The 55,640-nt window shown below is 59.3% G+C and carries 58 protein-coding genes and 6 pseudogenes (1 of these 64 cut by a window edge); 33 read left to right on the top strand and 31 right to left on the bottom strand.

The features are described 5' to 3' along the window. The 6 genes and pseudogenes from BXE_RS08840 to BXE_RS08860 all read left to right on the top strand — a co-directional run. On the top strand, positions 1-657 hold the 3' end of the coding sequence (locus BXE_RS08840; protein WP_011488009.1) for an LPD7 domain-containing protein. Its footprint begins 831 nt before the window's first position; the window shows 657 of its 1,488 coding nt (coding positions 832-1,488); its start codon lies off the left edge, out of view; it ends in the stop codon at positions 655-657. A gap of 74 nt (positions 658-731) precedes the next feature. Then, complete coding sequence (locus BXE_RS08845; RefSeq protein ID WP_011488010.1) at positions 732-1,202, top strand: hypothetical protein; 471 nt, start codon at positions 732-734, stop codon at positions 1,200-1,202. Position 1,203: 1 nt separating this feature from the next. Beyond that, the gene (locus tag BXE_RS08850) at positions 1,204-2,217 is read left to right on the top strand and encodes a relaxase/mobilization nuclease domain-containing protein (RefSeq protein ID WP_011488011.1); all 1,014 of its coding nucleotides are present in this window, start codon (positions 1,204-1,206) and stop codon (positions 2,215-2,217) included. A gap of 24 nt (positions 2,218-2,241) precedes the next feature. Continuing rightward, positions 2,242-2,464 (top strand): annotated as a pseudogene (locus tag BXE_RS44010) (DNA adenine methylase); the annotation flags it as partial. A 63-nt stretch (positions 2,465-2,527) separates the two neighbouring features. Beyond that, positions 2,528-3,552 (top strand): annotated as a pseudogene (locus BXE_RS08855) (IS110 family transposase). Positions 3,553-3,794: 242 nt separating this feature from the next. Then, positions 3,795-4,357, top strand: a pseudogene (locus BXE_RS08860) (DNA adenine methylase); the annotation flags it as partial. A 62-nt stretch (positions 4,358-4,419) separates the two neighbouring features. Here the strand turns inward: BXE_RS08860 and BXE_RS08865 are convergent. Both BXE_RS08865 and BXE_RS08870 read right to left on the bottom strand, forming a co-directional pair. After that, entirely contained in the window at positions 4,420-4,851 is a 432-nt protein-coding gene (locus tag BXE_RS08865) for a hypothetical protein (RefSeq protein ID WP_011488012.1), read from the bottom strand. Positions 4,852-5,392: 541 nt separating this feature from the next. Further along, the gene (locus BXE_RS08870; protein WP_011488014.1) at positions 5,393-6,010 is read right to left on the bottom strand and encodes a TetR/AcrR family transcriptional regulator; all 618 of its coding nucleotides are present in this window, start codon (positions 6,008-6,010) and stop codon (positions 5,393-5,395) included. Positions 6,011-6,139: 129 nt separating this feature from the next. On the opposite strand from BXE_RS08870, the gene BXE_RS44020 reads away from it, so the two are divergent. Further along, positions 6,140-6,364, top strand: coding sequence for an SDR family NAD(P)-dependent oxidoreductase (locus BXE_RS44020; RefSeq protein WP_233518839.1), 225 nt, complete (start codon positions 6,140-6,142; stop codon positions 6,362-6,364). Positions 6,365-6,368: 4 nt separating this feature from the next. Here the strand turns inward: BXE_RS44020 and BXE_RS08875 are convergent. Beyond that, positions 6,369-7,468, bottom strand: a protein-coding gene (locus tag BXE_RS08875) for an IS3 family transposase (RefSeq protein WP_085953586.1) whose coding sequence is annotated in 2 segments (ribosomal slippage) — positions 6,369-7,216 and positions 7,216-7,468 — 1,101 coding nt in all. Because the reading frame shifts where the segments join, the coding sequence is not laid out codon by codon here. A 75-nt stretch (positions 7,469-7,543) separates the two neighbouring features. Here BXE_RS08875 and BXE_RS08885 point away from each other — a divergent pair. Beyond that, positions 7,544-8,113 carry an SDR family NAD(P)-dependent oxidoreductase gene (locus BXE_RS08885; RefSeq protein ID WP_081435501.1) on the top strand — a complete coding sequence of 190 codons (570 nt, stop codon included), beginning with the start codon at positions 7,544-7,546 and terminating at the stop codon, positions 8,111-8,113. Positions 8,114-8,254: 141 nt separating this feature from the next. Here BXE_RS08885 and BXE_RS44025 read toward each other — a convergent pair whose 3' ends face one another. The 7 genes from BXE_RS44025 to BXE_RS08920 all read right to left on the bottom strand — a co-directional run bounded on the left by BXE_RS44025 (position 8,255) and on the right by BXE_RS08920 (position 15,584). Then, the gene (locus tag BXE_RS44025; protein WP_233518791.1) at positions 8,255-8,713 is read right to left on the bottom strand and encodes a LysR substrate-binding domain-containing protein; all 459 of its coding nucleotides are present in this window, start codon (positions 8,711-8,713) and stop codon (positions 8,255-8,257) included. Positions 8,714-8,748: 35 nt separating this feature from the next. Then, complete coding sequence (locus BXE_RS08895; RefSeq protein ID WP_011488018.1) at positions 8,749-9,921, bottom strand: porin; 1,173 nt, start codon at positions 9,919-9,921, stop codon at positions 8,749-8,751. Between the two features lie 119 nt (positions 9,922-10,040). Continuing rightward, positions 10,041-10,691 carry a maleylacetoacetate isomerase gene (gene maiA, locus BXE_RS08900; RefSeq protein WP_011488019.1) on the bottom strand — a complete coding sequence of 217 codons (651 nt, stop codon included), beginning with the start codon at positions 10,689-10,691 and terminating at the stop codon, positions 10,041-10,043. A gap of 35 nt (positions 10,692-10,726) precedes the next feature. Further along, positions 10,727-11,425, bottom strand: coding sequence for a fumarylacetoacetate hydrolase family protein (locus BXE_RS08905; RefSeq protein ID WP_011488020.1), 699 nt, complete (start codon positions 11,423-11,425; stop codon positions 10,727-10,729). A 65-nt stretch (positions 11,426-11,490) separates the two neighbouring features. After that, positions 11,491-12,537 (bottom strand): gentisate 1,2-dioxygenase, encoded by a 1,047-nt coding sequence (gtdA, locus tag BXE_RS08910; protein WP_011488021.1) that lies wholly within the window; start codon positions 12,535-12,537, stop codon positions 11,491-11,493. Positions 12,538-12,715: 178 nt separating this feature from the next. Continuing rightward, positions 12,716-14,035 carry a M24 family metallopeptidase gene (locus BXE_RS08915; RefSeq protein WP_011488022.1) on the bottom strand — a complete coding sequence of 440 codons (1,320 nt, stop codon included), beginning with the start codon at positions 14,033-14,035 and terminating at the stop codon, positions 12,716-12,718. A gap of 148 nt (positions 14,036-14,183) precedes the next feature. Next, on the bottom strand, positions 14,184-15,584 hold the full coding sequence (locus tag BXE_RS08920; protein ID WP_011488023.1) for an MFS transporter: 1,401 nt from the start codon (positions 15,582-15,584) through the stop codon (positions 14,184-14,186). Positions 15,585-15,703: 119 nt separating this feature from the next. Here BXE_RS08920 and BXE_RS48155 point away from each other — a divergent pair, with 119 nt between their 5' ends. After that, the gene (locus tag BXE_RS48155) at positions 15,704-16,186 is read left to right on the top strand and encodes a MarR family winged helix-turn-helix transcriptional regulator (RefSeq protein ID WP_038456356.1); all 483 of its coding nucleotides are present in this window, start codon (positions 15,704-15,706) and stop codon (positions 16,184-16,186) included. 379 nt (positions 16,187-16,565) lie between these two features. Further along, the gene (locus tag BXE_RS45765) at positions 16,566-16,865 is read left to right on the top strand and encodes a hypothetical protein (RefSeq protein ID WP_148222933.1); all 300 of its coding nucleotides are present in this window, start codon (positions 16,566-16,568) and stop codon (positions 16,863-16,865) included. 1,055 nt (positions 16,866-17,920) lie between these two features. On the opposite strand, the gene BXE_RS48160 is transcribed toward BXE_RS45765, so the two are convergent. Next, entirely contained in the window at positions 17,921-18,496 is a 576-nt protein-coding gene (locus tag BXE_RS48160) for a response regulator (protein WP_081435502.1), read from the bottom strand. Positions 18,497-18,579: 83 nt separating this feature from the next. On the opposite strand from BXE_RS48160, the gene BXE_RS08930 reads away from it, so the two are divergent. Then, positions 18,580-20,931 (top strand): hybrid sensor histidine kinase/response regulator, encoded by a 2,352-nt coding sequence (locus tag BXE_RS08930; RefSeq protein ID WP_038456353.1) that lies wholly within the window; start codon positions 18,580-18,582, stop codon positions 20,929-20,931. A gap of 196 nt (positions 20,932-21,127) precedes the next feature. Next, entirely contained in the window at positions 21,128-21,292 is a 165-nt protein-coding gene (locus BXE_RS46450; RefSeq protein WP_158340894.1) for a hypothetical protein, read from the top strand. Between the two features lie 747 nt (positions 21,293-22,039). On the opposite strand, the gene BXE_RS44060 is transcribed toward BXE_RS46450, so the two are convergent. The 4 genes from BXE_RS44060 to BXE_RS08950 all read right to left on the bottom strand — a co-directional run bounded on the left by BXE_RS44060 (position 22,040) and on the right by BXE_RS08950 (position 23,717). Then, positions 22,040-22,402 carry a hypothetical protein gene (locus BXE_RS44060; RefSeq protein ID WP_011488031.1) on the bottom strand — a complete coding sequence of 121 codons (363 nt, stop codon included), beginning with the start codon at positions 22,400-22,402 and terminating at the stop codon, positions 22,040-22,042. Positions 22,403-22,469: 67 nt separating this feature from the next. Beyond that, positions 22,470-22,751: a hypothetical protein gene (locus BXE_RS08940; protein WP_011488032.1), complete on the bottom strand. Its 282-nt coding sequence runs from the start codon at positions 22,749-22,751 to the stop codon at positions 22,470-22,472. 75 nt (positions 22,752-22,826) lie between these two features. After that, entirely contained in the window at positions 22,827-23,249 is a 423-nt protein-coding gene (locus tag BXE_RS08945; RefSeq protein WP_038456348.1) for an Hsp20/alpha crystallin family protein, read from the bottom strand. Positions 23,250-23,276: 27 nt separating this feature from the next. Further along, entirely contained in the window at positions 23,277-23,717 is a 441-nt protein-coding gene (locus BXE_RS08950; protein ID WP_011488034.1) for an Hsp20/alpha crystallin family protein, read from the bottom strand. A gap of 194 nt (positions 23,718-23,911) precedes the next feature. Between BXE_RS08950 and BXE_RS08955 the strand changes: the two genes are divergently transcribed. The 6 genes from BXE_RS08955 (at position 23,912) to BXE_RS46455 (ending at position 27,944) form a co-directional block, all read left to right on the top strand. Next, complete coding sequence (locus BXE_RS08955) at positions 23,912-24,541, top strand: hypothetical protein (protein ID WP_011488035.1); 630 nt, start codon at positions 23,912-23,914, stop codon at positions 24,539-24,541. Between the two features lie 187 nt (positions 24,542-24,728). After that, positions 24,729-25,046, top strand: coding sequence for a co-chaperone GroES (gene groES, locus BXE_RS08960; protein WP_011488036.1), 318 nt, complete (start codon positions 24,729-24,731; stop codon positions 25,044-25,046). 34 nt (positions 25,047-25,080) lie between these two features. Beyond that, entirely contained in the window at positions 25,081-26,703 is a 1,623-nt protein-coding gene (gene groL, locus BXE_RS08965) for a chaperonin GroEL (protein ID WP_011488037.1), read from the top strand. A 148-nt stretch (positions 26,704-26,851) separates the two neighbouring features. Further along, a complete protein-coding gene (locus BXE_RS08970; protein WP_011488038.1) occupies positions 26,852-27,112 on the top strand; it encodes a hypothetical protein in 261 nt (86 codons plus the stop codon). A 181-nt stretch (positions 27,113-27,293) separates the two neighbouring features. After that, entirely contained in the window at positions 27,294-27,476 is a 183-nt protein-coding gene (locus BXE_RS45770) for a hypothetical protein (RefSeq protein WP_148222934.1), read from the top strand. A gap of 174 nt (positions 27,477-27,650) precedes the next feature. After that, on the top strand, positions 27,651-27,944 hold the full coding sequence (locus BXE_RS46455) for a hypothetical protein (protein WP_011488039.1): 294 nt from the start codon (positions 27,651-27,653) through the stop codon (positions 27,942-27,944). A gap of 540 nt (positions 27,945-28,484) precedes the next feature. On the opposite strand, the pseudogene BXE_RS08980 reads toward BXE_RS46455, so the two are convergent. Further along, positions 28,485-29,722 (bottom strand): annotated as a pseudogene (locus tag BXE_RS08980) (sensor histidine kinase). Positions 29,723-29,856: 134 nt separating this feature from the next. Between BXE_RS08980 and BXE_RS08985 the strand changes: the two are divergent. The 3 genes and pseudogenes from BXE_RS08985 to BXE_RS08995 form a co-directional block, all read left to right on the top strand. Then, positions 29,857-30,171 carry a hypothetical protein gene (locus BXE_RS08985; protein ID WP_011488041.1) on the top strand — a complete coding sequence of 105 codons (315 nt, stop codon included), beginning with the start codon at positions 29,857-29,859 and terminating at the stop codon, positions 30,169-30,171. Between the two features lie 205 nt (positions 30,172-30,376). Next, positions 30,377-31,026: pseudogene (locus BXE_RS08990) on the top strand (IS110 family transposase); the annotation flags it as partial. A 242-nt stretch (positions 31,027-31,268) separates the two neighbouring features. Further along, positions 31,269-31,831 (top strand): annotated as a pseudogene (locus BXE_RS08995) (DNA adenine methylase); the annotation flags it as partial. Between the two features lie 62 nt (positions 31,832-31,893). On the opposite strand, the gene BXE_RS09000 reads toward BXE_RS08995, so the two are convergent. Both BXE_RS09000 and BXE_RS09005 read right to left on the bottom strand, forming a co-directional pair. Next, the gene (locus BXE_RS09000; protein WP_011488012.1) at positions 31,894-32,325 is read right to left on the bottom strand and encodes a hypothetical protein; all 432 of its coding nucleotides are present in this window, start codon (positions 32,323-32,325) and stop codon (positions 31,894-31,896) included. Positions 32,326-32,866: 541 nt separating this feature from the next. Continuing rightward, on the bottom strand, positions 32,867-33,484 hold the full coding sequence (locus BXE_RS09005; protein WP_011488014.1) for a TetR/AcrR family transcriptional regulator: 618 nt from the start codon (positions 33,482-33,484) through the stop codon (positions 32,867-32,869). A 129-nt stretch (positions 33,485-33,613) separates the two neighbouring features. Here BXE_RS09005 and BXE_RS44070 point away from each other — a divergent pair, with 129 nt between their 5' ends. Beyond that, positions 33,614-33,838: an SDR family NAD(P)-dependent oxidoreductase gene (locus BXE_RS44070; protein WP_233518839.1), complete on the top strand. Its 225-nt coding sequence runs from the start codon at positions 33,614-33,616 to the stop codon at positions 33,836-33,838. A 4-nt stretch (positions 33,839-33,842) separates the two neighbouring features. On the opposite strand, the gene BXE_RS09010 is transcribed toward BXE_RS44070, so the two are convergent. Further along, a protein-coding gene (locus BXE_RS09010) for an IS3 family transposase (protein ID WP_085953586.1) occupies positions 33,843-34,942 on the bottom strand; the annotation gives its coding sequence in 2 pieces (ribosomal slippage) (positions 33,843-34,690 and positions 34,690-34,942; 1,101 coding nt in all). A gap of 75 nt (positions 34,943-35,017) precedes the next feature. On the opposite strand from BXE_RS09010, the gene BXE_RS09020 reads away from it, so the two are divergent. Further along, the gene (locus BXE_RS09020) at positions 35,018-35,587 is read left to right on the top strand and encodes an SDR family NAD(P)-dependent oxidoreductase (RefSeq protein WP_081435501.1); all 570 of its coding nucleotides are present in this window, start codon (positions 35,018-35,020) and stop codon (positions 35,585-35,587) included. Positions 35,588-35,728: 141 nt separating this feature from the next. On the opposite strand, the gene BXE_RS44075 is transcribed toward BXE_RS09020, so the two are convergent. The 7 genes from BXE_RS44075 to BXE_RS09055 form a co-directional block, all read right to left on the bottom strand. Next, positions 35,729-36,187, bottom strand: coding sequence for a LysR substrate-binding domain-containing protein (locus tag BXE_RS44075; RefSeq protein WP_233518791.1), 459 nt, complete (start codon positions 36,185-36,187; stop codon positions 35,729-35,731). 35 nt (positions 36,188-36,222) lie between these two features. Continuing rightward, positions 36,223-37,395: a porin gene (locus BXE_RS09030; RefSeq protein ID WP_011488018.1), complete on the bottom strand. Its 1,173-nt coding sequence runs from the start codon at positions 37,393-37,395 to the stop codon at positions 36,223-36,225. A gap of 119 nt (positions 37,396-37,514) precedes the next feature. Continuing rightward, positions 37,515-38,165: a maleylacetoacetate isomerase gene (gene maiA / locus BXE_RS09035; RefSeq protein WP_011488019.1), complete on the bottom strand. Its 651-nt coding sequence runs from the start codon at positions 38,163-38,165 to the stop codon at positions 37,515-37,517. A 35-nt stretch (positions 38,166-38,200) separates the two neighbouring features. Continuing rightward, the gene (locus BXE_RS09040) at positions 38,201-38,899 is read right to left on the bottom strand and encodes a fumarylacetoacetate hydrolase family protein (protein ID WP_011488020.1); all 699 of its coding nucleotides are present in this window, start codon (positions 38,897-38,899) and stop codon (positions 38,201-38,203) included. A gap of 65 nt (positions 38,900-38,964) precedes the next feature. After that, a complete protein-coding gene (gene gtdA, locus BXE_RS09045) occupies positions 38,965-40,011 on the bottom strand; it encodes a gentisate 1,2-dioxygenase (protein ID WP_011488021.1) in 1,047 nt (348 codons plus the stop codon). Positions 40,012-40,189: 178 nt separating this feature from the next. Then, on the bottom strand, positions 40,190-41,509 hold the full coding sequence (locus BXE_RS09050; protein ID WP_011488022.1) for a M24 family metallopeptidase: 1,320 nt from the start codon (positions 41,507-41,509) through the stop codon (positions 40,190-40,192). A gap of 148 nt (positions 41,510-41,657) precedes the next feature. Next, positions 41,658-43,058 (bottom strand): MFS transporter, encoded by a 1,401-nt coding sequence (locus BXE_RS09055; RefSeq protein ID WP_011488023.1) that lies wholly within the window; start codon positions 43,056-43,058, stop codon positions 41,658-41,660. Between the two features lie 119 nt (positions 43,059-43,177). On the opposite strand from BXE_RS09055, the gene BXE_RS48165 reads away from it, so the two are divergent. Together BXE_RS48165 and BXE_RS45775 are read left to right on the top strand one after the other, a co-directional pair. After that, positions 43,178-43,660 (top strand): MarR family winged helix-turn-helix transcriptional regulator, encoded by a 483-nt coding sequence (locus tag BXE_RS48165; RefSeq protein WP_038456356.1) that lies wholly within the window; start codon positions 43,178-43,180, stop codon positions 43,658-43,660. A 379-nt stretch (positions 43,661-44,039) separates the two neighbouring features. Then, entirely contained in the window at positions 44,040-44,339 is a 300-nt protein-coding gene (locus BXE_RS45775; protein WP_148222933.1) for a hypothetical protein, read from the top strand. A gap of 1,055 nt (positions 44,340-45,394) precedes the next feature. Here the strand turns inward: BXE_RS45775 and BXE_RS48170 are convergent. After that, positions 45,395-45,970 (bottom strand): response regulator, encoded by a 576-nt coding sequence (locus tag BXE_RS48170; RefSeq protein WP_081435502.1) that lies wholly within the window; start codon positions 45,968-45,970, stop codon positions 45,395-45,397. 83 nt (positions 45,971-46,053) lie between these two features. On the opposite strand from BXE_RS48170, the gene BXE_RS09065 reads away from it, so the two are divergent. Both BXE_RS09065 and BXE_RS46460 read left to right on the top strand, forming a co-directional pair. Further along, complete coding sequence (locus BXE_RS09065; protein WP_038456353.1) at positions 46,054-48,405, top strand: hybrid sensor histidine kinase/response regulator; 2,352 nt, start codon at positions 46,054-46,056, stop codon at positions 48,403-48,405. Between the two features lie 196 nt (positions 48,406-48,601). Then, complete coding sequence (locus BXE_RS46460) at positions 48,602-48,766, top strand: hypothetical protein (protein ID WP_158340894.1); 165 nt, start codon at positions 48,602-48,604, stop codon at positions 48,764-48,766. A gap of 747 nt (positions 48,767-49,513) precedes the next feature. Here BXE_RS46460 and BXE_RS44110 read toward each other — a convergent pair. The 4 genes from BXE_RS44110 to BXE_RS09085 form a co-directional block, all read right to left on the bottom strand. Beyond that, positions 49,514-49,876 carry a hypothetical protein gene (locus tag BXE_RS44110; protein WP_011488031.1) on the bottom strand — a complete coding sequence of 121 codons (363 nt, stop codon included), beginning with the start codon at positions 49,874-49,876 and terminating at the stop codon, positions 49,514-49,516. Between the two features lie 67 nt (positions 49,877-49,943). Continuing rightward, on the bottom strand, positions 49,944-50,225 hold the full coding sequence (locus BXE_RS09075; RefSeq protein WP_011488032.1) for a hypothetical protein: 282 nt from the start codon (positions 50,223-50,225) through the stop codon (positions 49,944-49,946). A 75-nt stretch (positions 50,226-50,300) separates the two neighbouring features. Continuing rightward, positions 50,301-50,723, bottom strand: a complete 423-nt coding sequence (locus tag BXE_RS09080; RefSeq protein WP_038456348.1) for an Hsp20/alpha crystallin family protein — start codon at positions 50,721-50,723, stop codon at positions 50,301-50,303. Positions 50,724-50,750: 27 nt separating this feature from the next. Further along, positions 50,751-51,191 carry an Hsp20/alpha crystallin family protein gene (locus BXE_RS09085; RefSeq protein WP_011488034.1) on the bottom strand — a complete coding sequence of 147 codons (441 nt, stop codon included), beginning with the start codon at positions 51,189-51,191 and terminating at the stop codon, positions 50,751-50,753. Between the two features lie 194 nt (positions 51,192-51,385). Here BXE_RS09085 and BXE_RS09090 point away from each other — a divergent pair, with 194 nt between their 5' ends. From BXE_RS09090 to BXE_RS46465, 6 genes are all read left to right on the top strand, one after another. Further along, positions 51,386-52,015 (top strand): hypothetical protein, encoded by a 630-nt coding sequence (locus tag BXE_RS09090; RefSeq protein ID WP_011488035.1) that lies wholly within the window; start codon positions 51,386-51,388, stop codon positions 52,013-52,015. Positions 52,016-52,202: 187 nt separating this feature from the next. Beyond that, entirely contained in the window at positions 52,203-52,520 is a 318-nt protein-coding gene (gene groES / locus BXE_RS09095) for a co-chaperone GroES (RefSeq protein ID WP_011488036.1), read from the top strand. 34 nt (positions 52,521-52,554) lie between these two features. Further along, positions 52,555-54,177: a chaperonin GroEL gene (groL, locus tag BXE_RS09100; protein ID WP_011488037.1), complete on the top strand. Its 1,623-nt coding sequence runs from the start codon at positions 52,555-52,557 to the stop codon at positions 54,175-54,177. 148 nt (positions 54,178-54,325) lie between these two features. Next, positions 54,326-54,586 (top strand): hypothetical protein, encoded by a 261-nt coding sequence (locus BXE_RS09105; RefSeq protein ID WP_011488038.1) that lies wholly within the window; start codon positions 54,326-54,328, stop codon positions 54,584-54,586. Between the two features lie 181 nt (positions 54,587-54,767). Further along, positions 54,768-54,950 (top strand): hypothetical protein, encoded by a 183-nt coding sequence (locus BXE_RS45780; protein WP_148222934.1) that lies wholly within the window; start codon positions 54,768-54,770, stop codon positions 54,948-54,950. A 174-nt stretch (positions 54,951-55,124) separates the two neighbouring features. Beyond that, positions 55,125-55,418, top strand: coding sequence for a hypothetical protein (locus BXE_RS46465; protein WP_011488039.1), 294 nt, complete (start codon positions 55,125-55,127; stop codon positions 55,416-55,418). Positions 55,419-55,640: the final 222 nt, after the last annotated feature.

Here is a 55,640-nt window from a genome sequence, read left to right on the forward strand (position 1 = left end):
GGCGAATTGCGCGAGCACGGCAGTGCGCCGTATCTGCACAATCCGGCGCGCAGCGACTCCTATTACGTGGTGTTCCGCGACCCGTCGGGAATCGATCAGGCGGTATGGGGTGTGGACCTTGAACGTGCCATGCGTGAATCGGTGGCCGTGATCGGGCAGGAGGTGGTGCTCGAGAACCTCGGCAAGCGTCTGGTGACCGTGCGGGTGCCGGTCCTCGATGGCGCAGGCAGGGTGATCGGTGAGGAAGACAAGGACGTTTATCGGAATACCTGGCAGGCGGAGGTCACGCAGCGTGACCAGACAGTTTCCCTCTCGCCTGCGCAACCCGCTGGTCCGGCGGATAGCGAGCCGCAGCGACGTGGTACGCCACGCCCGGAAAGCGAACAGACGCTCCATCTGGCCGTACTGACCGCAGCGATGCGGGAGCAGGGCTTTAGCGAACGCTCGATTGCTCGCGTGCAGCAGCGCGCGGCACGCATGCTGGTCGCGTTCGGGACGGAGGGGATTCCGGTTCCGACGCCGAAGGTGTTCGATCCAAAGGCGCCGTCGGGCCGGGATCGTCGGGATCGCAAGACGCGCCCTGCACCCGAGCGCGAACCGGCTCGCGAGATCGACCGGACGCCGGCCGAGCCGTCGCCGATGGCTCCCTCGCGTTGAGGTGAATCGTGGTTGCGCGCGAGCGGCTGTGTGTCGAACTTGGGGCAGCGAGGTTGCGCTGGGACGACTGGTGCATGCGCCGTGGTTTGACGGCAGGCGAAGGCGTACGACAGCTGATTGCCGCTGCCATCGATGACGACGCTGACGACCGGCCCGGCGCGCTCGATCCGGGACTGACGAGGCCAGTCGTTGGAGAGCCGCGCAGTCGCATCGAAATCCGCCTGACCATGACGGAACTGAAGGCTGTCGAGCAGTGTGCATCCGCAATGGGGCTCAGTGGTAACCGCTGGATCGTGTCACTGGTCCGCGCGCAGCTAGCGCGCGAGCCTCAGTTTGGTGAGCATGAGATGCAGGCGCTGTCGGAGTCCAATCGACAAATGGCTGGTATCAGCCGGTTGCTGGGTCAGTTCGCGCGTTCGGGCATGGCCGGGGCCGTGCGGGAGGATTGGATGGCCGACTGGACGGAAATCCGGAGCCGGATTGATGCTCACCTGCGTGCGACTGCGGCCGTCATTCGCACGAACCTGGACCGATGGAGCCGCTGACATGCCTTACCCGAAAATCTACATCGACGCGATGCTTGTGAACTGGGGTGACCGGCTGTTTCAGGAGCCGCTTCGGCATGCCCGTGCCTTGCGTCTCTCGCATGCAGGCATTCGGGACGAAGCCGCCCGCATGCGCGCCCAGATAGCCCGCACGCTCAGGCGTACTCCGGAGGTGATGGTCAAGATCACCAACAAGGCGGCCCGTGCTCAGGGCATGGGCGCCGTGCGCCGACATCTGCGCTATATCTCCCGTAACGGCAGGATTGAGCTCGAAGACCAGGACGGCGACCGTATCGCCGGTGTCGATGCGTTGCGCGATCTTACGAAGGCCTGGCAGCTCGGTGGATGGGGTATCCCGGAGACCAGTACGCGGCGCGAGGTTTTCAATATCCTGCTGTCGATGCCACCGGGCACGGACCGGCAGGCTGTGCGCGACGCGGCGCGGGACTTTGCAACACAGGAGTTTGGCGACGGACGGGCCTACGTCTTCGCGGCGCATGACGATGAAGCTCATCCGCACGTGCATCTGAGCGTGCAGGTGCGCGGTCCCGATGGGCACCGCCTGAATCCGCGCCACAAGGATCTTCAGCGCTGGCGTGAACGCTTTGCGGAGCAATTGCGCGAGTATGGCGTTGACGGGAACGCGACACCCAGACGCGCGCGCGGCGCGACGCAACGGTATCCGAAGCCCGCAGTTGTGCACATGATCGCGCGTGGCGAGACGCCGAGGCACTGGACGCCGCTGCCGACCGATGCGCAGCGTGACGCAGGGTGGGTAGCGCATGGTGGTGTCTTTGCTGCCTGGCGTGAGATGGCCTATACGATGGCGAAGTCGCGCGCCCGCGAGGATCGTGCGATGGCAGTCGAGATGGCGTATTTCGTCGGGGCTATGCCGGTGCAGCAACACCGGCCTGTGGTCGGGCGCACGCAGGACATCGGGCGCGAGCAGCCGGATCGAACGACGCCCGTGGCAGACGGTCGGTCGGATGGCGTCGGACCGGATGTTGAGCGCTGATATGTGGAATATGTGGAGGGACTGATGGTCATGTCCATCGTGCCGTGGATAGGTGGCAAGCGCCGTCTGGCCGATATCCTGATTCCGCGTTTCCCGCCGTATACCTGCTATGTCGAGGTTTTTGCGGGAGCCGCGGCGCTGTTCTTCTTGAGACCGCCGGCGGAGGTCGAGGTGCTGAACGACGTCAACGATCTCGTCAATCTTTTATCGCGTTGTGCAGCACCATCCGGAAGAATTTATACGCCAGTAATGATATGGTCAGCCCGCCCTTCGGGGTATGCTGGCCTGTTCACTCACGTCGGGGACTGTCATGGAGAACATCGCACTGTTAGGCATTGATCTCGGTAAGCACATCTTCCACGTTCATGCACAAGACAAGGCAGGACATCAGCTGTGGCGCAGGAAACTGAATCGTAAGCAGCTGGTCGAGCTTGTCGCCAACACGCCGGCTTGTCGAATCGTGATGGAGTCGTGTTCTGGTGCGCATCATTTCGCGAGAAGATTCTTGCAGTTTGGACATGATGTGAAGCTGATCGCGCCGCAGTATGTGAAACCGTTCGTGAAAGGCAACAAGAACGATTTCGTCGACGCGGAAGCGATCTGCGAGGCGGCATCTCGCCCAGCGATGAGGTTCGCGGCCGTAAGAAACGAGCAGCAACAGACTATCTCGGCGCTGCACCGGACACGAGATATGCTGATTCGCAGCCGAGGCTCGGCTCACAACCAGATTCATGCATATCTTGTCGAATTTGGGGTCGCCATAGGCACTGGTCCGGCGGCGATCCGAAAGCTGCCAGCGGTGCTGCAGGCAATGACTTACCGCCGCGCCTTGTCGCCTTGCTGGAGCAACTTCGGGATTACGTTTTTCATCTCAACGAGCAGATCGCCGTTATCGAGCGCGAACTGAACGGGTTAATGAAAGAGGATGACGTCGCCCAGCGTTTGCTAACAGTCCCGGGAATCGGGCCAATCACTGCCAGCGTACTCGCTTCTCAGGCAGGTGATGCGCGTCAATACCGGACGAGCCGCGATTTTGCTGCGTCCCTGGGGCTCGTGCCACGCCAATACAGTACCGGAGGCAAGACGACACTTCTCGGCATTTCGAAGCGCGGCGACAAGCACTTGCGAACCTTGCTGGTCCAATGCGCGCGATCGATCATGATGCACATTCACAAACGGTCAGACGCCATGGCGATATGGGTGCGCCAACTGCTGGAGCGGCGCCATTCAAGTATCGTGGCTTGCGCGTTGGCAGCCAAGCTTGCCCGCATCGCATGGGCAGTACTGAACGGTAACGCTGCCTACGTTCCTCACCCGCAGCGAGCTGCTGCGTAGCAAGTCTATTCACTCTTCCTGCTTTTTGCGACGACAAATGTAGATGACGACAACGGCAATCGACCTCGCGAAGAACCTGACATTTGAATCAGCTCTCGTAGCTGCGACAGTTTTGAGGATCGTGGGGTGCGAATTTTCATCGTGGACCGGGAAATAACGTTCCCTTCGAGAGTCCGGATACGTTAGCGCAAGCCTTTGCCTTCATCGAAGTTTGCAGTTGCAGAAATAGGGCTGACCATACATTCAAATGGGCTCTAAGCAGCCGACAGGTTTTCAAGTGGCTGAACGACACGCCTCCCGAGACGCTCACCGATATTCAGCGTGCCGCGCGTTTCTACTACCTGCAGCAGAACTGCTTCGGTGGTCGTGTTGAGGGCGTACCTTCGGGACGGCTACGACATCGCCGCCAGGCCTCAACCTGATGCGTCTGGAAGAAACGCTGTCGGCTGCGCATCTTCGCCTGTCCGGTGCCTATCAAGAAGCTGGATTGGCAGGCCTGCATGAGTCGATACGATCGGTCCCATACGTTTTTCTTCTTCGACCACCGTATTGGGAAACGGAAGGGTATGGCGTGCCATTCGGTATCGATCAGTATGAACGGATGGCCGTCGTTATGAGAGAGATCAAGGGGCGCGCGATTCTGACCGTGAACGATCATCCGGATATGCGAAGGGTGTTTGCGGGGCTGGACGTTGAGCGGGCAGAGATTCAATGCACGGTCGGTGGCTCGGCATCCACCGCACTGAGCGGGGAACTGATTCTCTATAGTTGGAACAGGGCCGACGATCCGGCGGGCCTGTTTTGATGGGGGAGAGCCATGCGATAACCTCGCCGTGTTTGCGACAGATTATCGGCAGAGGTGGGTAGTCATCGGTCAGCGAGCCATACAGCCGGTCCGCCTTTGAATGTGGCGAAAAGCAGGAAGAGCACGGTGATCAGGAGGATCGGAGCGCCGTAGATCGCTAGAGGGAAAAACAGTACGAGTTGGAGCGCCGATCCACCCACGCCATGAGGGAGGTCGGTATCGCGGATGTTCTCGTATATCAGCCACGCGACTGCGAGCAACCCCATTCCCATGAGGACTATGCCGCCCGATTGCGGGGTGTGGTGCAGGAACGAGGCCCCCCATGCAACGAATCCCCACCACAGAAAATTGATCCCGATGGCCGCGAGCCAGAATCCTCGCTTTGAGAAAAAACTGTAGCCGAACCGGTGCCGGCAGTGGCGACTAAAGAGCTGGATACCTTTGGCAATTCCGACGACAGCGCCGTGGATAATCGCAAGTTTCAGAAATTCCACGGAATGTTCTCCCGGATATTCTTCCCGATCCTGCCGCCTTAGGGTTGATCGGGAAAGCTTGGTGGCGAGGGCTGTGTGACGGTGGCCTTCTCCAAATATAGATCGTCACGCCACGAATGCAATAGGCGCGATTTCCGGTCGTTTAGTCGCTGCGAGTAGAAGAAACTTCGGGGGCTGAGCTGGAGATGGCCGAACCCGGAATGTTGTAGTTGATCTGATCATTACAGCCATACCACCTCCCTCATCTCGGATAGACACCCTCAAGTGCACAGCAGTCCCTCGCGTGATCGTGTTTTCCGACGAGTATCGGACTGATCGAGACATCTACTCGTCGGGAGCCACGATTCTTGTTGCCGTGCAGATGCCGAAGAGCCGGTTGGGCTTGGGCGTTCGGCATGTGGGCCTCCGGCGTGATGCCGGGCAACCTGATCGGCACGCTTGCTGGCTGGCGGCGCGCTGCCCACGATGATCGTCATACGACCAACTTTCTGGTGTGCCGACGCTCTGATGCTCGTCGCGTTTCTCGCGATCGCGCAATGAGTTATTGACGCCTTGTCCGCCTGACGCAAGGCGCATGTGGTGCTGCAGCGGCGTGTGCATTGCGTTCGATGTAGCCGACGAGCGCATCGATCTGCAACTGCAACAGCTTGCGCAGGTCCTTGCCATCACTGGCCGACTCCTTAAAACCCTTTGACGCGCTGACCAGCAGTCGCGCCAAGGCACGCGCCTGCTTTGCGCCGGCGCGGCTGAGGATGTCCGCAATCAGGACCTCAAAGGCATCGTAGCTCTGCCCGAGCAGTTCCGGACCGAGATCGAAGAAATCCTTCGCATCGGGATGCGCACTGATCAGATCGAACGTTTCCACGACCCATATTTCACACGCCAGGTTAAGTTGCGTGCGGAGGTTTGGCAACGCGTCCAGCTCGGCCCGAATTCTGCGTTCCAGCTCCCGCGCCACCTGTTCGGCGACCGCCCGGAACACGTCGGCCTTGTCCTGAAACTCCAGATATAGCAGCGGTCGGGATAGTCCTGCAGCCTTGGCCAGATCGGCCATGGTCGTGCGCGCATAGCCGTAGCGCAGGAATGTTTCCGACGCGGCATTCACGATGCCTTCACGGCGGGAGGGTATGTCAGCGCCGTTCAATGGTGCGGTAGTCATGGTTGACACATTGACAATAAGCATAAATCATATCGCCATACATTTTGACAATAATTATCCATGTGCAAATTAGCTGGCCGCTGCACCAGTGTTGGGCCACGCTATGCTTTCAGGGACACCATGATGAAGATGACGGGCCGTACCATACTTGTTACCGGTGGCAGTTCGGGAATCGGTCTTGAATTCGCACGTCAGTTGCTGGCCCGTGGCAATACGGTCGTCGTAACCGGCCGTCGCGAGACGGCACTCGCCGAAGCGCACGAAACTTCCCAGCGTTCAGACCGTCCGCAGCGACGCGGCCGATCCCGATGCGATTCGCGCACTGCGCGACTGACCTGCGGCGGGATTCTGTAGCCAGTCAGGCAGTGAGTCGCATGTCGATATTATCGGACTCCAGCGAGGCTCGACGGACCGTGGCCGGAGGTTGGTAACGATGGGCGCTATGCGGCCGCCTCTCGTTGTAGAACTGACGCCATTGCTCGATGAGCATTTTTGCCTCGGCGCGGCTGCGGAACCATTCGCGATTCAGCAGTTCGTCACGCAGTTTGCCGTTGAAGCTTTCGACGAAGCCATTCTGCCAAGGGCTACCCGGCGCGATGAAGGCCGGGCCAATCGAGGCGTCACGCAGCCAGCGCATCACCCGGGCGGCGGTAAATTCCGCGCCGTTGTCCGACCGGATGAATGCCGGCTTTCCATACAGCCGCATCAGCCTCGACAGCACCAGAATCACGTCCTGCGAACGCAGGCTGGCACCAACCTCGATTGCCACGCATTCCCGGGTGTACTCGTCGATCACGCACAGCATTTTCAAGACACGGCCGTCGACCAGTTGATCGAGGACGAAGTCGTAACTCCAGACCGAATTGGGCTTTGTCGCGCCAGGCAGGCGGATATCGCTGCCGCAACGTCGTCGACGCGGCCGTCGCTTCGGGATGTTCAGCTTCAGCGCACGCCACATCCGGCGCACGAGCGATTCGCCCAACGACAACCAGGCCGAGATCCGGCAGTAGCCAAAGCGCGGCACTTCCTGGGACGCCGCGATTAACCGTTCGCCCAGGGTCCGGTCTTTCTCCGGTTGCCTGAGCGCGTAGGTCGCCACCCGGCGGCTCAGCCCCAGGTAACGACATGCCTTACGTTGCGATAGTCCCCTCCGGGTCAGGACTTCCAGCGCTTCGCGCCGGCCCGTCGGGGAATTCATTTTTTTCGGCTGAACTCCTTCAGACCATCGATCACCAGCAGTTGCTCGGCAATCAGGCGCTTGAGCCGATCATTTTCCGATTCCAGTTCTTTGAGACGCCGGGCCTCGGCGACATCCATGCCGCCGAACTTGTTTCGCCAGCGGTAGAAAGTCTGTTCCGTGATGTTGTGCCGTTTGCACAGATCCTTCACCGCTTCTTCGCGGCTCTCGGCTTCCCGCAGGATGCGGATGATCTGTTCGTCGGTGTGGCGCTTCTTCATCGAGTTCTCCTTGCCTCTAGGATAAGAGAACTCACTTGCCGTTTGGCTACATGATCCGTCTCAGGTCACGACACCGTGCTACAGGATCATCCGGCACTCGACGTAGTCATTCATTGCGCGGGCATCATGCGCAAGCTGGACTTGCAGAAAGCGGCCGACTTTGTCGACGTGACACGCGAGATCGAGACGAATCTGAACGGCACTATCTGGGCCAACCTGGCTTTTCTCGATCATCTGCGGACAAGGCCCGATGCCATGCTCGTGAATGTTTCGTCCGGCCTCGCGTTTGTGCCTCTGGCCGTCGCACCAATCTATTCGGCTGCCAAAGCTGGACCGCATGCTTACACACAAAGTCTGCGGCTTCAGCTAAAGGATACCCACATCAGCGTTGTCGAACTGGCGCCACCTTCCACCGACACTCCACTCTTTTACGGCGATTTCACAAAGATCGACACGGGTGGTCTCAAACCGATGCGAGTCGATGCGATGGTCACGAAGGCCATTCGCGGCATGGAGCGCGGTCAGACGGAGATCAGGCCATGCCTCGCTAATGTCCTCAAGCTGCTTGGGCGAATTGCGCCGAATACAGCCGTACATATGGCAGGTAATGCGGCTGTCGATGCCATGCGAAAGGCTTCGGTCTAATGTCGCAAATGTTGTGGTCCGCAGTTCGATAGCACGCAAAGCGGAAGTGCGAATGGCACACCGACGTTCAACTTCAGCATCGGCCGGTTGCCGATCCGCGACATCGTTCTCAACAGCTAATTTCTCTCAGCATGTGGCGCGTCAGGAAAAGAAGCGGGGGCGTTCGCCCCACAGCGGTCCTTCTGCGCAATACACAAGATGGTCGAGCACCGGGAGAAGATATCTGGACGCCTTCAGTCGCGGTGTCGAGATCGTCGCCGCATCCGCGCTGAGAGCAGATACCCGGGAAAGCATCTGCATGATGAAGTCCATGAACACGATGGCGCGTTTCGGCAACGGGCGGTTGGCCACATACGGGATCTGGATCGTGACGGGCGGCGCGGCGTCTTCGCTGAGCAACCGCCGCAGGTTGCTGTTTTTCAACCCGTCTTCAAACAGCCATTGCAGCCGATATCCGACTCTAAGGCCCGTGTTGACAGCCTCGTGTACGGCTTCCGGAGAGTTGACGCGCAGCCTGTCCCTGTGTTGATTTGCAGAGACGGATCCGACGGCGAGCTCCCAAAAATTGCCACCACAATTGGGAAAATGAGCAGCGTACACGTCACGTGTCCAACGTCCGAGTTGCCATAGGCTCACTAGAACTTGACGGTAATTCCTGTTGTAAGCTCGATCTGTGACCTATGACCCCAAGCCGTTTCTCCGCCCGATGGGGATATGGCAGCACGCTGGGCGTCCCCGCATGCAAGTTGGTAGGCTGCCAAGACATAGAGCGAAGTTGCTTTCGATAATGAGTAACTGGCGCCAGCCGTAACTTGCTGCCAGCGCGGGTGTCGCCCATCTGCGAAATTTCCGTAACTCGCACCCCCATCCGCCGTTCCATCGGTGAAGGTGTAGACGAGCTGAGTTGCAATCGCTTGCGTGATCTGATAGCTGACGTTCGCCTCGTAATTTAGCAATCGAAGAGAAGTGCCATCGTTGTAGTCAAAAACTACGTCGCTGAAGACAGCTCCGATAGTGAATCCCGAGATCTTGTAGTTGGCTCCGGCCGCTCCCACGGTTTGCTTCGCAACGGGTTGCGAATAAAAGATGTTGGTACTGAGAGTGTTATAGTCGCCCGAAATAGCTCCGCCCGTGTTGCTGCCATTGGCATTGCCCGACGATGGGTGGTTCAATTGCAAAAATGCAGCCGCTATCTTGAGCGGGCCATTTGTATAGGCTGCGCCTACGCTGAAGGCACTGTCGTTTGAGAAGCCGGTTGAATTTCCACCAGACGCTTGATTGCTGAATGCATAGAGACCGCCAAACGATAGCCCGGCAATCTGCGAACTTGCATACTTGACCGAATTGTTGATTCGAAGGGAGTTGAACATGTTGTCGTTGTCACCGATGTGGGCTCCCATTTGATCAGCATACTGCTTCGAGGAGGCGAGGAGACTTACATAGTCCACGACTGAGTCATATTGCCGACCGAATGTCACTGCACCGAATTGCTGCTGGCTCAAGCCAACATATGCCTGGCGACCAAATAAGCGCCCGCCGTTTAACAGCGCACCACTAGAAGAACTGTAACCGTTCTCCAGCCTAAAAATGGCTTTCAGGCCGTTGCCCAAGTCACCTTGTCCGAGCAGCCCCCAGCGATTCCCGAGCCCGATACCTTGCGTCTCCTGCCAGAGTGACTTTCCTTGGACGTTGGATGTGTACGCTATTCCGGTATCAACATTGCCGTACAGTGTCACGCTGCTCTGTGCATGAGCGATAGTTGAAAATCCTCCGAGCAGGAGGGCTCCAATGGTCGATTTTTTCATCATGTGTCTCCTGAATTAATATATATAAATTAGTTAGGCGTATTAAATTCTAGTAATTTAGAAGATACGATCCTCCATAGAAATTTTTCCCGAGCAGATTCGCTGAGCTTTTTTGCAGGAATCTACTGGACGTAGTCCGGCTGGCGGTCTGGTTGCGCCGCGTCGAAGGCCGGGTGCTGTTTCGCATGCTGGAATACGGCCAGCGCGCGCGGGAAGGCGGACAGATCGCAGTCCATACGCAGCGCGTTCGCGATCTGCGGCACAAGACAGATGTCCGCCAGCGTGGGCTCGGCGCCGAAGGCCCACGGGCCTACCTGCGCCACGCTGCGCTGCGCGAGCAGCCGCTCGACGGTGCCCATGCCCTCGGCGATCCAATGCTTGTACCAGGCGTCCTTCTGCTCGGGTGTGACTTTCAGCACGTCCGTCAGGTACTTGAGGATGCGCAGGTTGTTAACCGGGTGAATGTCGCAGGCGATCGCATTTGCGAATTCCAGCACGCGCGCGCGCAGTACCGGTTCGACCGGAATTAGGCGCGGCTCCGGATGCGTGACGTCGAGCCAGTCGATGATCGCGAGCGACTGCGCGAGACGGAAGTCGCCGTCGACAATCGCCGGCACGCTGGCGGAGGCGTTGATGTTGGCGATATAACCCGCGTCGCGCTGCTCGCCGACGCGGATATTGACGCCGTGATACGCGATGTTGAGACCCTTCAGCACGAGCGCAATGCGCACGCGGTACGAGGTCGAGCTGTTGAAGAAGCTGTAGAGATCCACGTTCGTGTTCCTGGATGTCTGCGGGTAAGAGGAGGTCAGGCGATCTTGACGGTCAGCTCACCGAGACGCTCGACGCCTACCTTCATCGTGTCGCCGGGCTTCACCGGGCCGACGCCTTCGGGCGTGCCCGTGTAGATCAGGTCGCCCGGTTCGAGCCGGAAGAACCTCGACAGGTAGGCGACCGTCTCGGCCACCGACCAGATCAGCTGCGTGACGTTACTCTTCTGCTTCGTTTCGCCGTTCACACTTAGCCAGAGGTCGGCTTTCTCGATGTGGCCGACGCTTGCCGCCGGATGGATCGGGCCGATCGGCGCCGATCGGTCGAATGCCTTGCCGATTTCCCACGGACGGCCCATCTCCCGCATCTTCATTTGGAGATCGCGGCGCGTCATGTCGAGGCCGACCGCATAGCCCCAGACGTAGTCGAGCGCCTCCTTGAGCGGGATGTCCGCGCCGCGCTTGCCGATTACGGCCACGAGCTCGGCCTCGTATTGATAGTTCTGCGTTTCGGGCGGATAGTCGAGCGCGAGTGTCTCGTTGTAGCCGACCGGCACCACAGCGTTGTCGGGCTTGCAGAAGAAGAATGGCGGCTCGCGGTCCGGGTCGAAGCCCATCTCGCGCGCGTGCGCGGCGTAGTTGCGGCCGACGCAATAGACGCGGCGCACCGCGATCGCGTCGTTTGTGCGGACGACCGGTACGGCGACCAGCGCTTCGGGCGGGAAAATGAATGCCATGGTGAATCTCGTTGTTGAAATGATTGGAGTCGCGCGTGCCGGACAGGGCTCACGCGGCGGTGCCGTTACTGGCGCTCTTCGCGCAGCAGGCTGAGCGCGGCGAGCACGGGGCGATTCGAGTAGCTGAACAGGACGGCGTCCTCGTCGGTGTCGAACCTGACCGGCTGCCACGACGGCGCGACGAACACGTCGTGCGGCGCGAACTCGAACAACTGTTCTCCGATCCGGACGTTCCCCTGTCCCTCGACCACGCTGAATACCGTGGAATCGGTCGTCCGGTAAGCCTTGCCGCGGAAGCCCCTCGGCAGTAGCTGCATGAAGGTCGCCATCGTCGGCATCGGGTAGCCGCCTGTGGCCGGGTTCACGTAGCGCAACTTGAAGCCGTCCCAGGCGTCAGCCTCGTTCGTGCGAGAGAGCGTGTAGAGTGCCTCGCGGCTGCGCACATACGGGTAGTTGAAGATTGGCGAGTTGCCGTTCTTCACGTCGTGGCGCACCGGCAGCATGTTCTGGCCGTAGCGCGCGAAGCTGTCCCCCTCGGGCCGTTTGACCGGTTGCGTGTCTTCCGGATAGGTCTCGGCAAAGCCGGCGTCCAGCTGGAGCAGGAGCGGAATGTCGAGGCCGTCGAGCCACACGACGGGCTCGCCGCTGGCCTGGATGCTTGGGTTGCCGTGGTCGTGCCACGTCCACGACGGCGTGATGATAAAGTCCCCCGGATGCATCGTCGTGCGCTCGCCGTCGACGGCTGTCCACGCGCTCGTGCCCTCGACGATGAAACGCAGCGCCGACTGCGTGTGACGGTGGCTCGGCGCGATCTCGCCCGGCAGGATTAGCTGCAGGCCGGCGTAGAGGTTCGACGTGATGCTCGCCTTGCCGGGCAGGCCCGGGTTTTCGAGGATTAGCACGCGGCGGATGGCCTCGGCCGCGCTGATGACCTTGCCGGACTCCAGCACGAACTTGCGCAGTTGTGCATACTTCCAGATCGCCGGGACGGCCTGCGGACGCGGCTCCTTCGGCACGAGCGTGTGCAGCGATTCCCAGAGCGGCGCCATACCGAGCTTGGCAATCTGCTCGTAGTAGGCGATGCGGGAAGGGCTGTGGTTTCTAATCGTCATTGGATACTTCTCCAATTCAATTTCGCAATCCCGGCTGGCTTTCCAGTCTGCGGGGGGGTGAGAAAGGGCGACCGGTATCAACCGAGTTCGTGCGGAGGTGAGCGCTGGTCGGATTGCATGCCCCGCGTACTGTTGTGGCCGGCAAGCGCTGATGGCGAGCCGTTCCCCAGTCACTAGCTCAGCCAACCTGTGGGAGTTCTTTCGGTACGCCGATCAGGCACTCCGCCTGCTTGGGGCGCACGACCATAAAGTCAGACAGCATGCAACCGACATCGGGCTTCCAGGCGGAATTGTGCAAATCGATGTTATTGCCGAACGTCATGCCTTCTTCCAGAACCATGTCTGCAATACGATTCCCGTTCAATGTGTTGGATCCGTAGCCGTCCTGGTAGATCACCGTAGGAAATTCTGGCGACGCCGTGCCCATTGCGTGAAAACCAAGCTCGACCCAGTCAAGCTTCGCATCTTGAGCTGGCTTACGGATCATCTGGATCGCTTCGCCAATGGTGCGACCGGCTACGAGTGCCTCCTTACTTGCCTCGAGACATTCGTGCGAAACAGCCCAGATATTCAGCAGTTCTCGCGGCGCCTTCTTGCCGATATAGACGGAAAACTCCGTGTGACAGCGGTAGCCGCCGTATTTGGTATGCCATTCCGTGACAATTATGTCCCCGTATTGAAGCGGTCTCATGGTCGGCGTGAGAGGTTGCTCGCAGCCATGAAGCAGATGCCATAGCTCGTCAGTTGGATGGTCGACCGGGCCTGCTGCAAACAGATTGAAGATGTTCGGTTCACCGCCGTTGGCGATTTGTGTTCGAATCATCTCGGCATACACCGCTGCGTCTGGCACACCAGGGCGGGCCGTTTCTACCATCGCGTCAATGACTTTTCGGGCGATGCGTCCAGCGCCCCGCAGCATGTCGATTTCTTCCTCGCTTTTTACCATTCGCATTTCCTGGAGCAGTGCGCTAGCGTCCTGGAATTCCGCGTTTGGCAAAAGGCGCTTCAATGCCAGTACGTCTTCATGAAGTAGGGTTGGCGTGGTCTGGATCGTAGAAGAGAAGCCGACCAGGCCAATGCGAGCACCGCCGAGACCCCGTTGACGAAGCTCGTCTGCAACCACAGTCATCCCACCTCGTGTACGGAAGTCGCGGATCCACTTTTGGACCGACAAATACATGTTTGTCGGTCTGTTCATGTGGGCGACCGCGTTCCAGACGACCGGATCGCCAACTAGAGGGAATAGCGCGTCGGCACCGATTTGGGAGTCCACCTGCAGCATGTAACGCATGTTGGCCATGCCCATTCCCCAATAGATATCGTTACCGAGGAATACAAGCGCATCTAAACCAGCCATCAGCATCTTTTTGCGCGCCCGATCCCAGCGGCGGTCACGCTCTTCGAGCGAGAGCTGGGGAACGAAAGCGGTGAGATCGACGGCACGAGCTTCTTCGCTGATCGATGCAGAAAGGGTGGACGGGAAATCTCTTTGATTCATATATGTACTCCTAAAGAAAATTGAAAGAATGGTGTTTTAACGAGAATGATTTCGAGGAATTCTCGAAGTGAATCGTTCGATCTACGTGCTCTTGCTAATGCAACTATCAGAGGAAGGGATGTCGCCCTCGATGGAGCGTGCTCGTGGCTCAGGTGGGATCCGTGAGTCCGGTCGTCAATGACTCACCTCTAGGGATCTGTGGATCACTCTCGGGAAACGCCAATTGCAACGTACGACGTGTGGTCGGAAGCAGGTAGATCAACGCCATGGCAATCGCTGCGATAACACACGGAGAGGCAGCGGCATAGAAAATCTCGTTGGTTGTCCATTTCCAGCCAACGAGGACTCCGCCCATCAACGGTCCGAGCATGGAGCCGAGTCGTCCGATGCCTGTTGCCCAGCCCACACCAGTTGAGCGGATGAGCGTTGGATACACGGCGACGTTTAGTGCATGGGTTACCCCTTGTGTACCGCTGCCTAGTCCGGCTACGAAGACCACGGCGACGAGAAGCAGGAAGACGTGAGTGGTCCATCCCATGAAAGCTAGTGCGACCGCGTAGAGCGCACAGGTAGCGGCCAGCGCCAGTGCTGACCAACGACGCCTGAGCAGCGGGGCAAGCGCGAGGGAGGACAGTGCAGAGCCGATGGGGAAAGCCGCTAACGCCAAGGCTGAGTTGCCGATAGACATGCCAGCGGCAGTGAATAAGGTCGGCAGCCAGCTGAAAACGAAGTAGGTCGCGATCAGCAGCATCAGCACCGTTGTCCAGATCAGTGTTGTGTAAGCTGCCCGGCCTTCGGCGAACAGGCTGCGCACCGGTGAGCGCTGGATACTTGGTTCACCGGCTACGACAAACTTGGCATCGTGTGGTAATTCAAGTTCGGGTGCGATGCGATTCAGTATCCGCCGCACTCGTTCGGGTGATCTGCCGAATACAACCAGTTGTCGCGATGAATCTGGAACTGCCAGGACGGCGACCAGTGCGATGGCTAAGGCAATGGCTCCGCCTACATAGAATATGCTTTGCCACCCGAGGGTAGGCACTAGTGCTGCGGCGAGAAATCCCCCGAACGTCGTGCCGGCAAGATAGCCCATCGCACATACCGTGACGAGGGAGCTGCGCCGGGTTGCGGGTACATACTCTGAGGTGAGCGCAATCGCGTTTGGGTAGGCACCGCCAATACCTACGCCAGCCGCAAACTGGAGAAGCATCAGTATTTCCGGGGAGGTGGTTGCACCCTTCGCCAGATTGAGCAGACCAAATGCAATTAGACTTGAAACCAGCATAGGTTTGCGTCCTACTTTGTCGGAAATCAAACCCATGAGCAAGTTCCCGATACCCATACCCAGCACGCCGGCCGTGAAAATCGGCCCCAACGTTTCGCGGCTGAAACCCAGACTCCGTACCAGCGCTGGCGCCACATAGCCGATTGCCTGGGCGTCGAAACCATCTACTGCCATAGCAAGCGTGCATGTCACAACGATTCCCCACTGGAATGCGGACATCGACCGCGAATCGATCATGGCCGCCACCTCAAAAGTGCGCTGCATTGACTTGTCTCCTTGATGTCCGGCGGCGCCGGTGCGCCGTCGAGTGGCGATTAGTTTGTGAAACAATAGTTGGCATACAAATTATTGTCAAGGACAAGTTATTGGGTTATCTATACGCCATGAACAAGGCCACCCAGGAAAGCAAGTTGTCGTCCGATACTGATGAAGGGGTTTCACATCGGTTGACGTTTCTATTGCATCGGATAGTCTCGGTCCTCGTCGATGCAAGTTCGCCACAATTCCGTTCCTTGGGACTGAGCATCCCTGCAGCGCGGGCCCTCGTCGCACTATACGAAGGCGGTTCGCAAATGACGGTCGGGAAGCTGGCGGAAACAACATCGACTGATCTGTCAACGATGTCTCACATCTTGAGACGCCTCGAGTCTCAGCAATTGATAAGCAGGACGCGCCTGGAGGGGGACAACCGCGTGGTTTATGCGACGCTAACGGATCAGGGGCGATCCGTCGGGAAGGAGTGCCACGACGCGAGTCTTGAGCACGAGGCTGTCCTGCTTAGTGATATGTCTCCGGACGAGTCTGCGTTGCTAAAGCGCACGTTGATCCGCCTTTACCGTAACGCAAAGGCCGGCTTTGAGCCCTGAGTTGCCCTCACAGCCAATTTCAGGCCCGATAAGTGGCAATGGCATGTCTTTTGCTTGAGCGAAGCCGGCGCGGACTTAAAGGTCACATCGGGGTCGTTGTTTGGCAGCCTTGTGGTGCCCTATGACTCGACGGCTGTGGCGGGGCCTCGGCCTGACTCACCAAGCGACGGTTATCCGGTACTGCTGCGCCACGCCAGTCCGGTCGCGCGTTTGAAGGCGCTGCTGAACGCACTTTCTATTGATAGCCCAACGAATAGCCGATCACTGATATGGGCTGAACACTGCTGCACAGCAACTTTGCCCCGAGGTGCATGCGCTAGCGCACGAGATATTCGAAAGTCTGTCGATGCCTTTGCACGCGAATTCATGGTCACGGGTGATGGTGCTGGATCTGCTGATTGCGAACGCCGGCATCATGGCGACATTACTCACGCGTGACGTGCGAGGCTACGAAGGACAATTTGCCACGAACCATCTGGGGCATTTCCAGCTTGCGGCGACGCTGTGGCCCAGCCTGCGCCGGGCAGGCGGGCGCGTGCCGTCGTGCTTTCGTCTGGCGCACATTGCTTTTGCTACGTCGATCTCGACGACCCGAATTATCTTCACCGGTCCTATGACAGGTGGAAAGCTTACGGACAGTCGAAAACCGCCAATGCGGTCTTGGTCTGGACCTCCGTGATCCGGCGCACGGCGTACGCGCTTTCGCTGTCCATCCAGGCTCCATCCATCATCACTGACGCTCCAGCGTCACCGGACGCTTGCGGACTTGCAGGCCATGGGTTTTCGCAATGCCGAAGGCAAGATCCCGCCGGGAATCGCGGAACGCTAACAGTGCGGCAAGGCGCCGCAACGACGGTCTGGTGTGCGACCAGCCCTCAAATGGAGGGGGCGCGGTGTCTATTGTGAGGATTGCGATATTGCGTCCACGAGGCCGGCCGATTCGACTGATATGTACGGTGTAGGCGTTCGACCCGGCCGCGCGAACAGGTTGTGGCAATGAGTGAGCAATTGACAGGGGTCGCATTCGACGCTGCATAGAAACCCATTGGCGTTGTTGTGCTATTCAGCTCTTCAGCCGGTGATCCTCGTCTGACAAGGAATTTGTGAAAGTTGCCCGTTCGGGAATTGGCGCTAGCTATTCCTCCAGTTACATATTTCGGGGCAGGTTGTTAATGGCATGCCTTGGATGAGAGATGAGATCGAGTGACCGCACTCGCCGAAACAATACCAGCCTGCCACGCTAAGCGGCGCGTGGGTCCGAGTCCCCCGTCTCTGCCGGAAATGGCGGTAGAACCCGCAGGGTACATGGGAGACGTTGTCGAATGAACACGAGCCGGATAGGTTGGATAGTTCCGGCGAGGGCAGCACGTGCTGGGAGAGGAAACGGAGTACAGCAAGGCGATCCGACGCGATAGTTCCGACGCATGGTCGCGCCGACATACGTGCTGGCGGCGACGCTGGAGCGGCGCCCTGCGGCGGCACACGGGAGCAACGTGTCGTCAGTTACCTATCGGTTCCTGCGCTTGACACCTTTGGCCAGAAATCGTCAGAGTTCGCTGCCGGCCTGGATCAGGTGGGCCGTCAATCGCCCAGGGACCAAGTTTGATCGGATTGTAGTCATGCCTGGGAAAAACTGTCCGCGTTTCACGGGCATTGACCGGCAACGACTGCGTCCAATCACGACGTCTTTCCTCGTCAGGTGTGTCTTGCCAGTGCTGGAATTTTGTCAGGAACTCAGGTGCCAGCAAAACTAGGTCGTGGCGAGAGACATCGAATGGCCGATCTGGATGGTGCCGAACGTCCGTGCGCTTTGCGCTGGACGTCAGGTCTCCGAACTCGCGGCGTGCAAGTCAGGGACCACCCGGACGATGCCCCGTATGCCGTTCGATGAGCCGCAACAGACACGCTATGCCAAACGGTTTCTGCAGGGACTCGTCTACGGGCAGAAAGCCAGACGGCTGCTGCGCACTCATCATGAAATCCCGGATACCAGCCAGTTCCGGCGCTGCCGTAGCAAGCGAGAGAGGCTGAGCCGTCCATGACGGGCATCATCCAGTCTGTCAGGACGAGGTCTGGCCGCCATTGTGCGATGGATTCGAGCGCACGCGCTCCGTTCCCAGCGGCTCGGACTTCCAGCCCATATTCCGTGAGCGCGAGTTCCAGCGCCTCGACGATGGCGGGTTCATCGTCCACCAGCAATACCCTGATCATCCTTTGCCATCCCCTGGTTCGGCAATTCGTGAGCAAGGCCCTGAGCCATCCCGGAACGACTGCCGCGCTGATAGAATCAACCGCTGTAGTGACGCCCATGGAGCGATGGGGAGCGGGAGCACCCAGCCTGAAAGAGATACGCACCAACAGCCAGGGTAACGACGATGCACGAATCTGGAATCATGCAGCGCGAGGCCTATGACGACTGGGCCAGTCAATGGGTTGCGTCGACTGAGGACTACTCGGTTTTCCTTATCACGTCCGAAGGGGACGTTGCCAGCTGGAACCCCGGCGGCACCCGGATCGAGGGTTACCAGCTGGAAGAAATCATCGGACGCAATTTTTCCACGCTTTACACCGATGAAGACCGCGGAAACGGGGTGCCGGATGCGGTACTGGAAAGCGTCCTGCAACGGGGGCGTCATGAGTCGGAGGGATGGCGCCGGCAAAAAGACGGCACTCATTTCTGGGCGAGCGTGGTTACGACGGGGCTGCGCGATCCCCGCGGCGAGTTCCGTGGGGCGGTTCAGATAGTGCGAGATGTGGGTGAGAAGCGCAGGGCACATGAAGCCGCGATCGAAAGCGAGCGGCGCTTCCGGCTGCTGGTACAGGGGGTGACGGACTACGCCATCTTCATGCTCTCACCCGAGGGCTATGTGACGAACTGGAACAGTGGTGCCCGCAGGATAAAGGGTTACAGCGAGCAGGAGATCATCGGCTCTCATTTTTCCCGTTTCTATAAGCCCGAAGACGTCGCTGCCGGTAAACCGCAGCGTGGCCTGGAGACGGCGGCCCGTGAGGGGCGTTTTGAGGCGGAAGGCTGGCGGGTGCGCCGTGACGGGACGACCTTCTGGGCCCATGTGGTGATCCATGCGATTCGCGACGACGAAGGAACCCTCATCGGTTTTGCGAAGGTGACGCGGGACGTTACCGAACGGCGCCAGGCGAGCGAAATGCTCGAACAGACGCGAGCGGCGCTGTTTCAGGCGCAGAAGATGGAAGCAATTGGCAAGCTGACAGGTGGCGTTGCCCACGATTTCAACAACGTGCTGCAGGTCTTACGGGGCAACCTCGAACTGCTGGAGAACCGGCATCGCCGCGACAACTGGAGCGTGGAACGCCTCGCCCACGCAATCGATGCCGTCGAGCGTGGCGCCAAACTCGCATCCCAGCTTCTCGCGTTCGGTCGGCGGCAGGCGCTGCGGCCCGTTGTTGTGAACCTTGCGGCCATGGTGCGCGCGATGGATAGTATGCTGGCGCGAACGCTTGGAGAAACAGTCAGCGTGGAAACAGTTGTCGCTGCCGGTCTGTGGAACACGCTGGTCGATCCTCACCAGCTTGAAAATGTGCTGCTGAACCTGGCTATCAATGCGCGCGACGCGATGCCCACCGGCGGACGCCTTACGCTTGAGCTTGCTAACGCGATGCTGGACGATCGTTATGTAGGCGCCCTGTCGGATGTGCCGGCGGGTCAGTACGTGATGCTGGCTGTGACGGACACAGGAGTGGGCATGCCACCGGATGTTGTCGAGCGGGCCTTTGACCCGTTTTTCACCACCAAGCCTGAGGGGCTGGGAACCGGGTTGGGCCTGAGCATGGCTTATGGTCTCGTCAAGCAGAGCGGTGGACATATCCGGATCTACAGCGAACTCGGACACGGCACGACGGTAAGAATATATTTGCCGCGTTCAATGGCGAATGCTGTTGAGCTGCCGTCGAGACAAAGCAAGGGAGGGATAACGGGGGGCGGGGAGACCGTGCTGGTGGTGGAGGACGACGCGAAGGTTCAGTCGACGGTCGTCGAGATGCTGGCTGGTCTGGGTTATTCGGTGCTCAAGGCAGACGACGCGGAGCAGGCGCTCGCGGTGATTCGCAGCGGGGTTCATATCGATCTGCTATTCACGGATGTCGTGATGCCTGGAGCACTGCGTAGCCCCGAGATGGCCCGACAGGCCGTGCAGCTTTTGCCTCACCTCAAGGTGCTGTTCACTTCGGGCTACACGCAGAATGCAATCGTGCACGGAGGCCGCCTGGACGCGGGCGTCGAGCTTCTCAGCAAGCCGTATAGCCAGGAAGAACTGGCGCGCAAGCTGCGCCACGTCCTTGGGACGCCTGGCGACGAGATTTCGGGCACAGCAGACGGGCCGTCCGCAGCGCAGACCGGCGATGGCCCCGTGTCGCAAGTGGTCTTGCACGTGCTTGTGGTTGAGGACGATGTCGCGTCTCTGGATGCAGTTTGTGAACTTCTCGAAATGCTGGGTCACCATACGGCGAAGGCCGCAAATGCGAAGCAGGCGATGGAGCAGATAGGCACTGAAAGCTTTGATGTACTGTTGACCGATCTGAACCTGCCCGATGTCTTCGGAATCGACCTGGCGCAACAGGCCGTCGCCGCTCATCCTGACCTGCACGTGATATTTGCGTCGGGAGATAATTTACCGACTGACGTGCAGCTTGGTTTTACATGGAAGGGACTGCGCAAACCCTACACAGTGGACCAGCTTGACGTGGCACTCCGAACAATCGGGCAGTGATTCACTATCAGAATGGCTTTCGCCGCTCGGGGCGCATCCAACTTTTCTGACGGAGGCATTGGATTTGCTGGCTCAGCCGGCCGAGCTGACGGCTGGCGGCTCCGGCAGTCGCGGGACCGCCGATTCGGCGCACGAATAACGCAGAGAGCTGCTCGCTCGCGCTTCCGATTCCACTTGGTACATGGTTGTGCCCGGCATGGCCAACGACGTGAGATTCCGATGGTATGCGAGCGCGCCCACCGCGCTGGCGATGCTCGTCTACGATATCCAGACGTCGGCTCGGCACACCATCGGTCTCGCGATGGCGAGCCGGTTGCTTTGGCCGGTGGCGATCAAGTTGCCGATGCCGCGTGGACTCTGAATGTCTGAATGTAGCTGAAAAGACGTATGAATCGCCTCTGTTTTCCGGGATCCACCATCCCCGTCCGCATCAGATCGGACCTTAGCAGCACGGCGCGGCTGCCACAGACGCCCATCTGCGACGCTGGTACGGCCGCGGTCGCTATCGCGACGGCCACAGATCAGCAACGGAAATATGCGGCTAGTCAACGCAGCTAGATAGGGCAGCCCGTCTGTCTTACGCATATTTCGTACTTCCGATGCGCCTCTTTCGCACAAGCTTCATGGTTCGCCATCTCATGGCAGAGTGTCATGTCGAGTGCTTCGCTCTCGGCACATAGCGATTTCATCTGGGTGCAATCGACATAAACGAGTCCCGACAGGACCACTGTTGCGAATGCTGCTATTGCGGTGTCTGATGTTTTCATGCTTTTCCCGATACGACAATTTTGCATGCTTTCCCCTATGCGACAAGGCCGGTCACACAGGCGCGCGGACCGACGCGTCGGCGGAGCCCTGCAAAATGGACCATGCCGGAAACCAGTCCGTGAGTCTGGGATAACCGTCCACCGTTGCGTCTACCCTGCCGATGGCCAGGAATAGATGCAGTCATCACGCGAGGCAGGAGCATCTGACTACCGGATTTTAATGTTCCGTATCGTCGATACAGGTGCTTCGGTTCTCGGGAGCGGTACGCTAGCGCGAACCCACCGTACGCCTGCCCCAGGCCGGTAGTAGCCGTCCTGTTCTGTATGTCACCCAAGCGTCTTCATGCCCCGGATGGCCAATGCTTTCCGTGCGACACAAACGGAAATGTTTTCCTGGGCATGCCAGACTGTCCGGCTGCGACGCGTAGCGATTCGCTATCCTCAGTTTCATCAATATGCGCCTGGAACCGGGAGGTGCTGACATCGTCGAACCAGCGGTCCAGTTCGCCAAAAAACGGTTCCTGAAACCACTCGTTCATCGCACGCAATGGATTGCCCTGTAGATGTTGGGGCTGGTTCGGTGAGCACTGGGGCCCTTGCGGATTAGTGGTGGCGAGGGCTGTTGACGAAGGCACGCCGCCCTGTCCGAGTCGGCGCAAAAATGTGAATGGATTCCAGTTACCATTCCCGCGTTCCCTATTCATGTTTTAACCTCAAGATCAGGATAACCAGGTCGTAGAAGTCGAGTCGGAGCACCGTGAGACCGCGGACCTATGCGGCCAGCTCGAAGCTGGTTCCCGGTTCACCGCAGCAGCCCGCATCGATTGCTTTTACTGCGTAGCCCATTGCTTCACGCTGCGCCTCACCTGCACTTGTCCACCTCTCGCTGAAGCGTGGTAGGTGCCAGTCCGCCACTGTTGTTCCGTCGCGGTCGATTTTCAGGATCGCGATGAACGTGTCGTTAGCGGAAGAACGCGTTGCGATGTGGCGCACGGGAATGGCGCGAATGTGGATTGAGAAACCTTTCCAGGATTCCTGTATTTCGTTATGCATGACGATGTTCTCCGTAGGGTCGGCGAGCGGCTCGATGCAGGCGCCGCCGTGTATTCCACAACACGGCCCGAACCGCTAGCCAGCAGTGACCGCGATACGTCGTGGCCGGGCTTCATCACGCCGCGGAATGTTGAGTTTCAGTATGCCGTCGCGCAGTTGCGCATCAATGCGCGACGTATCGAAATTGCCGCTGAGCGTGAATGCCCTCGCGAAATGCGGGTCCTGTACCTCGGCATGCTGTAGACGCAGGCCAGACGGCGTCGATACAACGGCCTCCGCCTCGATGTAGAGGCGGTTGTCCTGTACCCGGATGTCGAGCTTCTCGCGAGACACGCCGGGCAGGTCGGCCAGCAGCGTGACGCCCTGGCCGTCCTCGAATATGTCGACGGCAGGCGTGAGCGTGGTGCGCCGCGCTCCTGCGTTCGCCCCTGCTTGTTGCCTCGCGACGGCCGCGCCCGTTTCCGATGAGCGTTCGGCCACTTCAGTACGATCATTCATGGTCATTCTGCTTTGTCTTGCTTGCGATTACTGGACGGTAATGGCGCGTGGCTTCGACGCTTCGAGTTTGCCCACGCTGATCTTCAGACAACCATTCGTATAGCGTGCCTCGACCTTGTCCGGGTCCGCCTGCTGGGGAAGTTCGATCACGCGTCTGAACGAGCCGGAGAATCGCTCCTGCACATAGCTTCGTACCTCGTCGTTCCGGCTGCGTTCGAGGTTCTTGCGCTCGCCGCTGATGATAAGCAGCCCTTTGTCGATTGACACGTCGAGCTGGGCAGGATCCAGCCCCGGCGCAAATGCGACGATCTCGATTGTGTCGTCGGTACTGCCGATGTTGATTTCCGGAAACGCGCCGAGCCGGGCAGCGCGCAGGCTGGTGGAAAAGCCACCGAAGACACTTGCCATCTGCTGTTGCAGACGGTCGATTCCACCGAACAGGTCGGTGCTGAAATAGGGATCACTCATGGTCTGACTCCCTCGGTAAAAGGAGGCGAACCGGACCACGCGCTCCAGTTCGCCTGCCACGGGTCTAATCCGCCGACAAACAGATCGAAACATGCAGCGCGTGAAACGCGACCGCCTGAGCGGAATCTAAAATAGGTCAACCCCGTGAAATTTCAAGACGGGAAAAGTTGGAAATCTGCAATTCCGGAGGGAGCGTGAATCTGCACGATATATTGCAACGCCAGATGGATGCGGTCGGGTTACCGCTTTACGCGATAACCGTCAGTGCCGTGCCGCAAACCAATACGCCCTTGCTGGCGATCCTGCACTGGCACGGCTTTCGACGCGCGACGCCAGTCACGATCCCTGGCATTGAAATTCCGCCTCGTCCGGTCGCCAGCTCTGCAATCCAAGTCAGCGAGCGGTGGGGAAGTTTCGAGGTGATCGATCATGCGTTGCTCGATGTGGCATGGCAACTCGGGGCGTGGGATCTGGAACGGCTTGAGCGGCGACCCTGCAATACGATCGGCGCCCCGGCAGGAGAGGCGCTGGCGTGCCGCCAGGCGTTCGGCGAGTACGTCGACGATCGCAACGGCGAGACGCGGCTTGTCGACGAGGCGCCGTATCGCGAGAAGCTGATGCGTCTCGCGGCCGAGAACGGATACATGCGCTGGACGTTCCGTCCAGTCAAGGGAGGCATATGGCAGACAGTCGGCGATCCCGACGACACGCTGCAGCCCGACGGCGGGCGCCGTCCTCCGTGTCCCGTTTTGCCGCAGAAAACGGGACGCCGCAATCGCGTCGTCTACCGCCTGGGGCGGGTTCGGCGGATCATTCTGCCGTGAAACATTTTGTAACAACTGGAATTCTGGCGACCTCTTGAAGCGCTCCGGCGGCGCCCCTATTTCGGTTTCCGCCAGCTCTCAGCTGGTACGGTTGCGCCCAACGGCCAATGGCAATCGCCCATCTCGCGGGTTGCGTGCGCAGCCGGGTTCCCTTTTTGGTGATCTGTTATCGCTCAGGAGATGGAAGATGAAGATTCGTCCCCTCTACGACCGGGTTATCGTCAAGCGAATCGAGCAGCAGCGCACGACGGCTTCCGGCATCGTGATTCCCGACTCGGCCGCCGAGAAGCCCGAACAGGGCGAAGTTATCGCGGTCGGTGACGGGCGTCTGCTACAGGATGGCACCCGGCGTCCCCTCCAGTTGAAGGTCGGTGACCACGTTCTGTTTGGCAAGTATTCAGGCCAGACCGTCAAGGTCGATGGCGAGGAACTGCTCGTTATGCGCGAGGAAGACGTCATGGGCGTCCTCGAGTCCGACGCAGGCGCCGCACGCAAGGCGGCCTGATTATCTCTTCAATGGCTTATACCGGAGCAACAAGATGAGTGCGAAAGATGTCAAGTTCCACGACAGCGCCCGCAGCCGGATCGTCAAGGGCGTGAACGTGCTGGCCGATGCAGTGAAAGTGACGCTCGGCCCGAAGGGGCGAAATGTCCTGATTGAGCGCAGCTTCGGCGCGCCGACCATCACCAAGGACGGTGTGTCTGTCGCTAAGGAAATCGAGCTGAAGGACCGCTTCGAAAACATGGGCGCCCAGGTTGTCAAGCAGGTCGCATCGAAGACCGCCGATGTCGCCGGCGACGGTACGACGACCGCCACGGTTCTCGCCCAGTCGATCGTGCAGGAAGGCATGAAGCACGTCGCTGCTGGCATGAATCCGATGGACCTGAAGCGCGGCATCGACAAGGCGGTGGCGGCTGTGCTCGATGAACTGCACAGGCTGTCCAAGCCGATAAAGACAAGCCGGGAAATCGCCCAGGTCGGCGCCATCTCGGCGAATGCGGACGAGGCGATCGGCAAGATCATTGCAGACGCGATGGACAAGGTCGGCAAGGAAGGGGTGATTACGGTCGAAGACGGCAAGTCGCTCGAGAACGAACTGGAGGTCGTCGAAGGGATGCAGTTCGATCGGGGTTATCTGAGTCCATACTTCATCAATGACCCGGACAAACAGGTTGCGCATCTCGACGATCCGCTGATCCTGCTGCATGACAAGAAAATTTCCAGTATCCGCGACCTGCTGCCGGTCCTCGAGGCTGCTGCCAAGGCAGGCAAGCCGCTCCTGATCATCGCCGAGGATGTCGAAGGCGAAGCGCTCACGACGCTGGTGGTCAATTCGATGCGCGGTGTGCTGAAGGTGGCGGCGGTGAAGGCCCCGGGCTTTGGCGATCGCCGCAAGGCCCTGCTCGAGGACATTGCGATTCTCACCGGTGCAACGGTCATTTCCGAAGAGACTGGCAAGCAGCTCGAGAAGGCAACGCTCGAAGAGCTGGGCCGCGCGAAGCGTGTTGAGGTGCAGAAGGAAAACACCATCATCATCGATGGTGCAGGTGACCAGACGCGCATCGACGCACGCGTCAAGGCGATCCGCGCGCAGATCGAAGAAGCGACGAGCGACTATGACCGTGAAAAACTGCAGGAGCGCGTGGCGAAGCTTGCCGGTGGCGTTGCGGTGATCAAGGTGGGTGCGGCGACCGAGGTCGAAATGAAGGAAAAGAAAGACCGTGTCGACGATGCGCTGCATGCGACCCGCGCCGCAGTCGAAGAGGGCATCGTGCCAGGCGGCGGCGTGGCGTTGCTGCGGGCGCGTTCGGCCATCTCGAGTCTCACGGGCGCCAACGCCGACCAGGACGCCGGCATCAGGATTGTGCTGCGTGCGCTTGAGGCGCCGCTGCGCGTGATCGCAGCCAATGCGGGCGACGAGCCGTCGGTCGTCGTCGCGAAGGTGCTCAGCGGGAAAGGCAACTACGGCTACAACGCAGCCACGGGCGAGTACGGCGATCTCGTCGAGACAGGTGTGGTCGACCCGACGAAGGTGACGCGTACGGCGCTGCAGAACGCCGCTTCGATCGCCGGACTGATCCTGACCACGGACGCCACGGTAGCGGAAGCGCCAAAAGAAGAAAAAGCCGTGCCGGCACCTGCACCGGAACTGGAATACTAGACGTTGGCTGCCTTGTGCTGGACAGCCGGTCAGCGTGGCTGGGCCCGGCTCCATTTCCCCAGAGGCTTGGAGCCGTCATCGGTGGCTGTAGCGCTGTCCGGCGCACCTGTTTCATGTTTGTCCAAAGGATTGCTGGCGTGGGGTGAGCATGGATCTGACTCTGACGATCGATTCGCGGCCGCTTGACTTTGAACTCGACGACGTGATCGCTGGCCTGCTTGCAGTGCGTTTAAACGTGCCTCCGGGCGAGGATACGCGCGCCGCGATTGGTCGCTACCTGGGGGAGGTCGGTGGGCCGTGGATCCTGGACGAAAATCATATGCGCAAGCGCGTGCTGCGCAGGCTGATACTTGATATTGCCGATCCGGCGCTGGTGGTCCGGTATCTCATGACCGAGCGACCCAAGTGATGCGAAGCGGTGAGCCGGATATGGCTTGAAATGGATGCTTCGATAACCTAAATTAATTTCTGTTTCGGCGATGTGATCGGTGCATCACGTGCTGCATGTTTCCATCTGTTTGTTAGCGGCGGTAGGGCAGGCGAACTGAACCCGAGGCTTTTCTCCTGCCGCCGCATGCAAGGAGAAAATCATGAATGTCTTCCATTCTGATCCACACACCGACGGGCTGTTCGAGCGTCTCCAACGAAAGATTGCCACCCTGTCTGGCGCCGGTGCATCCGCGCTAAGGAGCGGCTATCGGAAAGTATCGCGCAGAGCCGCTGCCGTCTGGTCGGCGATGCAACTGAAAGCAAAGCATTTGCGACATCGCTGATAGTGGGTGGTCCCGCTGGCGCGCGGCCACCCGCGGCGGCGTTAGCAATGCGGCTGTCTATATTGACGCAGGCCTGCTGAGCGTCCATGCAAGTGCTGTTGCGCCTCAGGCTCGCTACAGGTGTAACCACTTCGGTTAGCCGCCCGTGAGACGGTGCGGCGAGCGGAGGAGCCGATGAACACGATCAGGAGCGAAAAGAGAAACGGATACGACGTCCATGTGAAGGTCGTGCAGGTGCATCGAGGTTCCAGCACGATGCAGGACAGCCGTCTGCCCACGGCGGGCTATGTGCCGCTGGTGCAGATTTGCCGGGATGACGAAGTCGTTGTCGAGTGGCACGTGCCGAAGTGTTACCGGCCACGGTCCTTGCGCAAGGAAACGGAGGATGATGCGCTTGCATATGCATCGAAGCTTGTAGAGCAACGACCGTTCGATGGGCCGCCGTCGGGCGTCCCGGTGGCAGCCTGACTGTCCAGGAGCCTTTGCCCTTGGATCTGGGCACAGCCTGACCAAAGACGCGGTAACAGGAAAACCGGACTTACCGTTACCGCGCCACACCGCGACTTTCCGGATGAACATGTCTTAATAGTCACGTCCTGGCATTACGCAGTGCCCGGTGCGCTCGCCTATGTCAGCGGGCAATTGCGGCGATGGAGCGAGCAATACGGCTCTGCCGGATTGGGCCGAAGCATGAGAGAAACACCTATGCGCGTCGGCTGGTGGCTGTTCCCGGCACAGTCGTTCATGCGTGCGGCCGCTTTGACGAAAAAAGGTCTTCGCACGAGTGAACTCTGGAATGTCAGCCTTCGCTTGGACTGGATGGCTATCGGGATGAATAGCCGCCGCAGGCGGCAGCGTGACTGTCTCGTTTATCCCGTCGACACGCGGCCATTGACGACACACCTATCGATAGGACCCGCCCCCGGAAAAAGTGAACATGCGCGACTTCGAAAGGGCGCGGCGGATCCAGTCTGGAGATCGTTCCGGGTCATGTCGAAGTGATCACAGTCAGCGTGCGCAAAAGCGCGAATCCTGAGACGTTTCGGGTTGGACGGCGAAGCGGATTTCAAAGGTGGTGCCGTGACCTTCGCGGGTCTCGAAGCGGATCCTGCCGTCAAGAACCCAGCAAAGTTCCTTGACGATAGCCAGCCCAAGGCCCACGCCGGTATGTCGTCGCCAGCGGCCCGTTCGAACTCGTCGAAGACGCGTTCCCTGTCCGATTGCGCAATGCCCACACCGGTGTCGGCGACGCGCAGATACCAGCCACCTTCGCCGTGGCCACCCATCGCTAGTTCGATTTCACCGGCGTTCGTGTACTTTGTCGCGTTCGACAGCAGGTTCAGCGCCACCTGCTTTACCTTGATGCGGTTCGATAGCACCATTGTCACGCCCGCGTCGAAAACGGTAGACAGACGCAATCCTTTTGCCTCGATAGCCGGACGGCAGGTCGTTACCAGTTCGTCAAAGAGTTCGCGCAGGTCAAACGGATCGACCGCAAGCGGCGCGCTGTCGCCCAGCACCACCGAGTACTCGACCATGTCGTCCACCAACTGCTTCATGTCCGCGGCCTGCCGGGTGGCCAGTGCCAATCCGGCTTCCGTTTTCGATGGCGCGCGCGAAATCAGCTGCAGCGCGATGGAGAATGCGTTCAGGAAGTTGCGCAGGTCGTGCACGACACTGCGGGTAATCTGCATGCGCGATTCATAAAGGTCGCTCACTAGCCGCTGTTTCAGCGTCAGTTCGTGGTTCGCCCGCTCGAGACTACCGGTGTAGTTATCGATTTTCCGGTCGCGTTCCGTGACCACTTCCCGGATCGATGTCACCGCGACGACGCCGAGCGCCTCATCAATCAGTCGCCGGGCACGCCTTTCGTGGCGCCTCGTGAACGAGTCATTCGTTTCCGCAAACGTCTCGGCCGCGTCCGCCAGCACCTGCCGGAACAGGTCGAGTTCGTGAACCAGTTCATCGATGCGATAGCCCTGTTGCCAGCGGACCTTTCCGTGCGTGCGGGCGTCGCGTTCGATCGCCGGCTCCGGCTGTTCGAGATCCTGCGCTTCGAGAGCAGTACAGATCCCGTCCAGGATTTCCGGCAGATGATCGGCGAGCTGATCGTACGTCAGCTTGTCGGCCTCGACGAGGCCGGCGTCGCCGAACACCGCATTCATCCATTTTTCGGTGAGAGCGGTCCGCTCCCGACGCAGGAACCCGGCAAAACTGCGAAGCGGACCTGCTTGCGTATCAGTCATGGTTGGTGCTTGCAGAATAGTATTTCGACAGAACGGGGCGCCCAAATGACGCAGAACGCGTCAGGAACCCCCCTGTAACCGGTTCAAAGCGACGCACCGGAGTCTGTCTGACACGGGAAAGGGAAGACCCTCAAATGGTTCTTGCCGTGGCCAGAAGGGGCGCTGGCGCGGTGGGCAGGATCGCCACGCGTTATTCCTTCAATCCCGCAATTGGAACACGTCTTGCGGTTCGACTAGGGGAAAAAAAGCATAAACCGGGGCCGTATTATTTAATTCTCCTTGTTGACGACGAGCCACGGGCTTGTCCGGTGTTTCACAACGCCTCCAAGGTGGCTCGGGTGGCGCCTGGCAAAGGGTATCTGTTTGTCGACGACGTGCAGACGGCCAAACAGCACCGCCGCGAGGTGGATGCCGCGGTCGAGAAACCACCGGCGGACAGAATGGCGTAGGCACGCTATCTCCGGGACTCACGACCAGATCGACTCGACACGTTGCGCCGTACCAGCATCTGCGCGGCCTTCGTGCGCCGCCTCGCTTCGTGGCCTGGCGCAGCACACATGAATCTCGATATAGCGCCCGGCCAGACAGCATGCGCATCGGCATTACGTCAGGTCGTGACCGGCTAACAGCCAGGCCACCTATCAAAGCCCGAGCCGGTTCGCGCTCATTCGCAGCCGAGGCTCGGCTCACAACCAGATTCATGCATATCTTGTCGAATTTGGGGTCGCCATAGGCACTGGTCCGGCGGCGATCCGAAAGCTGCCAGCGGTGCTGCAGGCAATGACTTACCGCCGCGCCTTGTCGCCTTGCTGGAGCAACTTCGGGATTACGTTTTTCATCTCAACGAGCAGATCGCCGTTATCGAGCGCGAACTGAACGGGTTAATGAAAGAGGATGACGTCGCCCAGCGTTTGCTAACAGTCCCGGGAATCGGGCCAATCACTGCCAGCGTACTCGCTTCTCAGGCAGGTGATGCGCGTCAATACCGGACGAGCCGCGATTTTGCTGCGTCCCTGGGGCTCGTGCCACGCCAATACAGTACCGGAGGCAAGACGACACTTCTCGGCATTTCGAAGCGCGGCGACAAGCACTTGCGAACCTTGCTGGTCCAATGCGCGCGATCGATCATGATGCACATTCACAAACGGTCAGACGCCATGGCGATATGGGTGCGCCAACTGCTGGAGCGGCGCCATTCAAGTATCGTGGCTTGCGCGTTGGCAGCCAAGCTTGCCCGCATCGCATGGGCAGTACTGAACGGTAACGCTGCCTACGTTCCTCACCCGCAGCGAGCTGCTGCGTAGCAAGTCTATTCACTCTTCCTGCTTTTTGCGACGACAAATGTAGATGACGACAACGGCAATCGACCTCGCGAAGAACCTGACATTTGAATCAGCTCTCGTAGCTGCGACAGTTTTGAGGATCGTGGGGTGCGAATTTTCATCGTGGACCGGGAAATAACGTTCCCTTCGAGAGTCCGGATACGTTAGCGCAAGCCTTTGCCTTCATCGAAGTTTGCAGTTGCAGAAATAGGGCTGACCATACATTCAAATGGGCTCTAAGCAGCCGACAGGTTTTCAAGTGGCTGAACGACACGCCTCCCGAGACGCTCACCGATATTCAGCGTGCCGCGCGTTTCTACTACCTGCAGCAGAACTGCTTCGGTGGTCGTGTTGAGGGCGTACCTTCGGGACGGCTACGACATCGCCGCCAGGCCTCAACCTGATGCGTCTGGAAGAAACGCTGTCGGCTGCGCATCTTCGCCTGTCCGGTGCCTATCAAGAAGCTGGATTGGCAGGCCTGCATGAGTCGATACGATCGGTCCCATACGTTTTTCTTCTTCGACCACCGTATTGGGAAACGGAAGGGTATGGCGTGCCATTCGGTATCGATCAGTATGAACGGATGGCCGTCGTTATGAGAGAGATCAAGGGGCGCGCGATTCTGACCGTGAACGATCATCCGGATATGCGAAGGGTGTTTGCGGGGCTGGACGTTGAGCGGGCAGAGATTCAATGCACGGTCGGTGGCTCGGCATCCACCGCACTGAGCGGGGAACTGATTCTCTATAGTTGGAACAGGGCCGACGATCCGGCGGGCCTGTTTTGATGGGGGAGAGCCATGCGATAACCTCGCCGTGTTTGCGACAGATTATCGGCAGAGGTGGGTAGTCATCGGTCAGCGAGCCATACAGCCGGTCCGCCTTTGAATGTGGCGAAAAGCAGGAAGAGCACGGTGATCAGGAGGATCGGAGCGCCGTAGATCGCTAGAGGGAAAAACAGTACGAGTTGGAGCGCCGATCCACCCACGCCATGAGGGAGGTCGGTATCGCGGATGTTCTCGTATATCAGCCACGCGACTGCGAGCAACCCCATTCCCATGAGGACTATGCCGCCCGATTGCGGGGTGTGGTGCAGGAACGAGGCCCCCCATGCAACGAATCCCCACCACAGAAAATTGATCCCGATGGCCGCGAGCCAGAATCCTCGCTTTGAGAAAAAACTGTAGCCGAACCGGTGCCGGCAGTGGCGACTAAAGAGCTGGATACCTTTGGCAATTCCGACGACAGCGCCGTGGATAATCGCAAGTTTCAGAAATTCCACGGAATGTTCTCCCGGATATTCTTCCCGATCCTGCCGCCTTAGGGTTGATCGGGAAAGCTTGGTGGCGAGGGCTGTGTGACGGTGGCCTTCTCCAAATATAGATCGTCACGCCACGAATGCAATAGGCGCGATTTCCGGTCGTTTAGTCGCTGCGAGTAGAAGAAACTTCGGGGGCTGAGCTGGAGATGGCCGAACCCGGAATGTTGTAGTTGATCTGATCATTACAGCCATACCACCTCCCTCATCTCGGATAGACACCCTCAAGTGCACAGCAGTCCCTCGCGTGATCGTGTTTTCCGACGAGTATCGGACTGATCGAGACATCTACTCGTCGGGAGCCACGATTCTTGTTGCCGTGCAGATGCCGAAGAGCCGGTTGGGCTTGGGCGTTCGGCATGTGGGCCTCCGGCGTGATGCCGGGCAACCTGATCGGCACGCTTGCTGGCTGGCGGCGCGCTGCCCACGATGATCGTCATACGACCAACTTTCTGGTGTGCCGACGCTCTGATGCTCGTCGCGTTTCTCGCGATCGCGCAATGAGTTATTGACGCCTTGTCCGCCTGACGCAAGGCGCATGTGGTGCTGCAGCGGCGTGTGCATTGCGTTCGATGTAGCCGACGAGCGCATCGATCTGCAACTGCAACAGCTTGCGCAGGTCCTTGCCATCACTGGCCGACTCCTTAAAACCCTTTGACGCGCTGACCAGCAGTCGCGCCAAGGCACGCGCCTGCTTTGCGCCGGCGCGGCTGAGGATGTCCGCAATCAGGACCTCAAAGGCATCGTAGCTCTGCCCGAGCAGTTCCGGACCGAGATCGAAGAAATCCTTCGCATCGGGATGCGCACTGATCAGATCGAACGTTTCCACGACCCATATTTCACACGCCAGGTTAAGTTGCGTGCGGAGGTTTGGCAACGCGTCCAGCTCGGCCCGAATTCTGCGTTCCAGCTCCCGCGCCACCTGTTCGGCGACCGCCCGGAACACGTCGGCCTTGTCCTGAAACTCCAGATATAGCAGCGGTCGGGATAGTCCTGCAGCCTTGGCCAGATCGGCCATGGTCGTGCGCGCATAGCCGTAGCGCAGGAATGTTTCCGACGCGGCATTCACGATGCCTTCACGGCGGGAGGGTATGTCAGCGCCGTTCAATGGTGCGGTAGTCATGGTTGACACATTGACAATAAGCATAAATCATATCGCCATACATTTTGACAATAATTATCCATGTGCAAATTAGCTGGCCGCTGCACCAGTGTTGGGCCACGCTATGCTTTCAGGGACACCATGATGAAGATGACGGGCCGTACCATACTTGTTACCGGTGGCAGTTCGGGAATCGGTCTTGAATTCGCACGTCAGTTGCTGGCCCGTGGCAATACGGTCGTCGTAACCGGCCGTCGCGAGACGGCACTCGCCGAAGCGCACGAAACTTCCCAGCGTTCAGACCGTCCGCAGCGACGCGGCCGATCCCGATGCGATTCGCGCACTGCGCGACTGACCTGCGGCGGGATTCTGTAGCCAGTCAGGCAGTGAGTCGCATGTCGATATTATCGGACTCCAGCGAGGCTCGACGGACCGTGGCCGGAGGTTGGTAACGATGGGCGCTATGCGGCCGCCTCTCGTTGTAGAACTGACGCCATTGCTCGATGAGCATTTTTGCCTCGGCGCGGCTGCGGAACCATTCGCGATTCAGCAGTTCGTCACGCAGTTTGCCGTTGAAGCTTTCGACGAAGCCATTCTGCCAAGGGCTACCCGGCGCGATGAAGGCCGGGCCAATCGAGGCGTCACGCAGCCAGCGCATCACCCGGGCGGCGGTAAATTCCGCGCCGTTGTCCGACCGGATGAATGCCGGCTTTCCATACAGCCGCATCAGCCTCGACAGCACCAGAATCACGTCCTGCGAACGCAGGCTGGCACCAACCTCGATTGCCACGCATTCCCGGGTGTACTCGTCGATCACGCACAGCATTTTCAAGACACGGCCGTCGACCAGTTGATCGAGGACGAAGTCGTAACTCCAGACCGAATTGGGCTTTGTCGCGCCAGGCAGGCGGATATCGCTGCCGCAACGTCGTCGACGCGGCCGTCGCTTCGGGATGTTCAGCTTCAGCGCACGCCACATCCGGCGCACGAGCGATTCGCCCAACGACAACCAGGCCGAGATCCGGCAGTAGCCAAAGCGCGGCACTTCCTGGGACGCCGCGATTAACCGTTCGCCCAGGGTCCGGTCTTTCTCCGGTTGCCTGAGCGCGTAGGTCGCCACCCGGCGGCTCAGCCCCAGGTAACGACATGCCTTACGTTGCGATAGTCCCCTCCGGGTCAGGACTTCCAGCGCTTCGCGCCGGCCCGTCGGGGAATTCATTTTTTTCGGCTGAACTCCTTCAGACCATCGATCACCAGCAGTTGCTCGGCAATCAGGCGCTTGAGCCGATCATTTTCCGATTCCAGTTCTTTGAGACGCCGGGCCTCGGCGACATCCATGCCGCCGAACTTGTTTCGCCAGCGGTAGAAAGTCTGTTCCGTGATGTTGTGCCGTTTGCACAGATCCTTCACCGCTTCTTCGCGGCTCTCGGCTTCCCGCAGGATGCGGATGATCTGTTCGTCGGTGTGGCGCTTCTTCATCGAGTTCTCCTTGCCTCTAGGATAAGAGAACTCACTTGCCGTTTGGCTACATGATCCGTCTCAGGTCACGACACCGTGCTACAGGATCATCCGGCACTCGACGTAGTCATTCATTGCGCGGGCATCATGCGCAAGCTGGACTTGCAGAAAGCGGCCGACTTTGTCGACGTGACACGCGAGATCGAGACGAATCTGAACGGCACTATCTGGGCCAACCTGGCTTTTCTCGATCATCTGCGGACAAGGCCCGATGCCATGCTCGTGAATGTTTCGTCCGGCCTCGCGTTTGTGCCTCTGGCCGTCGCACCAATCTATTCGGCTGCCAAAGCTGGACCGCATGCTTACACACAAAGTCTGCGGCTTCAGCTAAAGGATACCCACATCAGCGTTGTCGAACTGGCGCCACCTTCCACCGACACTCCACTCTTTTACGGCGATTTCACAAAGATCGACACGGGTGGTCTCAAACCGATGCGAGTCGATGCGATGGTCACGAAGGCCATTCGCGGCATGGAGCGCGGTCAGACGGAGATCAGGCCATGCCTCGCTAATGTCCTCAAGCTGCTTGGGCGAATTGCGCCGAATACAGCCGTACATATGGCAGGTAATGCGGCTGTCGATGCCATGCGAAAGGCTTCGGTCTAATGTCGCAAATGTTGTGGTCCGCAGTTCGATAGCACGCAAAGCGGAAGTGCGAATGGCACACCGACGTTCAACTTCAGCATCGGCCGGTTGCCGATCCGCGACATCGTTCTCAACAGCTAATTTCTCTCAGCATGTGGCGCGTCAGGAAAAGAAGCGGGGGCGTTCGCCCCACAGCGGTCCTTCTGCGCAATACACAAGATGGTCGAGCACCGGGAGAAGATATCTGGACGCCTTCAGTCGCGGTGTCGAGATCGTCGCCGCATCCGCGCTGAGAGCAGATACCCGGGAAAGCATCTGCATGATGAAGTCCATGAACACGATGGCGCGTTTCGGCAACGGGCGGTTGGCCACATACGGGATCTGGATCGTGACGGGCGGCGCGGCGTCTTCGCTGAGCAACCGCCGCAGGTTGCTGTTTTTCAACCCGTCTTCAAACAGCCATTGCAGCCGATATCCGACTCTAAGGCCCGTGTTGACAGCCTCGTGTACGGCTTCCGGAGAGTTGACGCGCAGCCTGTCCCTGTGTTGATTTGCAGAGACGGATCCGACGGCGAGCTCCCAAAAATTGCCACCACAATTGGGAAAATGAGCAGCGTACACGTCACGTGTCCAACGTCCGAGTTGCCATAGGCTCACTAGAACTTGACGGTAATTCCTGTTGTAAGCTCGATCTGTGACCTATGACCCCAAGCCGTTTCTCCGCCCGATGGGGATATGGCAGCACGCTGGGCGTCCCCGCATGCAAGTTGGTAGGCTGCCAAGACATAGAGCGAAGTTGCTTTCGATAATGAGTAACTGGCGCCAGCCGTAACTTGCTGCCAGCGCGGGTGTCGCCCATCTGCGAAATTTCCGTAACTCGCACCCCCATCCGCCGTTCCATCGGTGAAGGTGTAGACGAGCTGAGTTGCAATCGCTTGCGTGATCTGATAGCTGACGTTCGCCTCGTAATTTAGCAATCGAAGAGAAGTGCCATCGTTGTAGTCAAAAACTACGTCGCTGAAGACAGCTCCGATAGTGAATCCCGAGATCTTGTAGTTGGCTCCGGCCGCTCCCACGGTTTGCTTCGCAACGGGTTGCGAATAAAAGATGTTGGTACTGAGAGTGTTATAGTCGCCCGAAATAGCTCCGCCCGTGTTGCTGCCATTGGCATTGCCCGACGATGGGTGGTTCAATTGCAAAAATGCAGCCGCTATCTTGAGCGGGCCATTTGTATAGGCTGCGCCTACGCTGAAGGCACTGTCGTTTGAGAAGCCGGTTGAATTTCCACCAGACGCTTGATTGCTGAATGCATAGAGACCGCCAAACGATAGCCCGGCAATCTGCGAACTTGCATACTTGACCGAATTGTTGATTCGAAGGGAGTTGAACATGTTGTCGTTGTCACCGATGTGGGCTCCCATTTGATCAGCATACTGCTTCGAGGAGGCGAGGAGACTTACATAGTCCACGACTGAGTCATATTGCCGACCGAATGTCACTGCACCGAATTGCTGCTGGCTCAAGCCAACATATGCCTGGCGACCAAATAAGCGCCCGCCGTTTAACAGCGCACCACTAGAAGAACTGTAACCGTTCTCCAGCCTAAAAATGGCTTTCAGGCCGTTGCCCAAGTCACCTTGTCCGAGCAGCCCCCAGCGATTCCCGAGCCCGATACCTTGCGTCTCCTGCCAGAGTGACTTTCCTTGGACGTTGGATGTGTACGCTATTCCGGTATCAACATTGCCGTACAGTGTCACGCTGCTCTGTGCATGAGCGATAGTTGAAAATCCTCCGAGCAGGAGGGCTCCAATGGTCGATTTTTTCATCATGTGTCTCCTGAATTAATATATATAAATTAGTTAGGCGTATTAAATTCTAGTAATTTAGAAGATACGATCCTCCATAGAAATTTTTCCCGAGCAGATTCGCTGAGCTTTTTTGCAGGAATCTACTGGACGTAGTCCGGCTGGCGGTCTGGTTGCGCCGCGTCGAAGGCCGGGTGCTGTTTCGCATGCTGGAATACGGCCAGCGCGCGCGGGAAGGCGGACAGATCGCAGTCCATACGCAGCGCGTTCGCGATCTGCGGCACAAGACAGATGTCCGCCAGCGTGGGCTCGGCGCCGAAGGCCCACGGGCCTACCTGCGCCACGCTGCGCTGCGCGAGCAGCCGCTCGACGGTGCCCATGCCCTCGGCGATCCAATGCTTGTACCAGGCGTCCTTCTGCTCGGGTGTGACTTTCAGCACGTCCGTCAGGTACTTGAGGATGCGCAGGTTGTTAACCGGGTGAATGTCGCAGGCGATCGCATTTGCGAATTCCAGCACGCGCGCGCGCAGTACCGGTTCGACCGGAATTAGGCGCGGCTCCGGATGCGTGACGTCGAGCCAGTCGATGATCGCGAGCGACTGCGCGAGACGGAAGTCGCCGTCGACAATCGCCGGCACGCTGGCGGAGGCGTTGATGTTGGCGATATAACCCGCGTCGCGCTGCTCGCCGACGCGGATATTGACGCCGTGATACGCGATGTTGAGACCCTTCAGCACGAGCGCAATGCGCACGCGGTACGAGGTCGAGCTGTTGAAGAAGCTGTAGAGATCCACGTTCGTGTTCCTGGATGTCTGCGGGTAAGAGGAGGTCAGGCGATCTTGACGGTCAGCTCACCGAGACGCTCGACGCCTACCTTCATCGTGTCGCCGGGCTTCACCGGGCCGACGCCTTCGGGCGTGCCCGTGTAGATCAGGTCGCCCGGTTCGAGCCGGAAGAACCTCGACAGGTAGGCGACCGTCTCGGCCACCGACCAGATCAGCTGCGTGACGTTACTCTTCTGCTTCGTTTCGCCGTTCACACTTAGCCAGAGGTCGGCTTTCTCGATGTGGCCGACGCTTGCCGCCGGATGGATCGGGCCGATCGGCGCCGATCGGTCGAATGCCTTGCCGATTTCCCACGGACGGCCCATCTCCCGCATCTTCATTTGGAGATCGCGGCGCGTCATGTCGAGGCCGACCGCATAGCCCCAGACGTAGTCGAGCGCCTCCTTGAGCGGGATGTCCGCGCCGCGCTTGCCGATTACGGCCACGAGCTCGGCCTCGTATTGATAGTTCTGCGTTTCGGGCGGATAGTCGAGCGCGAGTGTCTCGTTGTAGCCGACCGGCACCACAGCGTTGTCGGGCTTGCAGAAGAAGAATGGCGGCTCGCGGTCCGGGTCGAAGCCCATCTCGCGCGCGTGCGCGGCGTAGTTGCGGCCGACGCAATAGACGCGGCGCACCGCGATCGCGTCGTTTGTGCGGACGACCGGTACGGCGACCAGCGCTTCGGGCGGGAAAATGAATGCCATGGTGAATCTCGTTGTTGAAATGATTGGAGTCGCGCGTGCCGGACAGGGCTCACGCGGCGGTGCCGTTACTGGCGCTCTTCGCGCAGCAGGCTGAGCGCGGCGAGCACGGGGCGATTCGAGTAGCTGAACAGGACGGCGTCCTCGTCGGTGTCGAACCTGACCGGCTGCCACGACGGCGCGACGAACACGTCGTGCGGCGCGAACTCGAACAACTGTTCTCCGATCCGGACGTTCCCCTGTCCCTCGACCACGCTGAATACCGTGGAATCGGTCGTCCGGTAAGCCTTGCCGCGGAAGCCCCTCGGCAGTAGCTGCATGAAGGTCGCCATCGTCGGCATCGGGTAGCCGCCTGTGGCCGGGTTCACGTAGCGCAACTTGAAGCCGTCCCAGGCGTCAGCCTCGTTCGTGCGAGAGAGCGTGTAGAGTGCCTCGCGGCTGCGCACATACGGGTAGTTGAAGATTGGCGAGTTGCCGTTCTTCACGTCGTGGCGCACCGGCAGCATGTTCTGGCCGTAGCGCGCGAAGCTGTCCCCCTCGGGCCGTTTGACCGGTTGCGTGTCTTCCGGATAGGTCTCGGCAAAGCCGGCGTCCAGCTGGAGCAGGAGCGGAATGTCGAGGCCGTCGAGCCACACGACGGGCTCGCCGCTGGCCTGGATGCTTGGGTTGCCGTGGTCGTGCCACGTCCACGACGGCGTGATGATAAAGTCCCCCGGATGCATCGTCGTGCGCTCGCCGTCGACGGCTGTCCACGCGCTCGTGCCCTCGACGATGAAACGCAGCGCCGACTGCGTGTGACGGTGGCTCGGCGCGATCTCGCCCGGCAGGATTAGCTGCAGGCCGGCGTAGAGGTTCGACGTGATGCTCGCCTTGCCGGGCAGGCCCGGGTTTTCGAGGATTAGCACGCGGCGGATGGCCTCGGCCGCGCTGATGACCTTGCCGGACTCCAGCACGAACTTGCGCAGTTGTGCATACTTCCAGATCGCCGGGACGGCCTGCGGACGCGGCTCCTTCGGCACGAGCGTGTGCAGCGATTCCCAGAGCGGCGCCATACCGAGCTTGGCAATCTGCTCGTAGTAGGCGATGCGGGAAGGGCTGTGGTTTCTAATCGTCATTGGATACTTCTCCAATTCAATTTCGCAATCCCGGCTGGCTTTCCAGTCTGCGGGGGGGTGAGAAAGGGCGACCGGTATCAACCGAGTTCGTGCGGAGGTGAGCGCTGGTCGGATTGCATGCCCCGCGTACTGTTGTGGCCGGCAAGCGCTGATGGCGAGCCGTTCCCCAGTCACTAGCTCAGCCAACCTGTGGGAGTTCTTTCGGTACGCCGATCAGGCACTCCGCCTGCTTGGGGCGCACGACCATAAAGTCAGACAGCATGCAACCGACATCGGGCTTCCAGGCGGAATTGTGCAAATCGATGTTATTGCCGAACGTCATGCCTTCTTCCAGAACCATGTCTGCAATACGATTCCCGTTCAATGTGTTGGATCCGTAGCCGTCCTGGTAGATCACCGTAGGAAATTCTGGCGACGCCGTGCCCATTGCGTGAAAACCAAGCTCGACCCAGTCAAGCTTCGCATCTTGAGCTGGCTTACGGATCATCTGGATCGCTTCGCCAATGGTGCGACCGGCTACGAGTGCCTCCTTACTTGCCTCGAGACATTCGTGCGAAACAGCCCAGATATTCAGCAGTTCTCGCGGCGCCTTCTTGCCGATATAGACGGAAAACTCCGTGTGACAGCGGTAGCCGCCGTATTTGGTATGCCATTCCGTGACAATTATGTCCCCGTATTGAAGCGGTCTCATGGTCGGCGTGAGAGGTTGCTCGCAGCCATGAAGCAGATGCCATAGCTCGTCAGTTGGATGGTCGACCGGGCCTGCTGCAAACAGATTGAAGATGTTCGGTTCACCGCCGTTGGCGATTTGTGTTCGAATCATCTCGGCATACACCGCTGCGTCTGGCACACCAGGGCGGGCCGTTTCTACCATCGCGTCAATGACTTTTCGGGCGATGCGTCCAGCGCCCCGCAGCATGTCGATTTCTTCCTCGCTTTTTACCATTCGCATTTCCTGGAGCAGTGCGCTAGCGTCCTGGAATTCCGCGTTTGGCAAAAGGCGCTTCAATGCCAGTACGTCTTCATGAAGTAGGGTTGGCGTGGTCTGGATCGTAGAAGAGAAGCCGACCAGGCCAATGCGAGCACCGCCGAGACCCCGTTGACGAAGCTCGTCTGCAACCACAGTCATCCCACCTCGTGTACGGAAGTCGCGGATCCACTTTTGGACCGACAAATACATGTTTGTCGGTCTGTTCATGTGGGCGACCGCGTTCCAGACGACCGGATCGCCAACTAGAGGGAATAGCGCGTCGGCACCGATTTGGGAGTCCACCTGCAGCATGTAACGCATGTTGGCCATGCCCATTCCCCAATAGATATCGTTACCGAGGAATACAAGCGCATCTAAACCAGCCATCAGCATCTTTTTGCGCGCCCGATCCCAGCGGCGGTCACGCTCTTCGAGCGAGAGCTGGGGAACGAAAGCGGTGAGATCGACGGCACGAGCTTCTTCGCTGATCGATGCAGAAAGGGTGGACGGGAAATCTCTTTGATTCATATATGTACTCCTAAAGAAAATTGAAAGAATGGTGTTTTAACGAGAATGATTTCGAGGAATTCTCGAAGTGAATCGTTCGATCTACGTGCTCTTGCTAATGCAACTATCAGAGGAAGGGATGTCGCCCTCGATGGAGCGTGCTCGTGGCTCAGGTGGGATCCGTGAGTCCGGTCGTCAATGACTCACCTCTAGGGATCTGTGGATCACTCTCGGGAAACGCCAATTGCAACGTACGACGTGTGGTCGGAAGCAGGTAGATCAACGCCATGGCAATCGCTGCGATAACACACGGAGAGGCAGCGGCATAGAAAATCTCGTTGGTTGTCCATTTCCAGCCAACGAGGACTCCGCCCATCAACGGTCCGAGCATGGAGCCGAGTCGTCCGATGCCTGTTGCCCAGCCCACACCAGTTGAGCGGATGAGCGTTGGATACACGGCGACGTTTAGTGCATGGGTTACCCCTTGTGTACCGCTGCCTAGTCCGGCTACGAAGACCACGGCGACGAGAAGCAGGAAGACGTGAGTGGTCCATCCCATGAAAGCTAGTGCGACCGCGTAGAGCGCACAGGTAGCGGCCAGCGCCAGTGCTGACCAACGACGCCTGAGCAGCGGGGCAAGCGCGAGGGAGGACAGTGCAGAGCCGATGGGGAAAGCCGCTAACGCCAAGGCTGAGTTGCCGATAGACATGCCAGCGGCAGTGAATAAGGTCGGCAGCCAGCTGAAAACGAAGTAGGTCGCGATCAGCAGCATCAGCACCGTTGTCCAGATCAGTGTTGTGTAAGCTGCCCGGCCTTCGGCGAACAGGCTGCGCACCGGTGAGCGCTGGATACTTGGTTCACCGGCTACGACAAACTTGGCATCGTGTGGTAATTCAAGTTCGGGTGCGATGCGATTCAGTATCCGCCGCACTCGTTCGGGTGATCTGCCGAATACAACCAGTTGTCGCGATGAATCTGGAACTGCCAGGACGGCGACCAGTGCGATGGCTAAGGCAATGGCTCCGCCTACATAGAATATGCTTTGCCACCCGAGGGTAGGCACTAGTGCTGCGGCGAGAAATCCCCCGAACGTCGTGCCGGCAAGATAGCCCATCGCACATACCGTGACGAGGGAGCTGCGCCGGGTTGCGGGTACATACTCTGAGGTGAGCGCAATCGCGTTTGGGTAGGCACCGCCAATACCTACGCCAGCCGCAAACTGGAGAAGCATCAGTATTTCCGGGGAGGTGGTTGCACCCTTCGCCAGATTGAGCAGACCAAATGCAATTAGACTTGAAACCAGCATAGGTTTGCGTCCTACTTTGTCGGAAATCAAACCCATGAGCAAGTTCCCGATACCCATACCCAGCACGCCGGCCGTGAAAATCGGCCCCAACGTTTCGCGGCTGAAACCCAGACTCCGTACCAGCGCTGGCGCCACATAGCCGATTGCCTGGGCGTCGAAACCATCTACTGCCATAGCAAGCGTGCATGTCACAACGATTCCCCACTGGAATGCGGACATCGACCGCGAATCGATCATGGCCGCCACCTCAAAAGTGCGCTGCATTGACTTGTCTCCTTGATGTCCGGCGGCGCCGGTGCGCCGTCGAGTGGCGATTAGTTTGTGAAACAATAGTTGGCATACAAATTATTGTCAAGGACAAGTTATTGGGTTATCTATACGCCATGAACAAGGCCACCCAGGAAAGCAAGTTGTCGTCCGATACTGATGAAGGGGTTTCACATCGGTTGACGTTTCTATTGCATCGGATAGTCTCGGTCCTCGTCGATGCAAGTTCGCCACAATTCCGTTCCTTGGGACTGAGCATCCCTGCAGCGCGGGCCCTCGTCGCACTATACGAAGGCGGTTCGCAAATGACGGTCGGGAAGCTGGCGGAAACAACATCGACTGATCTGTCAACGATGTCTCACATCTTGAGACGCCTCGAGTCTCAGCAATTGATAAGCAGGACGCGCCTGGAGGGGGACAACCGCGTGGTTTATGCGACGCTAACGGATCAGGGGCGATCCGTCGGGAAGGAGTGCCACGACGCGAGTCTTGAGCACGAGGCTGTCCTGCTTAGTGATATGTCTCCGGACGAGTCTGCGTTGCTAAAGCGCACGTTGATCCGCCTTTACCGTAACGCAAAGGCCGGCTTTGAGCCCTGAGTTGCCCTCACAGCCAATTTCAGGCCCGATAAGTGGCAATGGCATGTCTTTTGCTTGAGCGAAGCCGGCGCGGACTTAAAGGTCACATCGGGGTCGTTGTTTGGCAGCCTTGTGGTGCCCTATGACTCGACGGCTGTGGCGGGGCCTCGGCCTGACTCACCAAGCGACGGTTATCCGGTACTGCTGCGCCACGCCAGTCCGGTCGCGCGTTTGAAGGCGCTGCTGAACGCACTTTCTATTGATAGCCCAACGAATAGCCGATCACTGATATGGGCTGAACACTGCTGCACAGCAACTTTGCCCCGAGGTGCATGCGCTAGCGCACGAGATATTCGAAAGTCTGTCGATGCCTTTGCACGCGAATTCATGGTCACGGGTGATGGTGCTGGATCTGCTGATTGCGAACGCCGGCATCATGGCGACATTACTCACGCGTGACGTGCGAGGCTACGAAGGACAATTTGCCACGAACCATCTGGGGCATTTCCAGCTTGCGGCGACGCTGTGGCCCAGCCTGCGCCGGGCAGGCGGGCGCGTGCCGTCGTGCTTTCGTCTGGCGCACATTGCTTTTGCTACGTCGATCTCGACGACCCGAATTATCTTCACCGGTCCTATGACAGGTGGAAAGCTTACGGACAGTCGAAAACCGCCAATGCGGTCTTGGTCTGGACCTCCGTGATCCGGCGCACGGCGTACGCGCTTTCGCTGTCCATCCAGGCTCCATCCATCATCACTGACGCTCCAGCGTCACCGGACGCTTGCGGACTTGCAGGCCATGGGTTTTCGCAATGCCGAAGGCAAGATCCCGCCGGGAATCGCGGAACGCTAACAGTGCGGCAAGGCGCCGCAACGACGGTCTGGTGTGCGACCAGCCCTCAAATGGAGGGGGCGCGGTGTCTATTGTGAGGATTGCGATATTGCGTCCACGAGGCCGGCCGATTCGACTGATATGTACGGTGTAGGCGTTCGACCCGGCCGCGCGAACAGGTTGTGGCAATGAGTGAGCAATTGACAGGGGTCGCATTCGACGCTGCATAGAAACCCATTGGCGTTGTTGTGCTATTCAGCTCTTCAGCCGGTGATCCTCGTCTGACAAGGAATTTGTGAAAGTTGCCCGTTCGGGAATTGGCGCTAGCTATTCCTCCAGTTACATATTTCGGGGCAGGTTGTTAATGGCATGCCTTGGATGAGAGATGAGATCGAGTGACCGCACTCGCCGAAACAATACCAGCCTGCCACGCTAAGCGGCGCGTGGGTCCGAGTCCCCCGTCTCTGCCGGAAATGGCGGTAGAACCCGCAGGGTACATGGGAGACGTTGTCGAATGAACACGAGCCGGATAGGTTGGATAGTTCCGGCGAGGGCAGCACGTGCTGGGAGAGGAAACGGAGTACAGCAAGGCGATCCGACGCGATAGTTCCGACGCATGGTCGCGCCGACATACGTGCTGGCGGCGACGCTGGAGCGGCGCCCTGCGGCGGCACACGGGAGCAACGTGTCGTCAGTTACCTATCGGTTCCTGCGCTTGACACCTTTGGCCAGAAATCGTCAGAGTTCGCTGCCGGCCTGGATCAGGTGGGCCGTCAATCGCCCAGGGACCAAGTTTGATCGGATTGTAGTCATGCCTGGGAAAAACTGTCCGCGTTTCACGGGCATTGACCGGCAACGACTGCGTCCAATCACGACGTCTTTCCTCGTCAGGTGTGTCTTGCCAGTGCTGGAATTTTGTCAGGAACTCAGGTGCCAGCAAAACTAGGTCGTGGCGAGAGACATCGAATGGCCGATCTGGATGGTGCCGAACGTCCGTGCGCTTTGCGCTGGACGTCAGGTCTCCGAACTCGCGGCGTGCAAGTCAGGGACCACCCGGACGATGCCCCGTATGCCGTTCGATGAGCCGCAACAGACACGCTATGCCAAACGGTTTCTGCAGGGACTCGTCTACGGGCAGAAAGCCAGACGGCTGCTGCGCACTCATCATGAAATCCCGGATACCAGCCAGTTCCGGCGCTGCCGTAGCAAGCGAGAGAGGCTGAGCCGTCCATGACGGGCATCATCCAGTCTGTCAGGACGAGGTCTGGCCGCCATTGTGCGATGGATTCGAGCGCACGCGCTCCGTTCCCAGCGGCTCGGACTTCCAGCCCATATTCCGTGAGCGCGAGTTCCAGCGCCTCGACGATGGCGGGTTCATCGTCCACCAGCAATACCCTGATCATCCTTTGCCATCCCCTGGTTCGGCAATTCGTGAGCAAGGCCCTGAGCCATCCCGGAACGACTGCCGCGCTGATAGAATCAACCGCTGTAGTGACGCCCATGGAGCGATGGGGAGCGGGAGCACCCAGCCTGAAAGAGATACGCACCAACAGCCAGGGTAACGACGATGCACGAATCTGGAATCATGCAGCGCGAGGCCTATGACGACTGGGCCAGTCAATGGGTTGCGTCGACTGAGGACTACTCGGTTTTCCTTATCACGTCCGAAGGGGACGTTGCCAGCTGGAACCCCGGCGGCACCCGGATCGAGGGTTACCAGCTGGAAGAAATCATCGGACGCAATTTTTCCACGCTTTACACCGATGAAGACCGCGGAAACGGGGTGCCGGATGCGGTACTGGAAAGCGTCCTGCAACGGGGGCGTCATGAGTCGGAGGGATGGCGCCGGCAAAAAGACGGCACTCATTTCTGGGCGAGCGTGGTTACGACGGGGCTGCGCGATCCCCGCGGCGAGTTCCGTGGGGCGGTTCAGATAGTGCGAGATGTGGGTGAGAAGCGCAGGGCACATGAAGCCGCGATCGAAAGCGAGCGGCGCTTCCGGCTGCTGGTACAGGGGGTGACGGACTACGCCATCTTCATGCTCTCACCCGAGGGCTATGTGACGAACTGGAACAGTGGTGCCCGCAGGATAAAGGGTTACAGCGAGCAGGAGATCATCGGCTCTCATTTTTCCCGTTTCTATAAGCCCGAAGACGTCGCTGCCGGTAAACCGCAGCGTGGCCTGGAGACGGCGGCCCGTGAGGGGCGTTTTGAGGCGGAAGGCTGGCGGGTGCGCCGTGACGGGACGACCTTCTGGGCCCATGTGGTGATCCATGCGATTCGCGACGACGAAGGAACCCTCATCGGTTTTGCGAAGGTGACGCGGGACGTTACCGAACGGCGCCAGGCGAGCGAAATGCTCGAACAGACGCGAGCGGCGCTGTTTCAGGCGCAGAAGATGGAAGCAATTGGCAAGCTGACAGGTGGCGTTGCCCACGATTTCAACAACGTGCTGCAGGTCTTACGGGGCAACCTCGAACTGCTGGAGAACCGGCATCGCCGCGACAACTGGAGCGTGGAACGCCTCGCCCACGCAATCGATGCCGTCGAGCGTGGCGCCAAACTCGCATCCCAGCTTCTCGCGTTCGGTCGGCGGCAGGCGCTGCGGCCCGTTGTTGTGAACCTTGCGGCCATGGTGCGCGCGATGGATAGTATGCTGGCGCGAACGCTTGGAGAAACAGTCAGCGTGGAAACAGTTGTCGCTGCCGGTCTGTGGAACACGCTGGTCGATCCTCACCAGCTTGAAAATGTGCTGCTGAACCTGGCTATCAATGCGCGCGACGCGATGCCCACCGGCGGACGCCTTACGCTTGAGCTTGCTAACGCGATGCTGGACGATCGTTATGTAGGCGCCCTGTCGGATGTGCCGGCGGGTCAGTACGTGATGCTGGCTGTGACGGACACAGGAGTGGGCATGCCACCGGATGTTGTCGAGCGGGCCTTTGACCCGTTTTTCACCACCAAGCCTGAGGGGCTGGGAACCGGGTTGGGCCTGAGCATGGCTTATGGTCTCGTCAAGCAGAGCGGTGGACATATCCGGATCTACAGCGAACTCGGACACGGCACGACGGTAAGAATATATTTGCCGCGTTCAATGGCGAATGCTGTTGAGCTGCCGTCGAGACAAAGCAAGGGAGGGATAACGGGGGGCGGGGAGACCGTGCTGGTGGTGGAGGACGACGCGAAGGTTCAGTCGACGGTCGTCGAGATGCTGGCTGGTCTGGGTTATTCGGTGCTCAAGGCAGACGACGCGGAGCAGGCGCTCGCGGTGATTCGCAGCGGGGTTCATATCGATCTGCTATTCACGGATGTCGTGATGCCTGGAGCACTGCGTAGCCCCGAGATGGCCCGACAGGCCGTGCAGCTTTTGCCTCACCTCAAGGTGCTGTTCACTTCGGGCTACACGCAGAATGCAATCGTGCACGGAGGCCGCCTGGACGCGGGCGTCGAGCTTCTCAGCAAGCCGTATAGCCAGGAAGAACTGGCGCGCAAGCTGCGCCACGTCCTTGGGACGCCTGGCGACGAGATTTCGGGCACAGCAGACGGGCCGTCCGCAGCGCAGACCGGCGATGGCCCCGTGTCGCAAGTGGTCTTGCACGTGCTTGTGGTTGAGGACGATGTCGCGTCTCTGGATGCAGTTTGTGAACTTCTCGAAATGCTGGGTCACCATACGGCGAAGGCCGCAAATGCGAAGCAGGCGATGGAGCAGATAGGCACTGAAAGCTTTGATGTACTGTTGACCGATCTGAACCTGCCCGATGTCTTCGGAATCGACCTGGCGCAACAGGCCGTCGCCGCTCATCCTGACCTGCACGTGATATTTGCGTCGGGAGATAATTTACCGACTGACGTGCAGCTTGGTTTTACATGGAAGGGACTGCGCAAACCCTACACAGTGGACCAGCTTGACGTGGCACTCCGAACAATCGGGCAGTGATTCACTATCAGAATGGCTTTCGCCGCTCGGGGCGCATCCAACTTTTCTGACGGAGGCATTGGATTTGCTGGCTCAGCCGGCCGAGCTGACGGCTGGCGGCTCCGGCAGTCGCGGGACCGCCGATTCGGCGCACGAATAACGCAGAGAGCTGCTCGCTCGCGCTTCCGATTCCACTTGGTACATGGTTGTGCCCGGCATGGCCAACGACGTGAGATTCCGATGGTATGCGAGCGCGCCCACCGCGCTGGCGATGCTCGTCTACGATATCCAGACGTCGGCTCGGCACACCATCGGTCTCGCGATGGCGAGCCGGTTGCTTTGGCCGGTGGCGATCAAGTTGCCGATGCCGCGTGGACTCTGAATGTCTGAATGTAGCTGAAAAGACGTATGAATCGCCTCTGTTTTCCGGGATCCACCATCCCCGTCCGCATCAGATCGGACCTTAGCAGCACGGCGCGGCTGCCACAGACGCCCATCTGCGACGCTGGTACGGCCGCGGTCGCTATCGCGACGGCCACAGATCAGCAACGGAAATATGCGGCTAGTCAACGCAGCTAGATAGGGCAGCCCGTCTGTCTTACGCATATTTCGTACTTCCGATGCGCCTCTTTCGCACAAGCTTCATGGTTCGCCATCTCATGGCAGAGTGTCATGTCGAGTGCTTCGCTCTCGGCACATAGCGATTTCATCTGGGTGCAATCGACATAAACGAGTCCCGACAGGACCACTGTTGCGAATGCTGCTATTGCGGTGTCTGATGTTTTCATGCTTTTCCCGATACGACAATTTTGCATGCTTTCCCCTATGCGACAAGGCCGGTCACACAGGCGCGCGGACCGACGCGTCGGCGGAGCCCTGCAAAATGGACCATGCCGGAAACCAGTCCGTGAGTCTGGGATAACCGTCCACCGTTGCGTCTACCCTGCCGATGGCCAGGAATAGATGCAGTCATCACGCGAGGCAGGAGCATCTGACTACCGGATTTTAATGTTCCGTATCGTCGATACAGGTGCTTCGGTTCTCGGGAGCGGTACGCTAGCGCGAACCCACCGTACGCCTGCCCCAGGCCGGTAGTAGCCGTCCTGTTCTGTATGTCACCCAAGCGTCTTCATGCCCCGGATGGCCAATGCTTTCCGTGCGACACAAACGGAAATGTTTTCCTGGGCATGCCAGACTGTCCGGCTGCGACGCGTAGCGATTCGCTATCCTCAGTTTCATCAATATGCGCCTGGAACCGGGAGGTGCTGACATCGTCGAACCAGCGGTCCAGTTCGCCAAAAAACGGTTCCTGAAACCACTCGTTCATCGCACGCAATGGATTGCCCTGTAGATGTTGGGGCTGGTTCGGTGAGCACTGGGGCCCTTGCGGATTAGTGGTGGCGAGGGCTGTTGACGAAGGCACGCCGCCCTGTCCGAGTCGGCGCAAAAATGTGAATGGATTCCAGTTACCATTCCCGCGTTCCCTATTCATGTTTTAACCTCAAGATCAGGATAACCAGGTCGTAGAAGTCGAGTCGGAGCACCGTGAGACCGCGGACCTATGCGGCCAGCTCGAAGCTGGTTCCCGGTTCACCGCAGCAGCCCGCATCGATTGCTTTTACTGCGTAGCCCATTGCTTCACGCTGCGCCTCACCTGCACTTGTCCACCTCTCGCTGAAGCGTGGTAGGTGCCAGTCCGCCACTGTTGTTCCGTCGCGGTCGATTTTCAGGATCGCGATGAACGTGTCGTTAGCGGAAGAACGCGTTGCGATGTGGCGCACGGGAATGGCGCGAATGTGGATTGAGAAACCTTTCCAGGATTCCTGTATTTCGTTATGCATGACGATGTTCTCCGTAGGGTCGGCGAGCGGCTCGATGCAGGCGCCGCCGTGTATTCCACAACACGGCCCGAACCGCTAGCCAGCAGTGACCGCGATACGTCGTGGCCGGGCTTCATCACGCCGCGGAATGTTGAGTTTCAGTATGCCGTCGCGCAGTTGCGCATCAATGCGCGACGTATCGAAATTGCCGCTGAGCGTGAATGCCCTCGCGAAATGCGGGTCCTGTACCTCGGCATGCTGTAGACGCAGGCCAGACGGCGTCGATACAACGGCCTCCGCCTCGATGTAGAGGCGGTTGTCCTGTACCCGGATGTCGAGCTTCTCGCGAGACACGCCGGGCAGGTCGGCCAGCAGCGTGACGCCCTGGCCGTCCTCGAATATGTCGACGGCAGGCGTGAGCGTGGTGCGCCGCGCTCCTGCGTTCGCCCCTGCTTGTTGCCTCGCGACGGCCGCGCCCGTTTCCGATGAGCGTTCGGCCACTTCAGTACGATCATTCATGGTCATTCTGCTTTGTCTTGCTTGCGATTACTGGACGGTAATGGCGCGTGGCTTCGACGCTTCGAGTTTGCCCACGCTGATCTTCAGACAACCATTCGTATAGCGTGCCTCGACCTTGTCCGGGTCCGCCTGCTGGGGAAGTTCGATCACGCGTCTGAACGAGCCGGAGAATCGCTCCTGCACATAGCTTCGTACCTCGTCGTTCCGGCTGCGTTCGAGGTTCTTGCGCTCGCCGCTGATGATAAGCAGCCCTTTGTCGATTGACACGTCGAGCTGGGCAGGATCCAGCCCCGGCGCAAATGCGACGATCTCGATTGTGTCGTCGGTACTGCCGATGTTGATTTCCGGAAACGCGCCGAGCCGGGCAGCGCGCAGGCTGGTGGAAAAGCCACCGAAGACACTTGCCATCTGCTGTTGCAGACGGTCGATTCCACCGAACAGGTCGGTGCTGAAATAGGGATCACTCATGGTCTGACTCCCTCGGTAAAAGGAGGCGAACCGGACCACGCGCTCCAGTTCGCCTGCCACGGGTCTAATCCGCCGACAAACAGATCGAAACATGCAGCGCGTGAAACGCGACCGCCTGAGCGGAATCTAAAATAGGTCAACCCCGTGAAATTTCAAGACGGGAAAAGTTGGAAATCTGCAATTCCGGAGGGAGCGTGAATCTGCACGATATATTGCAACGCCAGATGGATGCGGTCGGGTTACCGCTTTACGCGATAACCGTCAGTGCCGTGCCGCAAACCAATACGCCCTTGCTGGCGATCCTGCACTGGCACGGCTTTCGACGCGCGACGCCAGTCACGATCCCTGGCATTGAAATTCCGCCTCGTCCGGTCGCCAGCTCTGCAATCCAAGTCAGCGAGCGGTGGGGAAGTTTCGAGGTGATCGATCATGCGTTGCTCGATGTGGCATGGCAACTCGGGGCGTGGGATCTGGAACGGCTTGAGCGGCGACCCTGCAATACGATCGGCGCCCCGGCAGGAGAGGCGCTGGCGTGCCGCCAGGCGTTCGGCGAGTACGTCGACGATCGCAACGGCGAGACGCGGCTTGTCGACGAGGCGCCGTATCGCGAGAAGCTGATGCGTCTCGCGGCCGAGAACGGATACATGCGCTGGACGTTCCGTCCAGTCAAGGGAGGCATATGGCAGACAGTCGGCGATCCCGACGACACGCTGCAGCCCGACGGCGGGCGCCGTCCTCCGTGTCCCGTTTTGCCGCAGAAAACGGGACGCCGCAATCGCGTCGTCTACCGCCTGGGGCGGGTTCGGCGGATCATTCTGCCGTGAAACATTTTGTAACAACTGGAATTCTGGCGACCTCTTGAAGCGCTCCGGCGGCGCCCCTATTTCGGTTTCCGCCAGCTCTCAGCTGGTACGGTTGCGCCCAACGGCCAATGGCAATCGCCCATCTCGCGGGTTGCGTGCGCAGCCGGGTTCCCTTTTTGGTGATCTGTTATCGCTCAGGAGATGGAAGATGAAGATTCGTCCCCTCTACGACCGGGTTATCGTCAAGCGAATCGAGCAGCAGCGCACGACGGCTTCCGGCATCGTGATTCCCGACTCGGCCGCCGAGAAGCCCGAACAGGGCGAAGTTATCGCGGTCGGTGACGGGCGTCTGCTACAGGATGGCACCCGGCGTCCCCTCCAGTTGAAGGTCGGTGACCACGTTCTGTTTGGCAAGTATTCAGGCCAGACCGTCAAGGTCGATGGCGAGGAACTGCTCGTTATGCGCGAGGAAGACGTCATGGGCGTCCTCGAGTCCGACGCAGGCGCCGCACGCAAGGCGGCCTGATTATCTCTTCAATGGCTTATACCGGAGCAACAAGATGAGTGCGAAAGATGTCAAGTTCCACGACAGCGCCCGCAGCCGGATCGTCAAGGGCGTGAACGTGCTGGCCGATGCAGTGAAAGTGACGCTCGGCCCGAAGGGGCGAAATGTCCTGATTGAGCGCAGCTTCGGCGCGCCGACCATCACCAAGGACGGTGTGTCTGTCGCTAAGGAAATCGAGCTGAAGGACCGCTTCGAAAACATGGGCGCCCAGGTTGTCAAGCAGGTCGCATCGAAGACCGCCGATGTCGCCGGCGACGGTACGACGACCGCCACGGTTCTCGCCCAGTCGATCGTGCAGGAAGGCATGAAGCACGTCGCTGCTGGCATGAATCCGATGGACCTGAAGCGCGGCATCGACAAGGCGGTGGCGGCTGTGCTCGATGAACTGCACAGGCTGTCCAAGCCGATAAAGACAAGCCGGGAAATCGCCCAGGTCGGCGCCATCTCGGCGAATGCGGACGAGGCGATCGGCAAGATCATTGCAGACGCGATGGACAAGGTCGGCAAGGAAGGGGTGATTACGGTCGAAGACGGCAAGTCGCTCGAGAACGAACTGGAGGTCGTCGAAGGGATGCAGTTCGATCGGGGTTATCTGAGTCCATACTTCATCAATGACCCGGACAAACAGGTTGCGCATCTCGACGATCCGCTGATCCTGCTGCATGACAAGAAAATTTCCAGTATCCGCGACCTGCTGCCGGTCCTCGAGGCTGCTGCCAAGGCAGGCAAGCCGCTCCTGATCATCGCCGAGGATGTCGAAGGCGAAGCGCTCACGACGCTGGTGGTCAATTCGATGCGCGGTGTGCTGAAGGTGGCGGCGGTGAAGGCCCCGGGCTTTGGCGATCGCCGCAAGGCCCTGCTCGAGGACATTGCGATTCTCACCGGTGCAACGGTCATTTCCGAAGAGACTGGCAAGCAGCTCGAGAAGGCAACGCTCGAAGAGCTGGGCCGCGCGAAGCGTGTTGAGGTGCAGAAGGAAAACACCATCATCATCGATGGTGCAGGTGACCAGACGCGCATCGACGCACGCGTCAAGGCGATCCGCGCGCAGATCGAAGAAGCGACGAGCGACTATGACCGTGAAAAACTGCAGGAGCGCGTGGCGAAGCTTGCCGGTGGCGTTGCGGTGATCAAGGTGGGTGCGGCGACCGAGGTCGAAATGAAGGAAAAGAAAGACCGTGTCGACGATGCGCTGCATGCGACCCGCGCCGCAGTCGAAGAGGGCATCGTGCCAGGCGGCGGCGTGGCGTTGCTGCGGGCGCGTTCGGCCATCTCGAGTCTCACGGGCGCCAACGCCGACCAGGACGCCGGCATCAGGATTGTGCTGCGTGCGCTTGAGGCGCCGCTGCGCGTGATCGCAGCCAATGCGGGCGACGAGCCGTCGGTCGTCGTCGCGAAGGTGCTCAGCGGGAAAGGCAACTACGGCTACAACGCAGCCACGGGCGAGTACGGCGATCTCGTCGAGACAGGTGTGGTCGACCCGACGAAGGTGACGCGTACGGCGCTGCAGAACGCCGCTTCGATCGCCGGACTGATCCTGACCACGGACGCCACGGTAGCGGAAGCGCCAAAAGAAGAAAAAGCCGTGCCGGCACCTGCACCGGAACTGGAATACTAGACGTTGGCTGCCTTGTGCTGGACAGCCGGTCAGCGTGGCTGGGCCCGGCTCCATTTCCCCAGAGGCTTGGAGCCGTCATCGGTGGCTGTAGCGCTGTCCGGCGCACCTGTTTCATGTTTGTCCAAAGGATTGCTGGCGTGGGGTGAGCATGGATCTGACTCTGACGATCGATTCGCGGCCGCTTGACTTTGAACTCGACGACGTGATCGCTGGCCTGCTTGCAGTGCGTTTAAACGTGCCTCCGGGCGAGGATACGCGCGCCGCGATTGGTCGCTACCTGGGGGAGGTCGGTGGGCCGTGGATCCTGGACGAAAATCATATGCGCAAGCGCGTGCTGCGCAGGCTGATACTTGATATTGCCGATCCGGCGCTGGTGGTCCGGTATCTCATGACCGAGCGACCCAAGTGATGCGAAGCGGTGAGCCGGATATGGCTTGAAATGGATGCTTCGATAACCTAAATTAATTTCTGTTTCGGCGATGTGATCGGTGCATCACGTGCTGCATGTTTCCATCTGTTTGTTAGCGGCGGTAGGGCAGGCGAACTGAACCCGAGGCTTTTCTCCTGCCGCCGCATGCAAGGAGAAAATCATGAATGTCTTCCATTCTGATCCACACACCGACGGGCTGTTCGAGCGTCTCCAACGAAAGATTGCCACCCTGTCTGGCGCCGGTGCATCCGCGCTAAGGAGCGGCTATCGGAAAGTATCGCGCAGAGCCGCTGCCGTCTGGTCGGCGATGCAACTGAAAGCAAAGCATTTGCGACATCGCTGATAGTGGGTGGTCCCGCTGGCGCGCGGCCACCCGCGGCGGCGTTAGCAATGCGGCTGTCTATATTGACGCAGGCCTGCTGAGCGTCCATGCAAGTGCTGTTGCGCCTCAGGCTCGCTACAGGTGTAACCACTTCGGTTAGCCGCCCGTGAGACGGTGCGGCGAGCGGAGGAGCCGATGAACACGATCAGGAGCGAAAAGAGAAACGGATACGACGTCCATGTGAAGGTCGTGCAGGTGCATCGAGGTTCCAGCACGATGCAGGACAGCCGTCTGCCCACGGCGGGCTATGTGCCGCTGGTGCAGATTTGCCGGGATGACGAAGTCGTTGTCGAGTGGCACGTGCCGAAGTGTTACCGGCCACGGTCCTTGCGCAAGGAAACGGAGGATGATGCGCTTGCATATGCATCGAAGCTTGTAGAGCAACGACCGTTCGATGGGCCGCCGTCGGGCGTCCCGGTGGCAGCCTGACTGTCCAGGAGCCTTTGCCCTTGGATCTGGGCACAGCCTGACCAAAGACGCGGTAACAGGAAAACCGGACTTACCGTTACCGCGCCACACCGCGACTTTCCGGATGAACATGTCTTAATAGTCACGTCCTGGCATTACGCAGTGCCCGGTGCGCTCGCCTATGTCAGCGGGCAATTGCGGCGATGGAGCGAGCAATACGGCTCTGCCGGATTGGGCCGAAGC

The organism is Paraburkholderia xenovorans LB400 (assembly GCF_000013645.1).
Lineage (GTDB): Bacteria > Pseudomonadota > Gammaproteobacteria > Burkholderiales > Burkholderiaceae > Paraburkholderia > Paraburkholderia xenovorans.

Excerpts from the sequence above, each read along its gene's own strand:
- BXE_RS08845 (WP_011488010.1), top strand. The coding sequence starts at position 732 with ATGCGCCGTGGTTTGACGGCAGGCGAAGGCGTACGACAGCTGATTGCC.
- BXE_RS08850 (WP_011488011.1), top strand. The coding sequence starts at position 1,204 with ATGCCTTACCCGAAAATCTACATCGACGCGATGCTTGTGAACTGGGGT.
- BXE_RS08870 (WP_011488014.1), bottom strand. The coding sequence starts at position 6,010 with ATGACTACCGCACCATTGAACGGCGCTGACATACCCTCCCGCCGTGAA.
- BXE_RS44020 (WP_233518839.1), top strand. The coding sequence starts at position 6,140 with ATGACGGGCCGTACCATACTTGTTACCGGTGGCAGTTCGGGAATCGGT.
- BXE_RS08895 (WP_011488018.1), bottom strand. The coding sequence starts at position 9,921 with ATGATGAAAAAATCGACCATTGGAGCCCTCCTGCTCGGAGGATTTTCA.
- BXE_RS08905 (WP_011488020.1), bottom strand. The coding sequence starts at position 11,425 with ATGGCATTCATTTTCCCGCCCGAAGCGCTGGTCGCCGTACCGGTCGTC.
- gtdA (WP_011488021.1), bottom strand. The coding sequence starts at position 12,537 with ATGACGATTAGAAACCACAGCCCTTCCCGCATCGCCTACTACGAGCAG.
- BXE_RS08915 (WP_011488022.1), bottom strand. The coding sequence starts at position 14,035 with ATGAATCAAAGAGATTTCCCGTCCACCCTTTCTGCATCGATCAGCGAA.
- BXE_RS08920 (WP_011488023.1), bottom strand. The coding sequence starts at position 15,584 with ATGCAGCGCACTTTTGAGGTGGCGGCCATGATCGATTCGCGGTCGATG.
- BXE_RS48155 (WP_038456356.1), top strand. The coding sequence starts at position 15,704 with ATGAACAAGGCCACCCAGGAAAGCAAGTTGTCGTCCGATACTGATGAA.
- BXE_RS45765 (WP_148222933.1), top strand. The coding sequence starts at position 16,566 with ATGGTGCTGGATCTGCTGATTGCGAACGCCGGCATCATGGCGACATTA.
- BXE_RS48160 (WP_081435502.1), bottom strand. The coding sequence starts at position 18,496 with ATGGGCGTCACTACAGCGGTTGATTCTATCAGCGCGGCAGTCGTTCCG.
- BXE_RS08930 (WP_038456353.1), top strand. The coding sequence starts at position 18,580 with ATGCAGCGCGAGGCCTATGACGACTGGGCCAGTCAATGGGTTGCGTCG.
- BXE_RS46450 (WP_158340894.1), top strand. The coding sequence starts at position 21,128 with ATGGCCAACGACGTGAGATTCCGATGGTATGCGAGCGCGCCCACCGCG.
- BXE_RS44060 (WP_011488031.1), bottom strand. The coding sequence starts at position 22,402 with ATGAATAGGGAACGCGGGAATGGTAACTGGAATCCATTCACATTTTTG.
- BXE_RS08940 (WP_011488032.1), bottom strand. The coding sequence starts at position 22,751 with ATGCATAACGAAATACAGGAATCCTGGAAAGGTTTCTCAATCCACATT.
- BXE_RS08945 (WP_038456348.1), bottom strand. The coding sequence starts at position 23,249 with ATGAATGATCGTACTGAAGTGGCCGAACGCTCATCGGAAACGGGCGCG.
- BXE_RS08950 (WP_011488034.1), bottom strand. The coding sequence starts at position 23,717 with ATGAGTGATCCCTATTTCAGCACCGACCTGTTCGGTGGAATCGACCGT.
- groES (WP_011488036.1), top strand. The coding sequence starts at position 24,729 with ATGAAGATTCGTCCCCTCTACGACCGGGTTATCGTCAAGCGAATCGAG.
- groL (WP_011488037.1), top strand. The coding sequence starts at position 25,081 with ATGAGTGCGAAAGATGTCAAGTTCCACGACAGCGCCCGCAGCCGGATC.
- BXE_RS08970 (WP_011488038.1), top strand. The coding sequence starts at position 26,852 with ATGGATCTGACTCTGACGATCGATTCGCGGCCGCTTGACTTTGAACTC.
- BXE_RS45770 (WP_148222934.1), top strand. The coding sequence starts at position 27,294 with ATGAATGTCTTCCATTCTGATCCACACACCGACGGGCTGTTCGAGCGT.
- BXE_RS46455 (WP_011488039.1), top strand. The coding sequence starts at position 27,651 with ATGAACACGATCAGGAGCGAAAAGAGAAACGGATACGACGTCCATGTG.
- BXE_RS08985 (WP_011488041.1), top strand. The coding sequence starts at position 29,857 with ATGGTTCTTGCCGTGGCCAGAAGGGGCGCTGGCGCGGTGGGCAGGATC.
- BXE_RS09005 (WP_011488014.1), bottom strand. The coding sequence starts at position 33,484 with ATGACTACCGCACCATTGAACGGCGCTGACATACCCTCCCGCCGTGAA.
- BXE_RS44070 (WP_233518839.1), top strand. The coding sequence starts at position 33,614 with ATGACGGGCCGTACCATACTTGTTACCGGTGGCAGTTCGGGAATCGGT.
- BXE_RS09030 (WP_011488018.1), bottom strand. The coding sequence starts at position 37,395 with ATGATGAAAAAATCGACCATTGGAGCCCTCCTGCTCGGAGGATTTTCA.
- BXE_RS09040 (WP_011488020.1), bottom strand. The coding sequence starts at position 38,899 with ATGGCATTCATTTTCCCGCCCGAAGCGCTGGTCGCCGTACCGGTCGTC.
- gtdA (WP_011488021.1), bottom strand. The coding sequence starts at position 40,011 with ATGACGATTAGAAACCACAGCCCTTCCCGCATCGCCTACTACGAGCAG.
- BXE_RS09050 (WP_011488022.1), bottom strand. The coding sequence starts at position 41,509 with ATGAATCAAAGAGATTTCCCGTCCACCCTTTCTGCATCGATCAGCGAA.
- BXE_RS09055 (WP_011488023.1), bottom strand. The coding sequence starts at position 43,058 with ATGCAGCGCACTTTTGAGGTGGCGGCCATGATCGATTCGCGGTCGATG.
- BXE_RS48165 (WP_038456356.1), top strand. The coding sequence starts at position 43,178 with ATGAACAAGGCCACCCAGGAAAGCAAGTTGTCGTCCGATACTGATGAA.
- BXE_RS45775 (WP_148222933.1), top strand. The coding sequence starts at position 44,040 with ATGGTGCTGGATCTGCTGATTGCGAACGCCGGCATCATGGCGACATTA.
- BXE_RS48170 (WP_081435502.1), bottom strand. The coding sequence starts at position 45,970 with ATGGGCGTCACTACAGCGGTTGATTCTATCAGCGCGGCAGTCGTTCCG.
- BXE_RS09065 (WP_038456353.1), top strand. The coding sequence starts at position 46,054 with ATGCAGCGCGAGGCCTATGACGACTGGGCCAGTCAATGGGTTGCGTCG.
- BXE_RS46460 (WP_158340894.1), top strand. The coding sequence starts at position 48,602 with ATGGCCAACGACGTGAGATTCCGATGGTATGCGAGCGCGCCCACCGCG.
- BXE_RS44110 (WP_011488031.1), bottom strand. The coding sequence starts at position 49,876 with ATGAATAGGGAACGCGGGAATGGTAACTGGAATCCATTCACATTTTTG.
- BXE_RS09075 (WP_011488032.1), bottom strand. The coding sequence starts at position 50,225 with ATGCATAACGAAATACAGGAATCCTGGAAAGGTTTCTCAATCCACATT.
- BXE_RS09080 (WP_038456348.1), bottom strand. The coding sequence starts at position 50,723 with ATGAATGATCGTACTGAAGTGGCCGAACGCTCATCGGAAACGGGCGCG.
- BXE_RS09085 (WP_011488034.1), bottom strand. The coding sequence starts at position 51,191 with ATGAGTGATCCCTATTTCAGCACCGACCTGTTCGGTGGAATCGACCGT.
- groES (WP_011488036.1), top strand. The coding sequence starts at position 52,203 with ATGAAGATTCGTCCCCTCTACGACCGGGTTATCGTCAAGCGAATCGAG.
- groL (WP_011488037.1), top strand. The coding sequence starts at position 52,555 with ATGAGTGCGAAAGATGTCAAGTTCCACGACAGCGCCCGCAGCCGGATC.
- BXE_RS09105 (WP_011488038.1), top strand. The coding sequence starts at position 54,326 with ATGGATCTGACTCTGACGATCGATTCGCGGCCGCTTGACTTTGAACTC.
- BXE_RS45780 (WP_148222934.1), top strand. The coding sequence starts at position 54,768 with ATGAATGTCTTCCATTCTGATCCACACACCGACGGGCTGTTCGAGCGT.
- BXE_RS46465 (WP_011488039.1), top strand. The coding sequence starts at position 55,125 with ATGAACACGATCAGGAGCGAAAAGAGAAACGGATACGACGTCCATGTG.